At 40.6% G+C, this 40,878-nt stretch carries 42 protein-coding genes and 1 pseudogene; 14 read left to right on the top strand and 29 right to left on the bottom strand.

Annotation, left to right across the window (positions count from 1 at the left end; all coding sequences use genetic code 11):
* From HMPREF2637_RS08080 to HMPREF2637_RS08030, 11 genes and pseudogenes are all read right to left on the bottom strand, one after another.
* Positions 1-2,086, bottom strand: a 2,086-nt coding sequence (locus tag HMPREF2637_RS08080) for a YSIRK-type signal peptide-containing protein (RefSeq protein ID WP_371106636.1), incomplete at its 3' end; no start/stop codon positions are given.
* Positions 2,087-2,591: 505 nt separating this feature from the next.
* Positions 2,592-3,491 (bottom strand): Rpn family recombination-promoting nuclease/putative transposase, encoded by a 900-nt coding sequence (locus HMPREF2637_RS08075; RefSeq protein WP_064523419.1) that lies wholly within the window; start codon positions 3,489-3,491, stop codon positions 2,592-2,594.
* Positions 3,492-3,569: 78 nt separating this feature from the next.
* Positions 3,570-5,171, bottom strand: coding sequence for a type I restriction-modification system subunit M (locus HMPREF2637_RS08070; protein ID WP_064523417.1), 1,602 nt, complete (start codon positions 5,169-5,171; stop codon positions 3,570-3,572).
* A 21-nt stretch (positions 5,172-5,192) separates the two neighbouring features.
* A complete protein-coding gene (locus HMPREF2637_RS08065; RefSeq protein WP_002890617.1) occupies positions 5,193-5,486 on the bottom strand; it encodes a helix-turn-helix domain-containing protein in 294 nt (97 codons plus the stop codon).
* The gene (locus HMPREF2637_RS08060; protein WP_064523414.1) at positions 5,476-5,841 is read right to left on the bottom strand and encodes a type II toxin-antitoxin system RelE/ParE family toxin; all 366 of its coding nucleotides are present in this window, start codon (positions 5,839-5,841) and stop codon (positions 5,476-5,478) included. Before HMPREF2637_RS08060 ends, HMPREF2637_RS08065 begins: the two co-directional genes overlap by 11 nt.
* A gap of 262 nt (positions 5,842-6,103) precedes the next feature.
* Positions 6,104-6,979 (bottom strand): annotated as a pseudogene (locus HMPREF2637_RS08055) (HAD family hydrolase); the annotation flags it as partial.
* A 16-nt stretch (positions 6,980-6,995) separates the two neighbouring features.
* The gene (locus HMPREF2637_RS08050) at positions 6,996-8,210 is read right to left on the bottom strand and encodes a restriction endonuclease subunit S (RefSeq protein ID WP_064525576.1); all 1,215 of its coding nucleotides are present in this window, start codon (positions 8,208-8,210) and stop codon (positions 6,996-6,998) included.
* 38 nt (positions 8,211-8,248) lie between these two features.
* The gene (locus HMPREF2637_RS08045) at positions 8,249-9,601 is read right to left on the bottom strand and encodes a HEPN domain-containing protein (RefSeq protein WP_064523409.1); all 1,353 of its coding nucleotides are present in this window, start codon (positions 9,599-9,601) and stop codon (positions 8,249-8,251) included.
* 12 nt (positions 9,602-9,613) lie between these two features.
* A complete protein-coding gene (locus HMPREF2637_RS08040) occupies positions 9,614-12,604 on the bottom strand; it encodes a type I restriction endonuclease subunit R (RefSeq protein WP_070839916.1) in 2,991 nt (996 codons plus the stop codon).
* Between the two features lie 119 nt (positions 12,605-12,723).
* On the bottom strand, positions 12,724-13,488 hold the full coding sequence (locus HMPREF2637_RS08035; RefSeq protein ID WP_070839909.1) for an SDR family NAD(P)-dependent oxidoreductase: 765 nt from the start codon (positions 13,486-13,488) through the stop codon (positions 12,724-12,726).
* Between the two features lie 28 nt (positions 13,489-13,516).
* A complete protein-coding gene (locus HMPREF2637_RS08030; protein ID WP_070839905.1) occupies positions 13,517-14,674 on the bottom strand; it encodes an Mbeg1-like protein in 1,158 nt (385 codons plus the stop codon).
* A gap of 110 nt (positions 14,675-14,784) precedes the next feature.
* Between HMPREF2637_RS08030 and HMPREF2637_RS08025 the strand changes: the two genes are divergently transcribed.
* Positions 14,785-15,411, top strand: a complete 627-nt coding sequence (locus HMPREF2637_RS08025; RefSeq protein WP_064523400.1) for a Pr6Pr family membrane protein — start codon at positions 14,785-14,787, stop codon at positions 15,409-15,411.
* Positions 15,412-15,448: 37 nt separating this feature from the next.
* Here HMPREF2637_RS08025 and HMPREF2637_RS08020 read toward each other — a convergent pair whose 3' ends face one another.
* Positions 15,449-16,291, bottom strand: coding sequence for a Cof-type HAD-IIB family hydrolase (locus HMPREF2637_RS08020; protein ID WP_070839902.1), 843 nt, complete (start codon positions 16,289-16,291; stop codon positions 15,449-15,451).
* A 151-nt stretch (positions 16,292-16,442) separates the two neighbouring features.
* Here HMPREF2637_RS08020 and HMPREF2637_RS08015 point away from each other — a divergent pair, with 151 nt between their 5' ends.
* From HMPREF2637_RS08015 to HMPREF2637_RS08000, 4 genes are all read left to right on the top strand, one after another.
* Positions 16,443-16,832: a hypothetical protein gene (locus tag HMPREF2637_RS08015; RefSeq protein ID WP_061652211.1), complete on the top strand. Its 390-nt coding sequence runs from the start codon at positions 16,443-16,445 to the stop codon at positions 16,830-16,832.
* A 190-nt stretch (positions 16,833-17,022) separates the two neighbouring features.
* Complete coding sequence (locus HMPREF2637_RS08010; RefSeq protein WP_070839898.1) at positions 17,023-17,925, top strand: glycoside hydrolase family 25 protein; 903 nt, start codon at positions 17,023-17,025, stop codon at positions 17,923-17,925.
* Between the two features lie 112 nt (positions 17,926-18,037).
* A complete protein-coding gene (locus HMPREF2637_RS08005) occupies positions 18,038-18,511 on the top strand; it encodes an aminoacyl-tRNA deacylase (protein WP_070839895.1) in 474 nt (157 codons plus the stop codon).
* Between the two features lie 2 nt (positions 18,512-18,513).
* Positions 18,514-19,152, top strand: a complete 639-nt coding sequence (locus HMPREF2637_RS08000; RefSeq protein WP_002890596.1) for a histidine phosphatase family protein — start codon at positions 18,514-18,516, stop codon at positions 19,150-19,152.
* Between the two features lie 99 nt (positions 19,153-19,251).
* Here the strand turns inward: HMPREF2637_RS08000 and HMPREF2637_RS07995 are convergent, their stop codons facing one another.
* From HMPREF2637_RS07995 to HMPREF2637_RS07980, 4 genes are all read right to left on the bottom strand, one after another.
* Complete coding sequence (locus tag HMPREF2637_RS07995) at positions 19,252-19,671, bottom strand: hypothetical protein (protein WP_070839892.1); 420 nt, start codon at positions 19,669-19,671, stop codon at positions 19,252-19,254.
* A gap of 57 nt (positions 19,672-19,728) precedes the next feature.
* Complete coding sequence (locus tag HMPREF2637_RS07990; RefSeq protein WP_070839890.1) at positions 19,729-20,631, bottom strand: HAD family hydrolase; 903 nt, start codon at positions 20,629-20,631, stop codon at positions 19,729-19,731.
* Between the two features lie 319 nt (positions 20,632-20,950).
* Entirely contained in the window at positions 20,951-21,430 is a 480-nt protein-coding gene (locus HMPREF2637_RS07985) for a hypothetical protein (RefSeq protein WP_070839882.1), read from the bottom strand.
* Between the two features lie 13 nt (positions 21,431-21,443).
* The gene (locus HMPREF2637_RS07980) at positions 21,444-22,757 is read right to left on the bottom strand and encodes a LysM peptidoglycan-binding domain-containing protein (RefSeq protein WP_070839880.1); all 1,314 of its coding nucleotides are present in this window, start codon (positions 22,755-22,757) and stop codon (positions 21,444-21,446) included.
* Positions 22,758-22,984: 227 nt separating this feature from the next.
* On the opposite strand from HMPREF2637_RS07980, the gene lysS reads away from it, so the two are divergent.
* Both lysS and HMPREF2637_RS07970 read left to right on the top strand, forming a co-directional pair.
* Positions 22,985-24,475, top strand: a complete 1,491-nt coding sequence (gene lysS, locus HMPREF2637_RS07975; RefSeq protein WP_070839877.1) for a lysine--tRNA ligase — start codon at positions 22,985-22,987, stop codon at positions 24,473-24,475.
* Positions 24,476-24,527: 52 nt separating this feature from the next.
* The gene (locus tag HMPREF2637_RS07970) at positions 24,528-25,073 is read left to right on the top strand and encodes a DUF7832 domain-containing protein (RefSeq protein WP_070839874.1); all 546 of its coding nucleotides are present in this window, start codon (positions 24,528-24,530) and stop codon (positions 25,071-25,073) included.
* A 39-nt stretch (positions 25,074-25,112) separates the two neighbouring features.
* On the opposite strand, the gene HMPREF2637_RS11190 is transcribed toward HMPREF2637_RS07970, so the two are convergent.
* The gene (locus tag HMPREF2637_RS11190) at positions 25,113-25,301 is read right to left on the bottom strand and encodes a hypothetical protein (protein WP_241502339.1); all 189 of its coding nucleotides are present in this window, start codon (positions 25,299-25,301) and stop codon (positions 25,113-25,115) included.
* A gap of 73 nt (positions 25,302-25,374) precedes the next feature.
* Entirely contained in the window at positions 25,375-26,796 is a 1,422-nt protein-coding gene (locus tag HMPREF2637_RS07960; RefSeq protein WP_070839871.1) for a hypothetical protein, read from the bottom strand.
* A 316-nt stretch (positions 26,797-27,112) separates the two neighbouring features.
* Here HMPREF2637_RS07960 and HMPREF2637_RS07955 point away from each other — a divergent pair, with 316 nt between their 5' ends.
* Complete coding sequence (locus tag HMPREF2637_RS07955; protein ID WP_070839868.1) at positions 27,113-28,447, top strand: Nramp family divalent metal transporter; 1,335 nt, start codon at positions 27,113-27,115, stop codon at positions 28,445-28,447.
* Between the two features lie 35 nt (positions 28,448-28,482).
* On the opposite strand, the gene HMPREF2637_RS07950 is transcribed toward HMPREF2637_RS07955, so the two are convergent.
* Complete coding sequence (locus HMPREF2637_RS07950; RefSeq protein WP_002886106.1) at positions 28,483-28,695, bottom strand: YdbC family protein; 213 nt, start codon at positions 28,693-28,695, stop codon at positions 28,483-28,485.
* A 124-nt stretch (positions 28,696-28,819) separates the two neighbouring features.
* On the opposite strand from HMPREF2637_RS07950, the gene HMPREF2637_RS07945 reads away from it, so the two are divergent.
* The gene (locus HMPREF2637_RS07945) at positions 28,820-29,104 is read left to right on the top strand and encodes a hypothetical protein (protein ID WP_037600382.1); all 285 of its coding nucleotides are present in this window, start codon (positions 28,820-28,822) and stop codon (positions 29,102-29,104) included.
* A gap of 96 nt (positions 29,105-29,200) precedes the next feature.
* A complete protein-coding gene (locus HMPREF2637_RS07940) occupies positions 29,201-29,740 on the top strand; it encodes a biotin transporter BioY (protein WP_037600379.1) in 540 nt (179 codons plus the stop codon).
* A gap of 45 nt (positions 29,741-29,785) precedes the next feature.
* Here HMPREF2637_RS07940 and HMPREF2637_RS10950 read toward each other — a convergent pair whose 3' ends face one another.
* The 3 genes from HMPREF2637_RS10950 to HMPREF2637_RS07930 form a co-directional block, all read right to left on the bottom strand.
* Entirely contained in the window at positions 29,786-30,103 is a 318-nt protein-coding gene (locus tag HMPREF2637_RS10950; RefSeq protein WP_083320407.1) for a CHY zinc finger protein, read from the bottom strand.
* On the bottom strand, positions 30,103-31,389 hold the full coding sequence (locus tag HMPREF2637_RS07935; RefSeq protein ID WP_037600604.1) for a peptidase U32 family protein: 1,287 nt from the start codon (positions 31,387-31,389) through the stop codon (positions 30,103-30,105). Before HMPREF2637_RS07935 ends, HMPREF2637_RS10950 begins: the two co-directional genes overlap by 1 nt.
* A gap of 95 nt (positions 31,390-31,484) precedes the next feature.
* The gene (locus tag HMPREF2637_RS07930; RefSeq protein ID WP_070839865.1) at positions 31,485-32,414 is read right to left on the bottom strand and encodes a peptidase U32 family protein; all 930 of its coding nucleotides are present in this window, start codon (positions 32,412-32,414) and stop codon (positions 31,485-31,487) included.
* A gap of 238 nt (positions 32,415-32,652) precedes the next feature.
* On the opposite strand from HMPREF2637_RS07930, the gene HMPREF2637_RS07925 reads away from it, so the two are divergent.
* Entirely contained in the window at positions 32,653-32,949 is a 297-nt protein-coding gene (locus HMPREF2637_RS07925; protein ID WP_070839862.1) for a DUF3270 domain-containing protein, read from the top strand.
* Between the two features lie 56 nt (positions 32,950-33,005).
* On the opposite strand, the gene HMPREF2637_RS07920 is transcribed toward HMPREF2637_RS07925, so the two are convergent.
* The 7 genes from HMPREF2637_RS07920 to HMPREF2637_RS07890 form a co-directional block, all read right to left on the bottom strand.
* Positions 33,006-33,446 carry a YtxH domain-containing protein gene (locus tag HMPREF2637_RS07920; protein ID WP_002890570.1) on the bottom strand — a complete coding sequence of 147 codons (441 nt, stop codon included), beginning with the start codon at positions 33,444-33,446 and terminating at the stop codon, positions 33,006-33,008.
* Positions 33,447-33,458: 12 nt separating this feature from the next.
* Positions 33,459-33,857, bottom strand: coding sequence for a DUF948 domain-containing protein (locus HMPREF2637_RS07915; RefSeq protein WP_002885965.1), 399 nt, complete (start codon positions 33,855-33,857; stop codon positions 33,459-33,461).
* Positions 33,858-33,981: 124 nt separating this feature from the next.
* Entirely contained in the window at positions 33,982-34,773 is a 792-nt protein-coding gene (lgt, locus tag HMPREF2637_RS07910) for a prolipoprotein diacylglyceryl transferase (RefSeq protein ID WP_049545281.1), read from the bottom strand.
* Positions 34,773-35,702, bottom strand: a complete 930-nt coding sequence (gene hprK / locus HMPREF2637_RS07905; RefSeq protein WP_070839859.1) for an HPr(Ser) kinase/phosphatase — start codon at positions 35,700-35,702, stop codon at positions 34,773-34,775. The genes lgt and hprK overlap by 1 nt, the downstream gene beginning before the upstream one ends.
* Before the next feature lie 127 nt (positions 35,703-35,829).
* Entirely contained in the window at positions 35,830-36,093 is a 264-nt protein-coding gene (locus HMPREF2637_RS07900; protein WP_002885986.1) for a PspC domain-containing protein, read from the bottom strand.
* Between the two features lie 65 nt (positions 36,094-36,158).
* Positions 36,159-36,599, bottom strand: a complete 441-nt coding sequence (locus tag HMPREF2637_RS07895; RefSeq protein ID WP_037611480.1) for a SprT family protein — start codon at positions 36,597-36,599, stop codon at positions 36,159-36,161.
* The gene (locus HMPREF2637_RS07890; RefSeq protein WP_070839856.1) at positions 36,586-38,718 is read right to left on the bottom strand and encodes a Tex family protein; all 2,133 of its coding nucleotides are present in this window, start codon (positions 38,716-38,718) and stop codon (positions 36,586-36,588) included. Before HMPREF2637_RS07890 ends, HMPREF2637_RS07895 begins: the two co-directional genes overlap by 14 nt.
* A gap of 279 nt (positions 38,719-38,997) precedes the next feature.
* Between HMPREF2637_RS07890 and HMPREF2637_RS11580 the strand changes: the two genes are divergently transcribed.
* The 3 genes from HMPREF2637_RS11580 to HMPREF2637_RS07880 are packed head-to-tail and all read left to right on the top strand — an operon-like array spanning position 38,998 to position 40,852.
* A complete protein-coding gene (locus HMPREF2637_RS11580) occupies positions 38,998-39,129 on the top strand; it encodes an SPJ_0845 family protein (RefSeq protein WP_002885949.1) in 132 nt (43 codons plus the stop codon).
* Between the two features lie 5 nt (positions 39,130-39,134).
* Positions 39,135-40,037 carry a permease gene (locus HMPREF2637_RS07885; RefSeq protein ID WP_064523374.1) on the top strand — a complete coding sequence of 301 codons (903 nt, stop codon included), beginning with the start codon at positions 39,135-39,137 and terminating at the stop codon, positions 40,035-40,037.
* On the top strand, positions 40,037-40,852 hold the full coding sequence (locus tag HMPREF2637_RS07880; protein WP_049553771.1) for a TIGR03943 family putative permease subunit: 816 nt from the start codon (positions 40,037-40,039) through the stop codon (positions 40,850-40,852). The genes HMPREF2637_RS07885 and HMPREF2637_RS07880 overlap by 1 nt, the downstream gene beginning before the upstream one ends.
* Positions 40,853-40,878: the final 26 nt, after the last annotated feature.

Below are 40,878 nucleotides of genomic sequence, written 5' to 3'. Positions count from 1 at the left end.
TTGATCCTGCTTCACTCTTTGGTGTTTCTGATGCTGAAGTCTCAGAGACTAGATTATTGACTGGCTTTGGCTCAGACTTTGTTGGAGAAACTGTTGAAACAGCTCCAACAATCGTCGCCTTATTGTCAATCGTATTATTTGATATACGGATTTCTCCATTACCATTGTCACCCATCTCAAAGTTTTTAGTAATCACTGGATCAGCCAAGGTATTCAATAGTTTATTATCGTAGACATCGACATTCTTGATTGTTCCACGAACTTGTTGGAAATCAATCGCACCACGATGGAGGTTATAGAGGTCATTAGTTGTCCCTGAACGTAGAATGGTATTGTCATGAATCTTAATTCCAGAATCATTGAGGTCAAAATTGTGACCTGCAAAGACTGTGTTCACACGAATACCTGCTCCAGCAAAGACGTCCTTGATGAGGTTTCCTGAGATTTCATGACCCTTACCACCAAAAATACCGATACCAGCCGCACGCCAGCCTGATTCAATGGTGTTGTTGAGGAATTTATTATTTTCCTCGGCTGCGGCATTTGTCCCATCTGAAATACTTGACCAGATAGCCAAACCATCATCACCATTCCCACGGATGTTAGAGTTTTTTACCGTTGAATTCTTGGTTCCTTGAGCAAAGTTAATACCATCAGCCAAGTTATTACGGATACGAGCGTTTTCAATAACAAGACCGTCCGTATACTTCATATTTCCCGTCTGGTCGTAGTCTCCAATCCACATACCAACTTCAAAATGCTGAACCCAGATGTCATGAATTTTCGAATCCTTGCCAAGTGTTCCCGAAATAGCCTTGTACTGTGCATCCTCGTTATAACGAGAGGTCAAGTTGGAATCCATATAAAGATTGCTCAACTCAATACCATTACTATTATGACCGAAGACAATTCCACCACCATAGCGTTTATCACTTGTAAAGTGCAGTTGTGTATGCCAAACACCAGCACCTGAAATTTTTAGATTATCAGCTTCGATATTAACTTGTTTGTCGAAATTGAAACGTCCCTCTGGAATATAGACAGATTTTCCGCTAGCTTTAGCTTCCTCAACAGCCGCAAGTAGGGCAGCTGTGTCATCACTATCATCATTGGCAGATGCACCCTTATCCACAATACTGATGCTATTTTCACCTTGGGCAACTGGCGCTGGAGCCTGTTCTAGCTCAATAAAATCAATACCATAAGGGACATTGTCATCTTTCTTCTTAACCAAAGAAATCTTATCACCAGATTTCAATTGGATGTCCTTGAGGAGAAGACGTGTCTCATCAAAACGGAAGCGTGCACTTGATCCATCAACGACTTGATCATATTCGTGGTCACCTTTAAGGTACTGCCATGCTGAGTGAGATGACAAATCAAGATTACCAACGCTTGAACCATTAACCTGCACATCCAACTGACCTGATGCACCATCAGGTATTGTATAACGCACATTCAAAGCATTGGCTGGCTCGGTGACATTGAAAGTAACTGCTGCATCTTTTTTAGGAAGCTCGACATAAGTTTGGTTCGTCGCTTCCACGGCCGTAGATTCCATGTCAGTTGACTGTTGGATTGTAGCTCCATTTTCGATAGTCGCATTTTCTGCTTCATGAGTCGTGTAAGGCATTTTGGCACCGTAGGCATCTGTGTTATACTCCTTGCCTTGTCCTTGACCCTCAGTCGCATTGGTTAAGACATTTGCTGACGTTCCTTGATTTTGAGAGGTGCCTGTCTCAATCACTTGATCGATGGTCGGAGTCTGCTCAGCTGCTTGAACAGTCCTTACCTGAGGTTGAGACGGCATAATATTGGCAGGCTGAGAAGCTTGCACACTCTCTGATGCTAGCTCTGAAGTCGCCAACTGAGCTGTTGAAACCGCTTGAGGGGCCTGCGCTTGATTTGAAGCATCAGTCAAGTCACTAATCGATTGTGCCTCGTCAGCCTGAACTGCTTGCCCATTGGCAAGGGCCATGAAGCCAATCAAAGCCGATGCTGCCCCAATGGAATATTTTCGGATGCTGTACTTTGGTTTTGTTTTACTTTCTCTAAACAAGTTAATTCTCCCGATACTTTTTTTCACAATCTCTCCATTTTAGTTTTAAGCTATTCTCGAACTAAAAACAGAGACTCTTAAATATTTGATGTACTTAATGATGCTGTTGTTTCTTTAATCCAAAACAAACCAAAACAAATTATAAGTCATGAGAACACAAAATAAAAGGCTAAGTAATCCATTTTAACAAGGCCTTAACAAAAATGTCATATTAGAAAGTTCAGTTATTCATTTCTAAATTATAGTCTAAAAATGTCGCACAAAAAGGTAATTTCTTTCACGTGTAAGAAAGAGAAAACTCTAAACTTCCATAAAGGCTTATTTAGCAAGATTTATCGGCTAAAACAATCAAATTGTATTAAATCTGTTTTCTCAGATTTATGTCAAACGTTTGACAGTCTTTTTTAATTTTACGATTCAAAGTATTATTTTCCGAATGTTTAAGTATTACAAATGTTAAATACCCAAAAATAAAAAAAGAGACAAAAACTGCCTCTGACTTTTCAAATAAATGTTTATTCCTAACTGATTCTTACGATAACAATGTCTCTAATTCTTCAACCGATAAACCAGTCACATCCGATACTACTTCTAACGACAGACCTTTTGACAGCATCTTGCGAATCAGTTCTAATTGTCCCTCATGACGGCCTCGTTCTAACCCTTGCTCCAAGCCTTCTTCATGCGCTTCATCAATAGCTGTTTCCATAGTCATGTCATAATTTTCTTGAATTCGTATGCGTTCATCAATCATCGCCTTTTCCTCCTGTGTCCAGCTGGATGAATCCAGTAATGAATCGGCATGCGTGACCGCTTGACTAGGTTCCTTAGAAAATGGGAGATTTCCAAAAAACTCTAGCCACTGCCGCCCTTCATCCGTAATATGCTTACCTTTATTATACTTATCCAACTCTAAAAAGGCAATCTGAAGAAGGTTTTGCCGTTTCCCATCCTTGTAGTAAGAATTTAACGGATTGCCCGTCCGACTATTGGCCATCCAATAAGTATTAATCGGGGACTCCTCATCTGGCAACAAGGTCTTCTCCAAGATAGCTATGCCATAGACTGGCTCCATCTGCTCATACATCTTATGCGTCTGTCCTTGTTGACGTAATTGTTGCACATTTTCCACCAGCTGATTAGCCAAATAATAATGAAAACGATTGAGAAAATAATGCTGCTTACGCACCTGAATCTCAATGATAACCTCAGTTCCATCATTCAACTTGGCTCGAACATCCACCGACGTTGAAAAGAGCTCATCCTCATCAAAGTCCTTTTTATGAAGCTGCGTCCCCTCCAAAATCTGAGCATCCACAACATCCAAATCCAAAATATCTCGAATGAAAGCCACCGTCACCTCAGGCAGACTGAAAATCTTCTTAGCCATGATATCCAAGGTCGGTGAGACATGCTTGTGTCTTTTTTCCATGTACCTCTCCTTAAGAAAAAATAGAGGATTGGCCCCTCTACTACTATCTATTCGGAAAAAGTAAATGAAAGCTTGCAACTACCCCTTAAATGCTTTCACAAAAGCCTTGAGTTCTTCGTCTGCTTCTGGAGTAGTTCCATGAAGCTGGCCAAGCATATCAAGAAGGGATGCTGTCTGACTTTCGATCGTCGCATTGGTCTGATTAATCTTAGCCACAATCTCGGTCAAAGGCTCCACTTCTTCTTCCTCAAAGGTATCCACATAGCGAGGAATATTAAGGTTGTAGTCATTTTCCACAATCTCTTCAAAGCTAGCCAGATGGGCGAACTTGTCCATATCCTCACGGCTCTTATAGGTATTGAGAATCTTTTCAATATGGGCATCTGTCATGATGTTCTGATTTTTCCCCTTATCAAACTCCTTAGAGGCATCGATAAAGTAAACATCACGATTGGTGCGGTTCTTTTTGAGAATGATAACTGTCGTCGGAATACTGGTGTTAAAGAAAATATTAGCAGGCAGACCGATAACCGTATCAATGGCACCTTCTTCCAACAAAGCCTTACGAATGGTCCCTTCAGCATTACCACGGAAGAGCACCCCGTGAGGTAAGACGATGGCCATGACACCATTGTCTTGCTTCAAGTGATAGTAACCATGCAAGAGGAAGGCAAAATCAGCCTTAGACTTAGGTGCTAGTTTCCCAAATGGTGAGAATCGGGGGTCATCCATGAAACCTGAGCTAGCAGACCACTTGGCTGAATAGGGTGGGTTCATGAGAACACCGTCAAAGTTAGTCGGCTCTTGGGTTGGCCAATCCTCATCCAAGGTATCTGCGTTGTGTAAAAACTGGTTTTCAATCGGTACACCATGCAGAATCATGTTCATACGTGCCAGGTTATAAGTTGAAGTGTTCAACTCTTGACCAAAGTAAACCACTGTCTGTGGTTGACGTGAATAGCGTTTGGCATTAAGCAAGAGCGAGCCTGACCCCATAGTCGCATCGTAGAGGGTAAAACCTTGCTTGTCCTCACGACCTAAAAAGGCAATCTGAGTCATGAGCTTGGCAACAGGTTGCGGTGTATAGAATTCACCAGCTTTTTTACCCGAATCCGTCGCAAACTGACCAATCAAGTACTCGTAAGCATCCCCCAACATATCACCAGCATGACCTGCCACATCTAGGACTGCCAACTCTTTCATCACAGCCGCAACCGTCTGGTTTTGCTTTTGAGGAGTCGCTCCGAGTTTCTTAGAGTAGAGGTCGATGTCTTCAAAAAGGTTTTCATAAAGCTCGTCACTCTGCTCAATATCACGGAAACCCTGAGCCAAGTCCTCTAGCTGAAAACTTCCATCATTCACTCGCTCTACCAAGGCCGTAAAGGTCAAGTCAGGATGAATGGCATAGCTCATCTCATCAGTGATGACTGCCAAGAGGTCTTCGTGAGTCTCCTCATCCTCATAGTATTTACAATAGACTGCCAGTGCCTCTTCCAAGCTTTCTGTCTCCTCCTCCATGGTCTCTGCCACGAAAAAGAGCATCTTGTCCGACAAATACTTGTAAAAGACCATGCCCAAGAGATAGGACTTGTAGTCATTGGCATCCATCTTAGAGCGGAGCACATCTGCTGAGTTCCACAGGGCTTGATAAAGCGACTGGGACGTTTGTGTTGTTTCCATAGTAATTCTTTCTGATTTCTTTTAGAGCTTTTCTTGTTCCAGTGGGACGACAGCAAGGGTCTTGCCCAGACTGGCTAAGACTTTCAAGACCGTGTCCAATTGAGGACTGGTCTTTCCCGTCTCCATCCGAGCGATGACCGGTTGACTGACCCCACTGAGTTCTTCTAGTTTCTTTTGGCTAAAGCCCTTTTCATGCCGAGCCTCGATTAGCTCCGTCATAATCGCGACCCGCAGATCACTTTCCAGGATTTCTTCCTTTGTGAAGAGCTCTGCTCTCACATCTTTCCAATTGCTGCCGATGGCACTATTCTTCATCTCTTAGCCCTCTTTCCTTCAAATCTTGCAACTCCCGCTTGGCTTTCTCGATCTCTCGTCTAGGTGTCTTTTGCGTCTTTTTGACAAAAGGATGCAGTAAGACAAAGCACCCATCCAGCCAAGCCACGAATAAAATCCGATCCCGCAAGGGTCTCAACTCCCAAATCTCCTCATCCAGATGCTTGATGTAGGGTTGGCCAGCACGGGTTCCATGCTGGCTCAAAAGTTCGATGTAGTCATTGAGCTTGTTGAGTTTAATTCGGCTGTCCTTGCTATTGTTACGAGCTAGCTCCCTCATGTAGTCCAAGACCGGTTGGTTCCCATGTTTATCCTTATAAAAATAAATAGCGTGCACAAAGCAACCCCTTTTCGAATTAATTATAACTCCAAAGTTATTAAAAGTAAATACTTTTAAGTTATTAAACACTAATGAACACCCTTTGAAAGGATCAAAGGGGCTCACTTATACTATTCGAAAAAGGCTGTGCTTAGGGTTGCTGATATGGGGAATTTTTGAAGGTTAGATAAACATATCTTGTAAGAGTTTCTTTTATAACTTAGAAACTTAAAAATGATATTTGAGTCTATTTTTTCTTTCTTTTAAGCCTTCTTGTGCCTGCTTCAACCTTATCAGCATTTTTCTTAGTTTCTAATTTTTCATTAAATACTGTTTTATCAATAATTGTCTTGATTAAATTATCAAGTTCTGTTCCTTCTGAATAATCTGCTGGTACAAAATAATCAATACGACTATCACGAGTCATTTTGTGAACTTTAGTTCTGTCATTAGTTTTTGGATTGTATACACCGATAGAATAGCCCCCTCGCGTTTTAACTAATTTCATACAAGGTATATCAGTATCACTATCACCCAGATAAATCATATTTCTGAAAGGAACACGTAAATCACTCTCTGGGAAAAATTCATTGACTGCGGAGTCATTTACATCTAAAACACCTTTGGTGATTCGAAATAAAAATTGCGTCTTATTGGTGTAATTCACTACTTGAGCTGGCCAGACTGCAACCCCATTTTCATCACAATAAAAAGAAGTCGCATAAATTTTCTTAAAGGCTCCCTTTTTAGCAATAGAAGTCCCCTCTATCATTTCTTTCAAACCCGATGAAATAATATAGTGCTCAACAGTTACACCTCGTTCTTCCCCATACTTTCTGATTCGCTCAAACCAGTCTTCAACCCCATCGAATAATGCTACTTCTGAACCAAACCTAGCTAGTTCCGTTTTTGTGAATAAAACTTTTCCTGCAGATTCCGTTTTCATAGTATACATATAAGCTAGATTTTGGTCCATATCATTATTATAGGCAAAACTATTTGACTTTTTCCAAAAATCTCCAATTTCATAACCTAAATTCTGGATAAAACCTTGGGCTTGCATATCATCAGGAGACAGAGTTTTATCAAAATCATAACAAATGGCTACAACTGGTTTATCATCTTTAGTGAGACGATTAGATTTTATTTTTGACATAAGGCTATTCTCCTTTTTATATAAACATATCCTGCAAGAGTTTCTTTTTCAAATTCTCAAGCTGAGAAATTTTTTCTTGGTGAGCAACGATGAGGTTATCTAGGTTAGAGAAATAGGCACCGATGGCTTGTTGTTCTTCCATACAAGGGACTAATATCTTTTGATTTTTTACAATATCACTATTGAGATTAACTTGACTTCCTGGTTGACCGTATCGATTCCATTTTTCTCTAAACATTTCTAGCCATTGAAACATAAATTCTCTATCAAATTTTGGATTCATAAAAATTAAAAATCCATCATGTACCCCAGTTTTAACGTAGTTAACAACGGGTTTTCCAACAGTGGCAGCAATACTAAGTAATAAATGAGGCTCCGTTAAAACTCTTGTTTTTTCTTGACCTAATTTTGATATTTTTTGTTCCAAACTATAAATTCTGCCATTCTGACTTGTCACATCAGATATACGTAACCAGCCAATTTCTGAATTTGTATCAAACCATTTTGGATCTTGTATTGGTCTCGGAGAAGCACCTCGAACAATATCAGCTAGCTCCCCAATATACTTTTCTTCCCACTCGCCTTCAAACCCATCCAAACGAATCTCAGGAACGGTCTGTCCAGCTTCGGGAAACATCTTAGAGAGCATGGTCGCCTTGAGAGATTGGTAGTTAGCAAGATTGTCCTTGTAGCTAGCCAGAAGGTCGTCGAGGGTACGGAAGAGGGAGCCGATGGCGGATTGTTCAGGTAGAGAGGGGATCATCATTTTATGATTTCTAATGATATCGCTATTTAAATTTACCTGACTTCCCGGTTGTCCATATTTATTCCATTTTGGCCTAAACATATCAAACCACTGAAACATAAATTCTCTATCAAATTTAGGATTTTCAAAAATTAAGAAACCATCATGCACACCAGTCTTTACATAATTTACAACAGGTTTTCCAACAGTGGCAGCAATACTTAATAATAAATGAGGAGTATTTAAGACTCTTGTCTTTTCTTGACCAAGTTTTGAGATTTTTTGTTCCAAATATTTGATTCGTCCATTTTGTTCAGTAACATCAGAAATTCGTAACCACCCAATATCTGAATTCTCATCAAACCATTTAGGGTTTTGAATAGGCCTTGGAGAGGCCCCTCTTTTTATCTTTGCTAAATTCCCAATTAGAATCGAATTCCATTTGTTATCAAATTGAGAAAACCTAATTTTCGGTATTTGTTCCATAAATATACTTGTCCTATTAGTAATTACTATCATTTTTTCTAATATTTTTTAAAGCTATATTTCATTCCTAACTCCTGAAATAAATAATAATGTAGTAACTTTTGTAAAATTACATTCGTCTTATAAAACTCATTATAGTCGGTCATCAATCTAGGATATTTAGATTTTTTATCACCATGTGTATAATAATTTCGTGTTTGTACTATACTTTCAATAAATTGAGAAAAATTATTAAAACTTTCTAAAATCAACTTTTCAAATTCTGAATCTGAATTTTTAAATAAAAATATTAACTTACTCTTCAAAAAAGATTCTTTTTTCCTCTTCTTGGAAATGTTATTTTCGCGCTCATAATTTCTTATTTTTTCCTCATGAAAATTTCTTGCATAAACTTCTAAATTTCTTATTGTGGATAGTAAGCTATCCTCGATGTAAGGTACAGAATGTAAATTTTTTGTATATTGATTGATAATAAAATCTAATTTTTCACTCTTCGTGAACCATTGATCCATAATCTCCGCAAAATTATCGTGTAAAGCATTCAAAGTAATATCTTCATATTTGTACTTCTCCCAAATTTTACCATCTCTATTATGCTGAAAAAAATATTTACCTTTAATTAAGGGCAACCTCTTATCTTCGTTAACTAACTTAAATTGGCTTAGGAAAGCAATCTCTGTAAATGAAAGAGGAGTTCCTGTTATTAGCTCAATATAGTTTTTAATTTGACAAGCAGTTTCATGGCAATGAGTAAACGTAATTTCATCATTGTCATTTGAAATACGTATATAGTACCTACTTGATAAATTTAAATAATTATAGTCTATACTAGCAATTGCCCTATCTTCTATATAAAGATTTCTACTCGGAATAAATATTTTGGTTGTCTGATAATCTGAAACCTTAGTTTCTACAGCCAACTCACCATTTATTTTTTTCCTAGAAAATACCGATTTACCTACCCATTGTTCAATATTATCAAATGAAAAATCATAGTAAAATATTTGATCTTCAGATAAGTAATCAATAATTTCCGTAAATTTTTTATCTAGCTCTTGGTAATAGATATCATAAATTTTAAAATTTTTCACATGATATTTTGATAAGGTAAAGCCAGGACTATGATCGTTTCCATACACAAAACCATAGCAATTAATGATCAATAATTTACCATCGCTTGTATATCCATAAATGACATCAGGAGCTTTCACAGTACCAATAATTTCATCTTCCAGAGAATTCAAATTACCAAATAATTCTAGAACGATATTATCATGTTTGTATGTCAATATACCACTTAACATGTTATCAGAAAGAAAATCTTCTTTTTGATCTGAAAAAAAGCCCTTTATCTCGAATACTTTGTCTAATGAATATGTCTTAAAATTCAATTTATCCTTCCTCTACCTCCCAACTCTCAGCGGTTCAATGACCTCTTCAATGAGTTTGGTATAGGCTTCTTTGATGTGTTTTTTGTAGCTGAGCGGGTTGAGGGCATCAGCTGTTTCTGCTTTGTAATCTTTGTAGCGTTGACTCTTGGTGAGCTGGCTTTCACCAGATTGCTTCTTAGCACCTTTACGATAGTGTTGAACGTAGTAACGAAGTTCATCGAGTCCGACATACCATTCTCTGGCAAAGCGTTTGAGATGGTCGTCTATGATGGCTTCAATCATAGTGTCCAAGACACCAGTGATAGATTGTCCTTGGTAATCTTTAGGATTGGCTTGGACTTCTTTCCACAGGTTTCGGATGATTTCGGCTAGTTTAGGATTGGTGCGTTCCAGACTCTGGATATAGTTATCAACAGTTTCGATATCCTTGTCACTGAGGGCCTGTGGACTATCTTCTTCCTGCTGAATCATACTTTGAATCAGTGTCAGGATGTAAGCATAGTTAATCTCGTCGATTTGGACAGATTCCAGTTCGTAGTGGATATCAAAGAGATTATCATCACCATCGTCTTCAGCTCGGCTTTTGAGCTCTGCTAGGATATTTTGATAGATTCCTAGATAGGTTTCAAGCTTTTCATCTGATAGGCCTGTCTCTGCATAGATAGCCGCTTCATCGTATTCGCTATAGACACGGATAGATGCCAGATACTTGTCAAAGGTTTGGTAAGCCTTGGCAATGCGACGGAGTTGTGGGCTAGTGGCCTGCTCAATCGTGATGACATAGTTTTCCACATCTTCCACTTTTACTTGAAAATCTATCCAGGCTTGGATGAAGTTAGCTTTTTCTTCCTCCCAATCTGGGGCAGTGACGTCATTTTCACCTCCGTTTGAGTAGAGCTTAAGGGCATTATCCACAGCCTCTTTAAAGGCCTCTGGTCTTTGGAAGGTGATGATATGCCCATAACGCTTTTTACTGTCAAAGATGCGGTTGGTACGACTAAAGGCTTGAATCAAATCCTGTGGACGCATGGGCTTACGGTCAATGAAGAGAGTGGATAGACACGGGGCATCAAAACCTGTCAAAAGACGGTCAACGACGATGACCAAATCCAACTGCTCATTGCGAGGAATGTATTTGTCTAACTTTCTGGCTAAACGATTATTGATGTCCGTGTTAAAGCCACGTAAATCAGCCATAGTAAAATGGGTACCGAACTCCTGATTGTAGTCGTCCATGACCTGTTTCATGTGGTCTTGGTAGTCGATAGACTCTTCTTCATTTTCCGACACTGAGTAAGTGACCGTCACCTTTGGAAAGTCGGGTAGCACGCGCTTAACTCGCTCTGACACCTTGACACGTTCGTTTCCTGCCTTGATACTCTTGAGCAGATTGTAATAAGCCTGAGCTTGTGGAATGGACTTAACGGTTAAGATAGCTTCGTAGGTCTTGCCCACACCGTTTGGAAAGCCCAACTGTTGATAACTTTTGTTTAGGATAGCATCCAAGACTTCTAGCATGTGCTCTTTATCTTCATAAACAGAGTCAGGAAGGTCTTTTTCAGGAATCGGCGAAATAATGGTATTTCGATAATCCACCTTAAAGCCAAGAACAGCCCCGTCATGGATGGCTTCTTTGACCGTATACTCATGGAGGCGTTCGCCATATTGTTGGTGGGTGGTTTGTGCCAAATCGCCTAATTGCTTGCGTTTATTTTCCTTGAAAATCGGTGTGCCAGTAAAGCCATACCAGAGCGAATTGTGGAAAAAGCCTTTGATATCTTTTTGAGTCTGAGGTGTGACCGCACGGTGACACTCATCCACAACGAAAGCTACACGGAGGTCCTTGATTTTTTCCGAATCCTTTTGGTATTTACCTTCTCCAAACTTGCGCATCATGGTTGTGATTTTCTGGATAGTCGTCACAATCACTCGCTTATCATTTCCTGCCAAACGCTTAACCAAATCATGGGTATTGTCTGTTTCGTCGATATCAATGACATCATTGGCGGCGTAGGAAAGAAAGGACGACGTCGTCTGCTGGTCAAGGTCCCTACGGTCGACGACAAAGATGGTCTTTTGGATAGCTGGGATCTGCAAGAGGTTGCGAGCCACCTTGTAGGAGGTCAGGGTCTTACCAGAACCCGTGGTATGCCAGATATAGCCTGATTCCTGACGGCGAGAGGCATCCTGAACAGACTCGATGGCATGGATTTGATAAGGACGTAAGAGGATGAGGGCTTTCTTACTATCATCAATAACGGAGTACTGCATCACCATCTGATGAGCACGTGGAATAGACAGGACCTCATGAGCAAAGTCCATGAGACTGGTCATGGGTTTATTATCTTTATCCACCCAAGATGTCAAGAATTGTTTATTGAGCTTATCTTCTCGTGCAGCTGCAATATAACGTGTATCAACCTTATTAGTCACAACAAACATCTGAAGGGCGGAATAGATGCCACGTAACTTTCCTTCACGGTCATACTTTTTGATTTGATGAAAGGCATCCAAAAAGGCCACACGAGGACTCTTGAGCTCGATATGGATAAGAGGAAGTCCATTAATCATCAGGGTTGTATCTAAACGACGGTCCTGATCTTGAGGATAGGCCTTGTCACGTTCGACTTGATTGACCACTTCGTAACTGGATTTTCCAGCAGCAATATTATCACGCCAGATGACAGAAAGTCGGATAGTCCCAAGGCTAGCATCTTCACGCTGTACCTCGACTTTGGCAATACCATTTTCACCTGCCAACCACTTAGCAGCTTCATAATAGTTAATGAAGTTAAGCTGGTTCTTGATTTGGCGCTTCTCCTGTTCGGTCAAGTGATGGTCAGCTAGTAGGGCAACGTTATTTTGCGCTAACTTGTCAAAAAAGTTGTCCCATAATTGACCTTCATTTTTTAAATCTGGGCGATAGGTCCACTGGCTCTCACCAGAGGTTAATTGCTCGATTAATTGACGTTCTATCTCAAGTTCTGGAGTAACTGGTGGCATGACTTATCCTTTCAACATTGTCGTAATCCCTTACATTATAGCATTTTCACGGGTTCTTTCATAGTTTTGGGAAAATTCAAACAAAAAACACAGCTTGGTGCCATGTTTTTATCTTCTATTTACTCTCCCCTATGAATAGTAAACCCTGTAGCTTGTTGGTTTGCCATGATGGTCATGTCAGAAATCTGCACACGTCGTGGTTGTTTGGTGACGTAGAGAACAGCATCAGCAATATCTTGGGCTTGGAGGGCCTCTAAACCTTGATAAACCTTGGCTGCCTTGTCCTTATCACCGTGAAAGCGAACTTGAGAGAAGTCGGTCTCAACGATACCGGGCTGAATGGTTGTCACCTTGATATCTGTGGCAATGGTATCGATACGCAAGCCATCGCTGAAAGTTTTCACTGCGGCCTTGGTGGCTGAGTAAACGGCAGCACCTGCATAGGCATAGATGCCCGCCGTAGAGCCCATATTGATGATATGCCCCTCATTGGCAGCTACCATGCTTGGCAGAATCTGACGTGTCACCATCATCAACCCCTTGACATTGGTATCGAGCATTGTCAGCATGTCCCACTCCTCATAGTCTTGATAGGCTGTTAGGCCAAGTGCTAGACCTGCATTATTGACCAAGACATGGACTTGCCCCACGCCTTTGAGAATGGCTTGGCAAACATCCTTGACCATGGCCATATCTGTGACATCCAGGGCAAAGGTCCAAACATTTTGATTTGGATAGGTTGCTTGGAGCTCTTCTTTCAAGGCTTCTAAGCGCTCCACACGGCGACCTGTTAGGATGAGATTTTCTCCCTCTTTGGCAAAGGCACGCGCCGTTGCTTCGCCAATTCCTGATGTTGCTCCTGTAATAAGTACGTTTTTAGGCATAATATCCTCCTCTATGATTCCGCTGCCTCTAATCGTTGTTGGTTAATTCACTCAACTTCTTGATGAAATCAGGAAGTTCTAGCTTGGGCAGGTTAGATTTTTTGGTTCCTGACTTCCAGAATATCCAGAGTAACTGGTTGAAACCATCCTGCAAGACCTTCTTTTGTTGGTCCGAGAGATTGCCAAATTCTTGCAACAGTTGGCCTAGCTTAGGGAGAGTTTTAATTCCAATATCATCCAGACTTTCAATTCCAGAATCAAGAATGGTATCAAAGAATAAATCACAGACTTGCTTGAGTTCTTGATTTGGCAAGGTCTCAATCCATTCTTGGAAGGTCTCTTCTAAGCGTTGACTCAGGTCTGTGGGCTGGTCCACATAAACAAAATCATTTGTTTCCAGGTCAACCTGCCAAAGCAAGACATTGTGTTGAGCGATGCCAATGCCATCTGCTGCTACGAGCTTTGCGGGCTTGTCCCAGTAGAGCATGACTCCCACAACAGATTCTTGAGGTCTGATAACCGTCATCTTAGTTTTCAACTCTTGGTAAGAAGGCTTCTCTAAGAGGGGTTTCATCAATCCCGGAGAATCCAGAAGCAAGAGCTCTGCTATTTTCTCACGCAGGACAGTCGAACTCTGAACAGCCGAATAGAGGGCAAGATTGCCACCCTTGGAATGTCCAGAAACAGCGATATGGCCACTGAGGTTTGGCAAGTGCTTCTCCAGAAAGGCCATGGCTGAGCGATGGGCAGGAATTTCCCGACTGTAGGTCAGCTGAAAATCTTCCTTCCAACCAATGACGCTATCATCGGTACCACGAAAGACAATCTGCTGGTAGCCCAATTCAGGCAGACTGAAAATCATAGCTGCAAACTGTTTTTCGACTTCCTTGTCCAAGACACTACAGTAGTCACTTAGATTAAGTCCAGCGAAACGCTTCGACCTGACCATGGCTTCAGCCAAATCTACCCGTTCCTTAGTCACCATGAAGGTATACTCAGGATTTAGCTCTTTACCCTCGGCATAGTCATGTAAATTGATGGTTTTCTGTAAATCACTTGCTGTGAGGCATTTTTCATAAGTCAGGTAGCCAATTTCATTGATGCAAACCTTATCCAAGATATTAAGTGGCTCTTGGTCAAAAGGTATATCCTTAACTTTTTCAAGATAATCGATTAGATTGGACATAGTAATCTCCTTGAAGTCTTTCTTACTTTGATTTTACTAGAATTTTCAAAAAATTGTTAGTGAAAAATGTGATATGATAAGAGAGATTATTTATTAGGAAAAGGAAGCTTATGACTATTTCACGATTTTACCGTATTTTACTAGCTCTTTGTGGACTGGTAGGAGTCTCTATCCAAATCCATGATGATGGTTGGGGCATGTTGCTCTACTACACCGTTTTGTCCAATATCCTCGTCTTTTCTAGTTTGATTTTCTTTATCATCTATGACTTCAAAAAAGGGGATGCGACGACTAACACAAAACTCTTGCGTTACAAGGGTGGCGTAACCATGGCCATCCTCATCACTGGAGTCATCTATCACATCCTCTTGGCTCCTATTACAGAACCTGAGAAATTCTGGACCCTCCGCAATTTCTTGGTTCACTATATTGTCCCTTGGGGATTGGTGCTTGATACCCTCATTTTCGATGCTAAGAAAGCCTACCGTCTCCGTGAACCAATTTACTGGTCAGTGGTCCCTCTGTCTTACTTTGCCTTTGCCCTTCTAAATGGCTTGGTTCTAAAACTCCCAATCCCAGGTGCCAAAGATAGCCCTTTCGCCTACTTCTTTATCAATGTCAATAAATTTGGTTGGAACAAGGTCTTGGTAAATGTCCTAGTCATCAGTGCCGGGTATATCGCTGTTGGCTATCTCTTGTTCCTCTTGAAAAAATTTATCGGTCGTAAACCAGCATAAAATACAAACTGAGCCCCAAAAGGAACTCAGTTTTTTTCTATTGCAATAAACCCAATTTCTCAAAAGCCTTGTAGAGGCCATCAGCTTCAACATCGTCTGTTACAAAGTCTGCCATAGCCAAGATTTCTGGCCCACCATTTCCCATGGCAACCCCAACCTCACAGTATTCCAACATAGGGATATCAATCTTGGCATCGCCAAAAGCAATGGTCTCCGAACGCTCAGCCCCCAAATGTTCCAAAAGGACATCGATGGCATGGGCCTTGTTAATATCCTTAACACCTAGATCACCAAACAAGGCTGTTTCACCTCGCCCTCCCCAAGTATGGGCTTCAAGCTGTGGAAAAGCTTCTTTTGAATCTAGATGGTCCTGATAGGATTCTAAAACGAAACTGACCTTGTTTAGGTCATCACGGTAGAGTTCCCTACCATACTGAAGGCCATGAAGAAAATCTTCTGGTTCCTTACCAGCGACAGACTCTTCTGATTGCCCCTTTTGAATGGCATAAGTCTTAAGTGTCTCACGTGCCCGCTCCCGAAAATCAGGACTGGCAAAGAGACCATTATTGCTCTCAAGATAAAAAGCTAGATGGCGTTGGGTAAACCAATCCACAATCTTAGCCGCATCTTCCTTAGAAATCAGCTGATGCATAAGGACTTGGCCATGATGCTCTACATAAGAGCCATTACCACCAATCATCCCATCCAAGCCAATTTCCCATAATTCTGGCTGCATTTCTGCCTTGCTACGACCAGTACAAACATAGACCAGATGGCCCTTTTTACGGGCCTGACGAATAGCCTTGATTGCTGACACTGGAATGCGGTTATGATAATCCACCAAGGTCCCATCAACATCTAGAAAAATAAGTTTTGACATGATATTACCTCAAGTATTCTTTTCCCTTATTATACCCTTATATTGATTAACGGGATACTACTATCCTTGGACAAACTGATACTATCCTACGATAGTATTGTCTCTAATCCAATGCATTGCCATTTTGCATGAAAGAAGCTATGATGAAAGTATGAATGATTTAAAAACACTACTGAATCACCTGCCCTATAAATTAGCAGCCTATGATGCCCAAGGAAACTTTCTCTATGACAATGGTGGCGCTGACGGTAGTTTCTTCCCCCGTGAGTCTGAAAATCTGCCTGATTGGATTATGTCTGAAGTGCTAGCCTCTCCTACCAAAGAAAGAAGTTATCAGATTCCAACAGACAGTTTTGATCAAGTTCTCATCCAAACCTACCAAGCTGCTATAGACAAAGATGGAAATGTCTTGGGATTTTGGGAGACCATCTATGATTTGAAGCAGCCTCTCAAAACCTATCTAGATAACTCTGCTCAAGCTCTTGTAGCCTGGTCGGATGCCACTAGTGGCGCTAGTTTCAAGGAGGAAACTGACTTTTAAGCTAAATTTCTTGCTTTAATAAATGAAAAATTCACTTAATTCAAGACTAGCTCAAAACACCCTTATTCATAAAATGTGCCTAAGTCAGCACTACAAAGGCTTTTTGAACATCAGTCACTTTAATATCTCTCACAGAATTTACAAACACTCTATTTTGCATTTTTGCAGTATTTAAGGTAGAATGGGAGTAATGAGAAAAAGAATAAAACCGATCGTTGTTTACGTGGTTCTAGCTCTTTTAGGATTAGCATTAGTTATTGCAAATATTCACAATACGTCCAAACAGCAGGCGCATCTCCAAAACGTGAAATCTGCTCTTCCTTATGCTACTACACCAAAAACAACAACCAGTAGTACATCTAGCAGTTCCGACGAGGAGCTGATACTCAATCCCATTATCGACCTTTCGGGGTGGCAACTACCTCAGGATATCGATTACGATGTCTTGTCAAATCATATTTCTGGTGCTATTATCCGCGTCTTCGGTGGATCACAGATTAGTAAGGATAGCAATGCCGCTAGTTCGAATGGGGTCGACAAATCTTTTAAAACACATATCAAAGAACTCAAAAAACGTGACGTTCCAGTTGCCGTCTATTCCTACGCTCAAGGTACTTCTGTTAAAGAGATGAAGGAAGAAGCTCGTATTTTCTACAAAAATGCTTCTCCATACAAACCTACTTATTACTGGATCGACGTTGAAGAAGAAACCATGTCCAACATGGAGCAAGGTGTCCAAGCCTTTTTCGCTGAGCTCAAACGTCTAGGAGCTGAAAACGTTGGTCTCTATATTGGTGCTTATTTCATGCTTGAGCAAGAAGTTTCAACTAAAAACTTTGATGCTGTTTGGATTCCAGCCTTCGGTACCGATTCTGGTTATTATGAAGCTCTACCAAATACTGAAATCGACTATGACCTTCACCAGTATACGTCACAAGGAAGCCTGCCTGGTTTCGATAATATCCTAGATCTTAACCAAATCAATCCTGAGAAAAACAAACGTAAAACCTTTGAAAAACTCTTTGGTAAGATTAAGCAAAAACCAACTAAAAATAAGAAGACTACTTCGACAAGTTCATCTAGTAGTCAGTAAAAACCAGTGTTTAAGGCACTGGTTTTCTTCTTGTCAAATTGGCTTAGGCGTGCTCGGATGAATGTGTTATAATGGATGGTAGAAATGTATAACTTTAAAAGGAGATATGACAATGGCTAAGAAAGGCAAAGTCAAGAAGACCTTGGTTGACCAAATTCTTGATAAAGCTAATATTGACCATGATAGCTTATCCTTCAATGGTTTAGAAGGGGAGCTTCCAGAAGATGTGGCGCGTGAGAGCATTTATAAAACCCTCGCCCTTAAGGGAGATAAGACAGGACCAGTCATCGGCATCGTCCCTATCACCGAACACCTGTCTGAAAAGAAATTAGCTAAAATTTCAGGGAACAAGAAAGTTCAAATGATTCCACAAAAGGATCTCCAAAAAACAACTGGCTATGTTCACGGAGCTAACAACCCAGTGGGAATTCGTCAAAAGCACAATTTCCCTATTTATATCGATCAATCTGCCCAAGAAGCTGGCTTCCTTATTGTCTCAGCGGGGGAAATTGGGCGTTCTATCCGTATCAATAGTCAAGATCTTGCTGATTTTGTTAATGCTGAATTTTCTGATATTAAGGAGTAATCATGAAACTGTATTTTGTACGTCACGGTAAAACCGAGTGGAACTTGGAAGGCCGACTTCAAGGCGCCAAGGGAGACTCGCCTTTGCTTAAAGAATCTATCGAACAAGTACGTGAGTTAGGTCACTATCTCAGTGACACACATTTTGACTTGATCTTCTCAAGTGACCTACCACGTGCTAAAAAAACCACTGAACTCATCATGGAGTCTCAAAAGCCTAAAGCTAAAGTTACCTACACTAAAGCTCTGCGTGAATGGCAACTTGGTAAACTGGAAGGGCAAAAAATTGCACTCGTTCAGGCCATCTATCCAAAAGAAATGGATGCTTTCCGTCATAACCTAGCCAACTTCCGTGCTAATGACTTCCAAGCTGAGTCTGTCTACCAGACAACCAAACGTGTGGCCGAATTTGTTAAAACACTTAAAGATAGTGATGCTAAAAATGTCCTCATCGTCGGTCACGGAGCTAACTTAACGGCTTCTATCCGTACACTCCTTGGTTTTGAACCTGGTCTTCTTCGTAAGGCAGGCGGTCTTGACAATGCTTCTGTCACTATTCTCGAAACCAATGATTTCGAGCACTTCACTCTTAAATGTTGGAATGATACATCTTATATGGATGAACAAAACAAGATTAGCTAAATCATTGACTGACTTCATAAGACAAGCGATCCTGAACAAGGGTCGCTTTTTAGCAGTCAAAAAGCCCTTAAATCTATTACTTTAAGAGCTTCACTTCAATTATTTCCAACTCGGTTCCTCTGGCAAACGATTTAATTCGACACCAAAGTCTCGGGCCAAGTCCTCTAGTTCATTTTCAAAATCGTCTAGTTCCTGTGAGACAAGATCATACTGTCCTTCAGACAATAAACGCTTAAAACGAAGACCACGACTCAAGATAAATTCCACGTCTATTTTGGCAGTTCTGTGTACATGTTCCCAATAGTTGTTAGCAAACCCTCTTTGCTTTTCCTCAGCATTAAGGTGGTCCACTAATGCATAATAGGAATCCCAAGCAACGCCCTTCATCTGCTCTGCATCTCTAATACCTTCGAAGAGATCGTCACGTTTGGCTTCGAGTGCTTCTACCTCTTTTCTCAAAGCATCACGTTCAGCACTTAGTGCTTCAATATCATGTTTCAAGTTGTTGATTTCTACCATTTTCAAACTCCTTATCTCACGTTCTAGACAATAAAACGGCCATACGAGGCCGCTCTATTATCTTCCATATTTCATACGAAGGATTTTTTCCTGGTTCGCATTCAAACGAAGAAGGATAACCACTTTATCAATACTCATATTGCTCTCAAGAAGACGTTCAGCCGCCATCATAAGACCATTATTGATACCTAGTTGAAGGACTGGATTTTCATTATCATTGATATCAAAGATATATTTGTTATTTGGAAGGTCGAAAAGGACTTTTACCGCTCCAAAGAGTTGCTCAAAATTGTCGATTTCCAAGTCGAAGACTGGCTTAGTACCTGGTTTGAGGCTACGTCCACGGTGGTTAAACCACATAGAATGCCAGCCACCATTGAAGGCACCCATGACATCATTGTCATAAGAATCTCCAACGTAGAGCGTCGTCGATGGATTCATATCAAATTGCTCAGCTGCAAGGTTGAAGATTTCCTTCTCAGGCTTTTGGAAACCTGTCGCCTGACTGACGATGACACGCTTAGGGTCCACATAATCATAAAGTCCCAACTTCTTGACCTTCTTAAGTTGGTGCTCTGTTGGTCCATTGGTAATAATACCCATAGGAACATTTTTTTCCTTGAGGAAATCAAGGGTCATGCGCATCTCATCAAGCATGGTGATATTTTCCAACTCATGCTCGTAAACCTCTTGGAAATGGTGACCTGTTTCTTCATCAATTTCACGGTAGCCAAACTCCAAAAGGGTCTCTTTACAGCGCCAAAAACGGAAATACTCAGTTGTCCACTCACCGGCCATTACACGTGGAAAACCAACATCAGAATAGTGGCGGAAACGAATGTAGGCTTGATTCATGTGGCTCATATCAAAGTCAGGGAAGCATTTTTCCATGGCAATACGATAAGGTGCCTGTTGGTCATAAATAGTATCGTCAACGTCAAAAACAATAGAAGTAATCATCTGTCCGTTCTTTCTTATATCATTCTCTTGTCAGAGACTTAAATAAATTAGGAAACTAACAACTAAACTACTACATGAGTCAGCTCCTAAGTTTATCTTCAGTCTTGCAAAAGTAAGCTTTTAGTCAACTGTCTAGGGCAATCTTACTCGTCTGTTTTTTAACTAAGATGCAATTGCCCAAACAGTCTTATTATACCGTTTTTACCCTTTCTTTTCAATTTTCGACCCCACTTAAGAAAAAATTATTCGTGTTTTGAAGATAGAAAAAGGTTTGGAACATTTTGTCCCAAACCTAATGCCTCTTGTCATATTTAGACGCTTATTTAATTTCTTTAAAGGTCATTTTTTGTTTGACTTCACCCTGACCACCTTTGGCAATCTGGTAATAGAAATCTTTTGATGTGAAGTGGTCGCCATAAGCAAAAACCTTGTTGTACTGCCATTGTGACAATTGATCGTCCTCTTTTTTACCGAGTGTCAATGTTGTTTTTGTCACACTGTATTCCCACTTAGCTGTTTGGTCATTATAGGCCTTGTCAAAATCAGTCTGACTCTTAGCAGCATTAACCACTGTCGTACGATCCTGACTCACAAGCGCCTTATTACCACCTTCTTGGAAGGCTACATACATGACACGATTATTGACCTCACCGTTTAGAGTACTTGAGTATTGGTAAACCTTACCAGGTACAACACTATCTAAATGGTGTGTTCCCCAGTAATAGAAAGCACCAAATCCAGATCCCGTAACCAAGAGACAAGCAAGAACAACACTAATAATGATATTTCTCTTTGACATGTGCTGCCCCTCTCTATTCGTCACCAGTTAGGTCAGAGAAAGTTGCCTCTGAGTCTGTTTCAGTGTGGCTTGAAGAACTTGATGATGAGCGTTCAAGGCTTGATGAGCTTGAACTCATGCGTGTTTCTGTTTGAGAATCATCACTTGATGACGCCTTAGATTCTGATGATTTTTCAGTGCTTGATGATGAACTTTCTTTTTCTTTGTAAACATCAACGTTGAAAGCCCACTTATCACCTTTATAACTTACCTGAATTTGAGCATATTTTGCCTTGATAAGATCTGACATCTTACCTCCGTTGCTAAGGGTGTCGTAAATCTTTTCAGCGAGAGCTTTCGCATTAGCTTCCGTTTTGGCACCATCTTTAGGTCCATCAACAATATCTTTAGCTTTTGGCGTTTCACCTTCAAGGTAAAGGGCTTTGCTTTCAGTGTCCTTCTTAGCTGTAGCATTTGCACCAGTCTTATCACCTTCATGTGAGAAGAATGTCCATGCAGGACTACCTGAGCGTTTTTGTTGATAAACTTGCTCAAATTCACTTTGAACCTTGTCTTGGAAAGCATCATCAGTCAATTCTTTTTCCTTAGAACTTTCTGTACTTGCTTTGCTTTCACTACTGCTTGCTGTTGAGCTTGATGCAGAAGTAGAAGATGAAGATCCACTTGTTGAACTTGATGAAGCATCTTTAGATTCTGATGATGTTGAAGATGATTCCTTGCCATCTTTAGAATCTTTAGTATCTTTGTCTTTATCGTTATTATTGTTAGTTGTGTTATTTGAGAATGAAACGCTATTGTCAGAATTATCTGGAGCGTAAATCACTGTATTCTTAGAATGGTCATCAGAGACAAAAGTGCTGTTATTGATAATCACTCGGTTGTTATCACCGTAGTAGTTGTTGATAACAATCTTAGAATGTGCACAACGGTAACCATTACCAGTCACGTGGTAACCTGCTGGGACATCACCATCACGTTTCAAGATGAGGACGTCACCTGCAAAGATAAGGTCAATATTCTGAATATTATTATCGTAGGCTAACTTTTCAATAGAAATCCCAGTCGCTTGAGAGATTCCCCACAAGGTATCTCCCCATTGAATCACGTATTGTTGGCCATCTAACTGCTGTGGATTGATGTTCTGAGTTGTCAAATTATTTGTAATCTGTTCAGGTGTGCTGGCAATCCAGTTTGTAATATCAGCAGCGTGAGCACTCGTTTGATTTTGATAAAAGCTATCTGCTAACACAGATACCGTAGGCATCCCAATAGGTGCTAGTAAAGCGCCAAGCATCACGGCTTTACTAACATAATTTTTCTTTTTCATCGTATTTCCTCCTTATATCATACGAAACTTACTTTGCTATTGTACACCCTTTTTATTATATTTGTCAATAAATTCTATAACTTTCTAATCAAAGGTTAATGCTAGTTAGCGATTTGTCCTAAAAATAGACAAATCCTAGCTTTATTTATCTGACATTTAATCATTTGTCCTATCTTTAGAAGGTGATTTATGATACAATAATTACGACTATTTTATGGAGGACTAACATGTCAAATCAACACATGGAAGAATTGAACGATCAACAGATTGTCCGTCGTGAAAAAATGACGGCCTTGGCTGAACAAGGAATCGATCCTTTTGGTAAGCGATTCGAACGCACAGCTACATCTGGTCAATTAAAAGAAAAATACGCTGACAAAACAAAAGAAGAATTGCACGAAATCAACGAAACTGCTACTATCGCAGGTCGTTTGATGACTAAACGTGGTAAAGGTAAAGTTGGCTTCGCCCACATCCAAGACCGCGATGGTCAAATCCAAATCTACGTGCGTAAAGATGCTGTCGGTGAAGAAAACTACGAAATCTTCAAGAAAGCTGACCTTGGTGACTTCCTCGGTGTCGAAGGTGAAGTTATGCGTACAGATATGGGAGAACTTTCTATTAAAGCTACTCATATCACACACTTGTCTAAAGCCCTTCGTCCATTGCCTGAGAAATTCCACGGACTTTCAGACGTTGAAACAATCTACCGTAAACGTTACCTCGATTTGATTTCTAACCGTGAAAGCTTTGACCGCTTTGTCACACGTTCAAAAATCATTTCTGAAATCCGTCGCTACCTCGATGCTCAAGGTTTCCTTGAAGTAGAAACACCTGTTCTTCACAACGAAGCTGGTGGTGCTGCTGCTAAACCTTTCATCACTCACCACAATGCACAAAACATTGACATGGTGCTACGTATCGCGACTGAGCTCCACCTCAAACGTCTCATCGTTGGTGGTATGGAACGCGTTTACGAAATCGGACGTATCTTCCGTAACGAAGGTATGGATGCCACTCACAACCCTGAGTTCACATCTATCGAAGTTTACCAAGCTTACGCTGACTTCCACGATATCATGAACTTGACTGAAGGTATCATCCAACACGCTGCTAAAGCTGTTAAAGGTGACGGACCTATCAACTACCAAGGAACTGAAATCAAGATCAACGAACCATTCAAACGCATCCACATGGTTGACGCTATCAAGGAAATTACTGGTGTCGACTTCTGGCAAGACATGACTTTGGATGAAGCCAAAGCTATCGCTGCTGAAAAGAATGTTCCAGTTGAAAAACACTACACTGAAGTTGGTCACATCATCAACGCCTTCTTCGAAGAATTCGTTGAAGAAACATTGATTCAACCAACATTCGTTTACGGTCACCCAGTTGCTGTGTCTCCATTGGCTAAGAAAAATCCAGAAGACCCACGCTTCACTGACCGTTTCGAACTCTTCATCATGACAAAAGAGTACGGAAATGCCTTCACCGAATTGAACGACCCAATCGATCAATTGTCACGTTTCGAAGCACAAGCTGCTGCTAAAGAACTCGGTGATGACGAAGCAACAGGCATCGACTACGACTACGTTGAAGCCCTCGAATACGGTATGCCACCAACAGGTGGACTCGGAATCGGTATCGACCGCCTCTGCATGCTCCTCACTGATACAACAACTATCCGTGATGTCTTGTTGTTCCCAACGATGAAATAATAAAAATATCCCATTATTCAAATAATGGGATATTTTTATACGAGGTATAAAGATGTTTAGAAAACTGAAGTCCCTTTTTAAGAAAAAATCAACTGTAGTTGAACAGCCTGAGACAAAGAGAGAAGAAAGTCAATTAGACTTTCCCATAGACCGCACAGATTATTTTTTCGATCATGCACTTGTATTCTATTGTGAAGAAAATGATATTACTTCAGAAAAACTAAGCAAATCAGATATGCTAAAGATTAGCAAAAGAGCTGCCTTTCATCTCAGTGTCTTCGTAGCCTGGCTAGCAAAACATGATTTTCTGAATCCCCAAAGCGATGGATTTAACCTTGAGGATGCACAAAAACTCAAGAATGAAACGATTACGGGTACAGACTATCTCTTTAAACATCTTGATGAAAAACTCTATTCATCTGATATTAGTGACACACTCCTCCCCTTCATCTCTGATTTTTATGAAGATTATATGGATTTTTGTTATACAGTCTTGGTTGATGATGTTGCTAGAACTGAATTTGACTGGAAAATCTATCACTTGGTTGAAGATGATATCGACGAGATATTCAGTCAATATAAAACTCACATCAATTAATATGAAAAACGCTTCCCTCAAGTCGAGAGAAGCATTTTCTTATTTCCAAAATTTTGCTTTTGAGGCTGTGACCCATGCTGATAGACAAGCTAGGGCTACTACTGCATAGATAGCGTATTGTTTCGCAGGATAAAGCCAGGCTTTGTTTTCTTCATGCCAGCGAGACTTCCAAAGGCCGATGTAATCACCCGTCATTCCAGGATTTTTAAGGTGATCTGTGTAATGCAATGCTAAATTACCTATTTTAGGTATTTAAAAAATATCAATGAAAAAGATAATTCAGTCTGCCATAACATTTATTTTAGTATTTTGGGCTTGTAAAGTAAAAGAAATACCTATCACCATTACTTAGCTTTTTCTTAGACATAAGTTTTTCGAAACTCTCCCTATTAAAAATAATACATCTAAATTTATCTTTTTGATAATTATCCCACTGTACTGCAAAAATAAAAAATTTGAATTGAGAATCAATTTTATCTTTCATAACCGTATTCCAAGACCACCATTCATACAAATACCCAGCTTTCATTTCCTGTACATAATTTTTACTCCTACTAATTTTTGAGTTTTCTTTTGTAATTCCTAAATGTAATTTCTTTTCTAATGCATCAATAATTCGATTATTAATAGATATTCGTATATCATCACTAATAGTAATAACTTCTGCACCATTTCCCTGAAGCAAATCATTAATAGGTGTGTCACCCCACTCATCTCTTTTTTCTAGAATAACTTGTTCATAATATTCTTTACTTGCCAACATACTATTAGTATCTAAATTATGTTTATTTAAATCATGAACTGCATCATCCTGTATTGAACCTTCCTCTGTTGAATATTCAAACGAAATCTGCTCTCTACTACTACCCATCTCATCATTTACTAAACTATTCCTAATAATTATTTTTGATTGATCAGGTAAAAATCTTTTGAAAAAGGATTTTGAAATACTTTCATCAAAGACACACTCATTAAAAATCACAGTTCCACCTTCAACAAAAAAATCCCAATTTTCTAAAAATTTCGCTGTAAAAAAGCATTTATAAAATGAAATTTCCTCGGGTCTACCAGCTAGATTTTTTAACATAGAACAACGATCAAAATCTACAAAACAGAGTTTATTTAGCGACTTACTAGGAAATAGTTTGTAAAATAATTCAGTACTTTCCTCATCATGAGAAATCAAGTTAATTATTTTCGAATTAACTTCTCTCCAGCTTTTCTCAGCTTTAACATCTTGTTGCAGTTTCCCTTGTAAAAAAACAAATAAACTATTCAAGTCTAATTCTATTTCATTATCAAGTTTCCTAATAACTTCAAGTTTATCTAGTATTCTTGAAATTTCTAACCAATTCTTTGAACTCAACTCCTTATTCTCCTCAGAAGTCTCAGAGGACCACTTAGAAAATGCAACTCCAACTTCTTTTTTCATCGCATCTTTACGTTTTTCTTCGGAATCATTATACCAAGTTGTTATTGTTGGGATTGCAATAACAACACCTGCCAAAACCTCGCCTTTTGTTATTTCTTCAAATATCTTTGAATCCTCAAAGAAAAATAACCTCAGGCATAATAATACCAAAATAATCCAAATTGAAAATATAACAGATGAAACAAGTCTCAATAAATACGAAAGTTTACTTCTTAAAACCATATATACCACACAAACAAGAAGTAATATCGTAAAAACAATTAGAGCCACAAGAAAAGAAATTTTTTCCATAAAAACACCTCCATTTATTATTGAACTTATTTTAACACATTTTCAAAGGTGTTTTCGTATTTTTTCAATTCATTCATCAATTTCATAAACTAAAAACATAATTAAAATATTTAATCATTCTTAAACATTAAATATATAATTAGCTTCATATAGTAAAATTTTAGCATATTAACACTCCTAGAATTAATTGGACATTGTATATTCTTCTACAACCCATTCCTTCCTTGCACATCTTCCTCATAGTGTTATAATAAAATTGTCTGTCTATCTAGAAATAATACACTTTTAGGCAGATATGACTTAGAAAGAGGTGTTTATGACATTTTCAAAGAAGGTTTCCCTTTCTGAGGTAAACCAATCCATAGATACACCAAATAATAATCGTTTTTGGCAAAATCTTAAGGCTTTCTTGGGACCTGGGGCTCTTGTGGCCGTGGGTTACATGGATCCAGGGAACTGGATTACCAGTGTCGTCGGTGGGGCGACCTACAAGTATAGTCTGCTTTTTGTCATCTTAATTTCATCTTTAATCGCTATGCAGTTGCAACAAATGGCTGGGAAATTAGGGATTGTGACCCAAATGGACCTAGCTCAAGCGACTGCCTATCACTCGCCCAAATGGTTGCGATACACGCTTTGGGTGATTCTGGAGCTGGCCTTAATGGCGACGGATTTGGCTGAGGTGCTTGGTTCTGCCATTGCTCTTAACCTGCTCTTTGGTATTCCAATTATGGTTGCCATTCTGGTGACAATCCTAGACGTCTTCCTGCTACTGCTCATCATGAAGCTAGGATTCAAAAAAATCGAGGCTATTGTTTCAACCTTGATTTTGACTATCTTGGTTATCTTTGTCTATCTGGTAGCCTTGTCTGAGCCTAGTATTACGGGAATCCTAGAGGGTTATCTCCCTACGCCAACGCTCTTCGAGCCACATGCTGCTGGACATACCAACCAGTTGACCTTGGCGCTTGGGATTGTGGGTGCGACCGTTATGCCACATAACCTCTACTTGCACTCATCCTTGTCACAGACTCGTAAGGTTGACTATTCTGATGGCAAAGACGTGACTAAGGCTGTCCGTTTCATGACCTGGGATTCTAACATCCAGTTGACTTTGGCTTTTGTGGTTAACTCCCTCCTCTTGATTTTGGGGGCAGCTCTCTTCTTTGGTCATGCTTCTGATATTTCAGCTTTCTCACAGATGTACAATGCTCTTCAGGACTCTAAGATTGCTGGTGCGGTAGCTAGTTCGACACTTTCAACACTCTTTGCCTTGGCGCTCTTGGCTAGTGGTCAAAACTCTACCATTACTGGTACTCTGACTGGCCAAATTGTCATGGAAGGCTTTCTCCATATGAGGTTACCGCAGTGGGTAATTCGTTTATTCACACGTCTCTTCGCCTTGCTACCTGTTATCGTTGTAGCTATTCTCTACGGTGATCAAGAAAAGACTCTGGATCAACTGCTAGTTTATTCACAGGTTTTCCTTTCACTTGCCTTGCCATTCTCTATCTTCCCTTTGATTTACTACACTTCTAAGAAATCACTCATGGGAAAACACGTCAATGCTAAGTGGAATACTTTCCTTGGTTATGCCATCGCTATTGTCCTAACCATTCTCAATCTCAAACTTATCATTGATACGTTTTAAACAAAAAATAAGGCCAGCGCCATGCTGACCTTGTTTTAGTTTTTGAAGGCGTCAACGAGAACTTGGAATTCTTCATTGCTAAGGGTGATCCCCTTGCCCATCTTGGTGTGGTCTGGACTCCACGTACGGATGTCATACTTAGCCGGTGCGCCATTAAAGCTCACACGATTGAGTTCCTTAGTCCAGCCCTTGTCATTCTCAGACAAGACCAAGAGTTTTTCTTCAATTTCAAATGAAAATTCTGCCATTTCCTTACCTCCACTAGCTTTATTCGTTTTTTTCTGTGAAAATTGTGTGTTTTAGAAAGAAGTTATCCACAAAATTTCACCTTTCATGCTATAATTATTTTATCAAGAAACGAGGGAAATGACCATGATAAACTTTTTAGAAGCAGTAAAGCATCAGCTTCATCAGTTTGTGGAAACAGGTCACAGCAAACCTGTCCACCTAATGCAAAATCAGCTTATTAACGATATCTATCATGCTATTGATTATAACCAAATGGTCATGCTGACATCCAATCAGAAGACCTATAAGGGCTACATCAACCGTTATGACAGAGAGCGACAAGCCATCTTTATCGAGCAAGATAAGATCATCAGCATGATTGAACTAAAAGAAATCAAACGTCTAAAAAACATATCACAACGAGGTTAACTTTATCAGTTAACCTCTTTTTATTTTAGAGTTGACTATTGTAGAATCCCTTGCTATAATAAGTTAACTATTTATTTAGGAAAGGTTAACTAAAAAATGACACAAAACCGTACACTGTCACTCATACTTCCTGCCTTCGGTGCTGCTATCATTGCCGCACTGGCTCAAATTGTTATTCCTATCGGTGCAGTTCCCATTACGCTTCAGACTTTTGCTGTTGGACTGGTTGCTGCCATCCTTAAGCCAAGAGAGGCAACTCTTGCCGCTACTCTCTACCTTATCCTAGGCGCTATTGGTCTTCCCGTTTTTGCAGGTGGAGGCGGTGGGCTCCAAGCCTTCTTTGGTCCTTCAGCTGGCTATCTGCTTGCCTACCCATTTTTTGCACTTGTCACATCTGCACTGGCTCATGCTAAGACTCCTATCTGGAAGATCTTTTTGGCTTTTGTTTTGGGAGATGCACTTGTCTTTGTTGGTGGTATCCTTAGCCTGCACTTTCTTGGAAAGATGGGATGGTCTGCAGCTGTAGCAGTCGGTTTGACACCCTTTATCATCCCAGATCTTTTAAAAGGTCTGATTGTCGCTTTGGTGACTAAGCCAGTTTTAAAAGCACTAAAAAATCATAGTTACTTTAACTAAAAAAGATTGAAGACTTTGTTCGTGTGAACAGAATCTTCAATCTTTTTATTTTTCAAAATAAATATCATAGTGCTTTGAACAAGCTGGATTAAAGGCACTGTGACAATTGGGACAGGCTACTACCTCTTGATATTCCTCAATAGTCATCTCATGCCGACAAACGCCACAAATAAGGACCTTGTCCTGCTTCAACTGGCAAGGATAAGCTCGAAAATTGTGATTCTCCAAGCGATCATGGCACTGATAACAGGCATAATACTTCTGACACTCAAAGCATTTTAGGGCAACAATATCTAGCAAGGAATGGTAGTGCTGACACCTACTCTGACCATCCACCAGAAGCCCATTGATTTGACTTGTCATTAGGCACGAACAGTTTTACTTGAACCGTCTTTTTGGTAGAGGTTAATCAAACCTTCTTTAGTTGAACGAATCATGTCACCAGATTTAACTTCTTGTGGCACGGTAATTGTAAGAAGTTCCATTGGGTTTGGTGCACGGTCAATTTTGTTACCATTAGCATCGTGAAGGTCTTTGATATCACATTCAAAATGACGGAAGCCTGGTCCGTAGAATTCAACGTGGTCACCTTCGAGAATAACATTACGTTGACGGATTGTAGCTGTCATAGTGGCTGGATCAAAGTCTACTACTTCACCAACGAATTTGTATTGTGGAATTTTACGACGGGCACCAAAGAGTTGCTCGTTTTCTGTTGGTGTCTTGTAGTAGAAACCTGTTGCCAATTCACGTTGGGCAACTTTCCAGAGTTCGTTAATCAAATCATCTTTGATGGCGTAGAAGGCTTCTGCACTTTCCATGTAAGCGTCACAAGCAGCCTTGTAGCAGTTAGCAACTGTTGATACATAGTGGACAGATTTCATACGACCTTCGATTTTAAGGCTGTCAACACCATTATCAATAAGGTCTGGGATATTTTCAATCATACACATGTCAACGGCTGACATTGAGTATTCTTCAGGAACTTCACCGTGGATACTCTTTCGCTCTTGGCCGAATGGCATGTCGTAAAGATCATATTTCCAACGGCATGACTGTGAGCAACCACCACGGTTGGCATCACGGTCTGACATATGGTTAGAAAGGGTACAGCGACCTGAGTATGAGATACACATAGCACCATGGACAAAGGCCTCAATTTCAAGGTCCGTACGTTTACGGATTTCAGCCAATTCCTCCATAGTAACCTCACGTGCCAAAACAACACGGGTCAAGCCATACTGTTTCCAAAAATGGAAGGTTTCAACGTTTGTCGCAGATGCTTGCGTTGACAAGTGGATATTAAGTCCTGGAGCGTAGGTTGAACAGATTTCAATCAAGGCTGGGTCAGATACGATAACGGCATCGAGTCCCATATCACGCAATTCACGGAACCACTCACCAGCTCCTTTTTCATTTCCTTCATGGGTAACCATGTTTGAAGCGACGTGCACATCAACACCTCGTGCGTGAGCGTATTCGATACCTTCGCGAAGCTCATCCATGGTAAAGTTTCCGGCACGGCTACGCAAACCATAGGCTTGTCCACCAACGAAAACAGCATCTGCGCCGTAATTTACAGCGACTTTCAATTTTTCCAAAGTCCCAGCAGGTACCAAAACCTCTGGGCGTTTTTTAGTTGTAGTCATAATTTCTCCAATTTGCAAGATTGTCGATTTTTGTTTTTAGAAGTCTCCTTCGTTCCCTGAAAATGGAAAACTCTCAAACGAAGGAGGAAGGGTTATTATTTTACACGGTCAGGTTCATAATCATAGAAACCTGTGTCCAAACCACGGTTGCCTGGGTGTAATTTATGAATAGCCTCATCAAAGAGGAAGGCTTGATCTTGTGAAAATTCGCCAGCCTCGATGAGGTCACGAGCCTTCACAAAATACTCAGTGATTTTTACGAAGTTTTCACCTGGGCAATAAACACCATCTAACTTCCAGTGGTCAAAACCATGTTCAACGAGTTCTGAAAGTTTAGTCATCATATCCAAGTCATTGTTGGCAAAGATATGTGTTCCATGCAAGTCTTCGTAAACTGAGTAGTGAGAATCTGGGTCACCAGGCTCAGAAAGGAAGAGGTCACGTTCTTTGGTAACAGCTTCATCCGTTTTGATAAAGTTGTAGTAGTTTTGAAGAAGTGGTCGTTTTGAATGGTGAATGATACTTGCACCGTAAACCAAAACCTCAGCTGGAATTTGAAGATTTTCAGCCATGATGAAGAGTTCCGCAGACGGAATTTCACGAGCCAAAACAGCTTCAGAAGCTCCAGCCTGTTTGCCCCAGAAATTAATCTGACGGCTAGAGGTTACCATGGTTGAAGCATCATAAATCATTTTGAAGGGACGTTTGTCACGGTTACAGATGTAGAAAACCCCTGCATCACCAACCGTGATGTAATCTGCCTTGATTTCTTCAAGAAAATCAAGGTAGTCTGGAAGAGCATCCATCATACCTTGGTGCATGAGGGCGTTAACGGCAACAGTCAATTCCTTGCCAGACTCATGTACCAGCTCTGCAATCTTTCGCATCTCTGCGAATGAAAAAGGCTTAGGCAAACGAAGGCCAAAAGCTTTTTCGCCGATGTAAATACGATCTACGCCAAGTTCTAGGAGCTCACGTGCCTGCTCGTAGCTCTCAGCAGTCGCTGTAATCACTATTTTTTCCATAACTCACATTATAGCACAAATGATTTGATTTTTTTAGAATTTTTAGGTTCAAACACCCGTATCTAAATATTTTAAATTAGTTTTTAAATACTATAATTTTCACAAAAATCAAAAAAAACTTTGCAATATAAAATTTTTATGGTATTATTAATGAGATTCTAAATAGTGAAATACTGGCTAAGTATTTTAACCTACACGAAAAAGTGGTTTAGATATTTTATATAGAAAGGAGGCAGACATGGCTGACAACTTACACCGTCAATTTGATCACATTGAAGATTTCGAGACTGAGCATCCTCAAACGACGAATTATCAAGATTATCAAGGTCTAAATAGTAATAGTATTAAGCTACAAGATATGATTTTCTTTGGACGTATCTCAAGCTTCTGTATTTCAACAGTCCTAGTTGCCTTCCTTTTCTTAGTAGCACAGGTGGCTACCTTCTGGGCCTTCTTCTGGGCAATTACCATTAGCGTCATTGGTCAGATAGGTATTTATGTCCTAATCGAATATTATAAAGCACAAAAACGTTGACTGCTGGTCAACGTTTTTTTCGTACTAAAAAAAGAAAGCCTCATGGGCTTTCTTTATTATTTTGCTTCTGCTGCTTCTTCAGAGATATCTTTAATATCAATGACGATATCATCAACGATAGCTTTTGTTTCTGCTTCAACATCCGCTTGTTCAGGAGTTACTTGAGCTGTTTTCTCCTTGATAAGTTCAAAGCTTTCTTTTGCAAAGTCAGCAACTTGAGCTGTTTTTTCTTGAACGGTTTTTGTCAAATCATCTGCAGTGATTTCACCATTTTCAAATTTTGTTTTGTAGTCTTGGAAAGTATCGACTGCCAAATCTTTGTAGTCGCTAGCTTTTTCCACTACTTGATTTTGATAAGCTTTAGGATCTTCTTTGAATGAAGCGATTTCTTCATCGATACGTGATTTAACAGCTTTACCTTTTTCAGTTGTAAAGAAGTAAGCTGCTGCAGCTCCAGAAGCTGCACCAATGATTAGGGTGTTTAAAAATTTACTCATGAAAAGACCTCCTTATTTTTTCTTGTCTTTTTTACCAAATAGTTTTGAAGCAACTTTACCGATAGCAAAGGCTGAACCCGCCTTACCAACACTTGCTCCTGCTGCACTTGCTTTAGCACCGAGGTAACGAGCTTCAGTATTCAAGTCAGAAACACTTTCTGAAAGCTCAGCTACTGCTACAAAGAGAGGATCGATTGTTTGAACTTTTTCATTAACATCTTCAACCAAGACGTTTGCCTTAGCTAAGATTTCATTTGTTTGATGAAGGGTTACATTAATGTCTGTACGAAGCACAGCAACTGTTTCTTCAACTTCTTTGACCACATGACGTGTACGAAGTAGGGTAGGGATCAATGCAATGAGGAACGCAGCAAGTGCGATTGCGATAATAAGAAATGCAATTTCTGCCATAGTTTAGGACTCCTTTGACCTTTTTAAAAGGTCGCTACAAGAAAACTGAAGTAAACTCTCCAGTTTCCAGTGACCTTTGTTATGATAATTTTCATTATATTATAACAAAGTCTGAGCTATATGACTAGTTTTTCATTTTATAATCTGCCTCTGGACGTTGCTTTCGCAAATATAGTAAGATAGCACCCAAGATGATAATGGCGATGCTGACCCATTGAGAAACACGCAAGCCAACAAACATGAGGCTATCGGTACGCATGCCTTCAATGACAAAACGTCCAAGACCATACCAGATAAGGTAAAATGAGGTCACATCTCCTTGACGTAGTTTCTTATTAAAGCGTCTTAGTCCTAGGATAGTGATAAATCCGACTAAGTTCCAGAGACTTTCATAAAGAAAGGTCGGTACACGATAACTCCCATCAATGAACATCTGCTGGCGAATAAATTCGGGGACATAATTCAGATGACTAACTGCTCTTCCGTAAGCCTCTTGGTTAACAAAGTTTCCCCAGCGACCGATACTCTGAGCAATCATAACGCCAGGTGCCGCGATATCTAGAAAATCCAAGACAGCAATGGCATGACGTTTCGAAAACCAATAGAGGACAGCTGCACCAGCAATCAAGCCACCATAAATGGCAATTCCGCCATTCCAAATCGCAACAATTTCTGAAGGATTCTGACTGTAGTAAGACCACTGGAAGATCACATAGTAGAGCCTTGCACCAACAATGGCTATAGGAAAGGCAAGAAGAATAAAATCTAGGATGTTTTCAGGGTCAATTCCCTTTTCGGGAGCCCAACGCTGAGCCAGATAAACGGCTAGTAAAAGACCAGATACGATACAGATGGCATACCAATGAATACTAATGGGGCCAAGCCTTAGAGCAATAGGATCAATAGTAGCTAACATTAGTTTTCACCATTCTTACTAATGAGGTTGGTCAAACGTTCCTCAAAGGTTTTGGTTGCATCAAATCCCATTTGCTTAGCACGGTAGTTCATAGCTGCAGCCTCGATAACAACTGATACGTTACGTCCTGTCTTAACAGGAATACGGACACGTGGAATCTTAACGCCTTGCAATTCGATTTCTTCGTTTCCGTTTCCAAGACGATCAAAGATCTTGCCATTTTCAAAATTCTCAAGATAAATGGCCAACTGAACTTGAGAGGAATTACGGACAGCACTAGCTCCGTAGAGACTCATGACATCAATGATACCAACCCCACGAATTTCAAGAAGATGGCGGAGGATTTCCGCGGGCTCACCCCAGAGAGTCTCCTCATCCTTAGCATAAACATCCACACGGTCGTCAGCGACAAGACGGTGACCACGTTTCACCAACTCAAGCCCTGTCTCACTCTTACCGATGCCAGAGTCTCCTTGAATAAGAACTCCCATCCCGTAGATATCTACCAAAACACCATGGACACTAGTTCGTTCAGCTAATTGCGAGTTAAGATACCAAGACATGTCACCTGAAAGCGACGATGTGCCGTTTCGTCCTTGAAGAACTGCTACACCATTTTCCTTAGCAGCTCGATACAGCTCCTCAGGGATATCAAGCCCACGCGCTACGATAACAGCTGGGGTTTCTTCTTTGAACATGTTTTTGAAAACAGAGTAACGGTTGTGATCAGTCAAGGTTTTAAGGTAAGACCACTCCTTCATCCCAACCAATTGAATACGCTCCGGTGAATAATAGTCAAAATAACCTGTCATTTCTAAACCAGGACGAGAGATATCAGCAGTTGTTATCGGTTTTGCCAAAAGCTCCTTATTCCCATAGACAACCTTGAGTTTAAGCCTGTCAACCAACATTTTAACGGTTACTGTCATGTTATTTCCTCCGATTATTTACTAGTTTCATTGTATCATAAAAAGGTTTTCAATGCGGCTCTCAAAGCAAAAAAGACCTATGACTAGCACTAAGGCCAATCATAGGTTAATGTCTATTAACAATTACTTACCAATTCCACTCATCTTCAACAGGTTCAGCGTTTTTACGTTTGCGTCCATCCTTGAGTTTGATTTCGGGATAAATATCTTCTTTGTAAGGAAGGAGAAAGGCTAAAACCAAGTATAGGAAGATTCCAAACTGCGTTGAAACCATGAGAATAATAGCCAAAATACGAGCCAGAGCTAGATCCCAGCCAAACTTATCTGCCAAACCTGCAACAACACCGGCGACGAGTCTATTTTTTCGTGTCTTATAAAAACGATTTGACATGGTCTTCTTCTCCCATCATTTCTTTGATTTAATTATATGATTTTTTTAAAACAAAAAAATCAGCCCTAGGACTGATTTAGAAAAATGAGCTTGCCTCGACACAAACCGCAGGCAAATTTCTGTGTATTGACACGGCGTTTGCGACGGTAGGTATGACCACAGGATTGGCACTGATAGAGGTAGTAGTTCTCCACTTGCCCTTGCATCTTTGGAGCGTATCTAAGGCCGTCAACCTTGGCTAGTAAATCCTTAAAATCTCTATCCGCATGCTTGTAGCCCTTCCCTTGAAAATAAAGGTGATAATGACAGAGTTCATGGCGGACGATTTTTCGAAAGGTTTCAAGACCATGTTCCTCATAGAGTTTTGGGTTAAAATCTAAATGACCATCCTTGGGAAAGAACCGACCTCCAGTGGTTCGGAGACGCTTGTTCCACAAGGCTTGGTGCTTAAATTCCCAGCCAAAATCCTCTATAGAAACAGTCTTAACATAATCAGTTAGATTCACGTGGATTCACCAAAGAAAGATTGAGTTTTTCATGCTCTAAGTCAACTTTTGAGACCCATACGGTAACCAAATCCCCAACAGAAACGACCTGACTTGGATGGTTAACGAAGCTCTTACTCATCTCTGAGATGTGGATAAGTCCATCCTCGTGGACACCGATATCCACAAAGGCACCAAAGTCCACAACGTTACGGACCGTTCCTTCAAGTTTTTGTCCTACTGACAAGTCTTTGAGTTCAAGAACATCTTGACGAAGCACTGGTGCTTCAAAATCGTCACGGAGGTCACGGCCTGGTTTCAAAAGGTCAGCAATGATATCTTTGAGGGTTTCCTGTCCAAGTCCCAATCCTTCCGCTGTTTCTTTAAGATTAAGAGCCTGCAATTTTGCCTTGGCAGAATCGTCCAAGTCTGTGATAGCTAACTGCTTGAAGAGGGCTTTTACCGCTGGGTAAGACTCTGGGTGGACCCCTGTATTATCCAAGATATTCTTGGCATTTGGAATACGAAGGAAACCGGCAGCTTGTTCGAAGGCCTTAGCACCAAGACGTGGGACCTTTTTGATTTCAGCACGCGATGCAATCTCACCATTCTCCTCACGGTAGGCGACGATATTTTCAGAGATGGTCTTGTTGAGTCCTGACACGTGTGACAAGAGGGTACTACTTGCCGTATTGACATTAACACCAACCTGGTTAACCACGGTATCGACGACGAAATCAAGATTTTCAGAAAGTTTCTTCTGACTAACATCATGCTGGTATTGGCCTACTCCGATTGATTTAGGGTCAATCTTAACCAACTCAGCCAATGGGTCTTGAAGACGACGGGCAATGGAAATGGCAGAGCGTTTTTCGACCGTTAAGTCTGGGAACTCATGGCGGGCCAACTCTGATGCAGAGTAGACAGAGGCACCACTTTCATTGACAATAACATAAGAAGTCTCTGGAAAATCCTTGAGAACTTCTGCTACAAAAGCTTCACTCTCACGACTGGCTGTTCCATTACCGATAGCGATAATCTCAATGGCATGCTTCTTAATGAGGTCAGCCAAGTCTTTTTTAGCCTGTACGATTTTAGCCTGACTGGCTGGAGCCACTGGATAGATAACTTGCGTTGTAATGAGCTTACCAGTTTGGTCAACCACGGCCAACTTAGCCCCTGTACGAAAGGCAGGGTCAAAACCAAGTACCATCTTACCTTTAAGTGGTGATACTAAAAGAAGGCTTCGAAGATTTTGAGAGAAAAGTTGAATAGCACCATCTTCTGCTGCTTCAGTCAACTCGCTACGGATACGACGCTCCATGGCTGGGATGATTTTCTTCTTGAGAGATTGGTTGATAACTTCCTCGATATAGTCGTTTTTTTGTTTGAAACGGGCACTGTAAAAACGGTGCATTTTCTCAAGATTGTGCTTAAAGGCCACCTTAATAACGCCTAGTTTCTCCCCACGGTTAAGGGCTAAGGTACGGTAACCTTGAAGTTTAGACACCTTGTCTTCAAAATCATAGTAGATTTTGAAAGTTTCTTTTTCATCCAGCGATTGATCCTTGAGGGTTGAAGTGATATCACTGTTGTTCCAGATTTCGTTGTAGGTCCAAGAGCGTAAGCTATTGTCCTCAGAAAAGGCCTCAACCAAAATATCCACAGCACCAGCAAGAGCCTTATCAGCTGTTGGAAAGGCTTCAGATGTCAGCTTTTCAGCTTCAGACTTGAGGTTTGGACTATTTTGCAGGATAAGACGAGCCAAGGGGAAGAGACCTGCTTCACGGGCAACCGTCGCCTTGGTGCGGCGTTTTTCCTTATAGGGAAGGTAGAGTTCTTCCACATCTGCCAACTTTTCAGCGGCTTCAATAGCTGCCTTGAGTTGATCGGTCAATTTGCCCTGAGCCTCAATCTTGGCAAGAACTGTTTCCTTACGGTCTTGAAGAGCAGTCAAGGACCTGTCCATATCAATGATGGCCTTGATTTGCGTTTCATCCAGATTGCCTGTTTTTTCCTTACGGTAACGGGCGATAAAGGGAATGGTATTGCCTTCTGCGGTCAATTCTAAAACAGTTTCAACTTGTTGTTTTTTTAGGCCCAATTCCTGAGCCAATGTCTCTAAATTACGATTTTCCATAAACTATATTATACCACGAGAGGAGATTTGCTTGGGCAGAAAACCTTGTAGCTGAAGCGAGAATTTTTAAGCAAGAGGTAGTATAATAGAAAAGTAAACCTATTGTTAAGGGCTATTTCTAACAGAAATGATGCCCTTAGTATCTTTTTGCAACTGAACTCGGGCTATTTCTTTCGGAAAATAGATGCATCTTCCTAGAAGCAGAGCTTCTTCGGTCGATGCCCTCTTTTCTCTTAGAAATGACGCCCTTAGTATCTTATTTTAACTCGGAGGCTTTTTATGGCGGTTATTCAGAAAAAAACAAATGAACTTGAAAGCATGATGGCATCTTTTGCGGCTATCCCTGATTTTGAGAAGGCGGGAACTGATCCTAAGAAGGACAAACGTCTTCAAGAAGATAAGAAGAAATAATAGTTATGGCTATTTTTCATCAACTACCAGATAGCGTTCTGCAGCTTCTGGCAGTTTTTCTATCGATTATTATCGAAGCCCTGCCCTTTGTTTTACTGGGAAGTATCCTATCTGGCTTTATCGAGGTCTTTGTGACTCCTGAAAAGGTCCAAAACTTCCTTCCTAAAAACAAGGTCTTGGCTATTCTCTTTGGAACCCTGATTGGTTTTATTTTCCCTTCTTGTGAGTGTGGGATTGTTCCAATTATCACGCGCTTTTTAGAGAAAAAAGTGCCTAGCTACACGGCTATTCCTTTCATGGCAACTGCTCCTATCATTAATCCAGTTGTTCTCTTTGCGACATACACAGCCTTTGGGAACTCTTGGTACTACGTAATTTTACGTTTCCTTGGGGCTTTCTTGATTGCCATGATTTTGGGAATCTTGCTGGGCTTTGTAGTGGATGATCAGATTCTCAAGGACAATCGTAAGGCTAGTCATGTTCACGACTATAGTGGTTTGTCAGCTGGTAAGAAAGTCTTTCAAGCCCTGGTTCATGCGGTTGACGAGTTCTTTGACACTGGGCGTTACTTGATTTTCGGGAGCTTGGTGGCTGCAAGTATGCAGACCTACCTACCAACCCGAATCCTCACAACCATCGGTCATAATTCAGTGACAGCTATCCTGATCATGATGCTCTTGGCCTTCATCCTCTCGCTTTGTTCAGAGGCCGATGCCTTTATCGGGGCTTCGCTGCTCTCTAGTTTCGGAGTGGCACCAACGGTTGCCTTTCTCATCATTGGTCCTATGGTTGATATCAAGAACTTGATTATGATGAAACACCAGTTTAAGACACGCTTTGTTGGTATCTTCGTAGGAACCGCAAGTCTGGTGACAATCATTTACTGTCTGCTATTGGGGGTGATTTAATGTTACGTTTTCTCATCTTATCTGGGTATTTTGAGCTCGTCATGTACTTGCAAGTTTCTGGCAAGCTCAACCAGTACATTAACATCCACTACTCCTACTTGGCCTACATTTCCATGGTGCTGTCCTTTATCCTTGCTGTGGTTCAACTCATTGTTTGGATGAAACAGATGAAGGTTCACTCGCATTTGTCAGGTCGAGTAGCCAAGGTAGCCAGCATCGTTCTCTTGGCCTTTCCAGTCCTCACGGGGCTCTTGGTGCCAACAGTAACCTTGGACGCCAATACCGTGTCAGCTAAGGGCTATCATTTTCCACTGGCGGCAGGGAGCGATCCTAATCAGGCCGACCAAGAGGGAACGACTATTCAGTACTTGAAGCCAGACACCAGCTCCTACTTCACCTCCTCAGCTTATGAGAAGGAAATGACCAGAGAGCTAGCCAAGTACAAGGGACGTGAGACCATACAGATTACCACAGAAAATTACATGGAAGTCATGGAGCTCATCTACCTCTATCCTAACGATTTTGTGGGCAAGAAGGTCACCTATACCGGCTTTGTCTACAATGACCCACAAACCAAGGGTTATCAGTTCATCTTCCGTTTCGGAATTATCCACTGTATCGCCGATTCAGGTGTTTACGGATTGGCGACGACAGGAAGTGACCAAACCTTTAAGGACAATACCTGGGTAAAAGTCACTGGTACCATCACTGTGGATTACTATCAAAATCTTAAACAGAGCCTGCCTGTCCTCAATTTAACTGAGGTCAAAGAGGTCGGTCAGCCTGACAACCCTTATGTATATCGCGTATTTTAAAAAGCCAAGTTCAGTTGAACTGGCTT

Source organism: Streptococcus sp. HMSC065H07, from assembly GCF_001837325.1.
Taxonomy (GTDB): Bacteria; Bacillota; Bacilli; order Lactobacillales; family Streptococcaceae; genus Streptococcus; species Streptococcus salivarius_H.
The sequence above is the reverse complement of the archived record's forward strand: the minus strand, read 5'-3'. Positions and strand labels throughout refer to the sequence as shown.

Bases quoted from the DNA above. Each gene is read 5' to 3' on its own strand.
- HMPREF2637_RS08000 (WP_002890596.1), top strand. From the start codon at position 18,514: ATGAAACTGTATTTTGTACGTCACGGTAAAACCGAGTGGAACTTGGAA.
- lysS (WP_070839877.1), top strand. From the start codon at position 22,985: ATGTCAAATCAACACATGGAAGAATTGAACGATCAACAGATTGTCCGT.
- HMPREF2637_RS07925 (WP_070839862.1), top strand. From the start codon at position 32,653: ATGGCTGACAACTTACACCGTCAATTTGATCACATTGAAGATTTCGAG.
- HMPREF2637_RS08065 (WP_002890617.1), bottom strand. From the start codon at position 5,486: ATGAAGAATAGTGCCATCGGCAGCAATTGGAAAGATGTGAGAGCAGAG.
- hprK (WP_070839859.1), bottom strand. From the start codon at position 35,702: ATGACAGTAACCGTTAAAATGTTGGTTGACAGGCTTAAACTCAAGGTT.
- HMPREF2637_RS07995 (WP_070839892.1), bottom strand. From the start codon at position 19,671: ATGGTAGAAATCAACAACTTGAAACATGATATTGAAGCACTAAGTGCT.
- HMPREF2637_RS07960 (WP_070839871.1), bottom strand. From the start codon at position 26,796: ATGGAAAAAATTTCTTTTCTTGTGGCTCTAATTGTTTTTACGATATTA.
- HMPREF2637_RS07885 (WP_064523374.1), top strand. From the start codon at position 39,135: ATGGCTATTTTTCATCAACTACCAGATAGCGTTCTGCAGCTTCTGGCA.
- HMPREF2637_RS07935 (WP_037600604.1), bottom strand. From the start codon at position 31,389: ATGACTACAACTAAAAAACGCCCAGAGGTTTTGGTACCTGCTGGGACT.
- HMPREF2637_RS08030 (WP_070839905.1), bottom strand. From the start codon at position 14,674: ATGTCCAATCTAATCGATTATCTTGAAAAAGTTAAGGATATACCTTTT.
- HMPREF2637_RS08050 (WP_064525576.1), bottom strand. From the start codon at position 8,210: ATGGAACAAATACCGAAAATTAGGTTTTCTCAATTTGATAACAAATGG.
- HMPREF2637_RS07955 (WP_070839868.1), top strand. From the start codon at position 27,113: ATGACATTTTCAAAGAAGGTTTCCCTTTCTGAGGTAAACCAATCCATA.
- HMPREF2637_RS08010 (WP_070839898.1), top strand. From the start codon at position 17,023: ATGAGAAAAAGAATAAAACCGATCGTTGTTTACGTGGTTCTAGCTCTT.
- HMPREF2637_RS07915 (WP_002885965.1), bottom strand. From the start codon at position 33,857: ATGGCAGAAATTGCATTTCTTATTATCGCAATCGCACTTGCTGCGTTC.
- HMPREF2637_RS08025 (WP_064523400.1), top strand. From the start codon at position 14,785: ATGACTATTTCACGATTTTACCGTATTTTACTAGCTCTTTGTGGACTG.
- HMPREF2637_RS07940 (WP_037600379.1), top strand. From the start codon at position 29,201: ATGACACAAAACCGTACACTGTCACTCATACTTCCTGCCTTCGGTGCT.
- HMPREF2637_RS07990 (WP_070839890.1), bottom strand. From the start codon at position 20,631: ATGATTACTTCTATTGTTTTTGACGTTGACGATACTATTTATGACCAA.
- lgt (WP_049545281.1), bottom strand. From the start codon at position 34,773: ATGTTAGCTACTATTGATCCTATTGCTCTAAGGCTTGGCCCCATTAGT.
- HMPREF2637_RS08005 (WP_070839895.1), top strand. From the start codon at position 18,038: ATGGCTAAGAAAGGCAAAGTCAAGAAGACCTTGGTTGACCAAATTCTT.
- HMPREF2637_RS08070 (WP_064523417.1), bottom strand. From the start codon at position 5,171: ATGGAAACAACACAAACGTCCCAGTCGCTTTATCAAGCCCTGTGGAAC.
- HMPREF2637_RS07890 (WP_070839856.1), bottom strand. From the start codon at position 38,718: ATGGAAAATCGTAATTTAGAGACATTGGCTCAGGAATTGGGCCTAAAA.
- HMPREF2637_RS07980 (WP_070839880.1), bottom strand. From the start codon at position 22,757: ATGAAAAAGAAAAATTATGTTAGTAAAGCCGTGATGCTTGGCGCTTTA.
- HMPREF2637_RS07950 (WP_002886106.1), bottom strand. From the start codon at position 28,695: ATGGCAGAATTTTCATTTGAAATTGAAGAAAAACTCTTGGTCTTGTCT.
- HMPREF2637_RS08075 (WP_064523419.1), bottom strand. From the start codon at position 3,491: ATGGAAAAAAGACACAAGCATGTCTCACCGACCTTGGATATCATGGCT.
- HMPREF2637_RS08040 (WP_070839916.1), bottom strand. From the start codon at position 12,604: ATGCCACCAGTTACTCCAGAACTTGAGATAGAACGTCAATTAATCGAG.
- HMPREF2637_RS11580 (WP_002885949.1), top strand. From the start codon at position 38,998: ATGGCGGTTATTCAGAAAAAAACAAATGAACTTGAAAGCATGATGGCA.
- HMPREF2637_RS08015 (WP_061652211.1), top strand. From the start codon at position 16,443: ATGAATGATTTAAAAACACTACTGAATCACCTGCCCTATAAATTAGCA.
- HMPREF2637_RS07900 (WP_002885986.1), bottom strand. From the start codon at position 36,093: ATGTCAAATCGTTTTTATAAGACACGAAAAAATAGACTCGTCGCCGGT.
- HMPREF2637_RS08020 (WP_070839902.1), bottom strand. From the start codon at position 16,291: ATGTCAAAACTTATTTTTCTAGATGTTGATGGGACCTTGGTGGATTAT.
- HMPREF2637_RS07945 (WP_037600382.1), top strand. From the start codon at position 28,820: ATGATAAACTTTTTAGAAGCAGTAAAGCATCAGCTTCATCAGTTTGTG.
- HMPREF2637_RS08035 (WP_070839909.1), bottom strand. From the start codon at position 13,488: ATGCCTAAAAACGTACTTATTACAGGAGCAACATCAGGAATTGGCGAA.
- HMPREF2637_RS07880 (WP_049553771.1), top strand. From the start codon at position 40,037: ATGTTACGTTTTCTCATCTTATCTGGGTATTTTGAGCTCGTCATGTAC.
- HMPREF2637_RS07970 (WP_070839874.1), top strand. From the start codon at position 24,528: ATGTTTAGAAAACTGAAGTCCCTTTTTAAGAAAAAATCAACTGTAGTT.
- HMPREF2637_RS07930 (WP_070839865.1), bottom strand. From the start codon at position 32,414: ATGGAAAAAATAGTGATTACAGCGACTGCTGAGAGCTACGAGCAGGCA.
- HMPREF2637_RS10950 (WP_083320407.1), bottom strand. From the start codon at position 30,103: ATGACAAGTCAAATCAATGGGCTTCTGGTGGATGGTCAGAGTAGGTGT.
- HMPREF2637_RS07985 (WP_070839882.1), bottom strand. From the start codon at position 21,430: ATGTCAAAGAGAAATATCATTATTAGTGTTGTTCTTGCTTGTCTCTTG.
- HMPREF2637_RS07920 (WP_002890570.1), bottom strand. From the start codon at position 33,446: ATGAGTAAATTTTTAAACACCCTAATCATTGGTGCAGCTTCTGGAGCT.